Origin of the sequence: Streptomyces sp. NBC_01013 (assembly GCF_045162765.1) — a bacterium.
Classification (GTDB): domain Bacteria; phylum Actinomycetota; class Actinomycetes; order Streptomycetales; family Streptomycetaceae; genus Streptomyces.
Map to the genome: position 1 here is coordinate 2,289,609 of NZ_CP108687.1, position 57,671 is coordinate 2,347,279.

Annotated in this window: 45 protein-coding genes (2 of these 45 cut by a window edge); 16 read left to right on the forward strand and 29 right to left on the reverse strand. The window is 70.9% G+C overall.

Features of this window, described 5'->3' with window-relative positions:
• The 4 genes from OG538_RS09765 to OG538_RS09780 form a co-directional block, all read right to left on the reverse strand.
• Positions 1 to 390: the 5' portion of an HAD family hydrolase gene (locus OG538_RS09765; protein ID WP_406092110.1), read on the reverse strand. 330 nt of this gene lie to the left of the window's left edge; the window shows 390 of its 720 coding nt (coding positions 1–390); it begins with the start codon at positions 388 to 390; its stop codon lies off the left edge, out of view.
• 112 nt (positions 391 to 502) lie between these two features.
• Positions 503 to 1,975: a glutamate--tRNA ligase gene (gene gltX / locus OG538_RS09770; RefSeq protein ID WP_406092112.1), complete on the reverse strand. Its 1,473-nt coding sequence runs from the start codon at positions 1,973 to 1,975 to the stop codon at positions 503 to 505.
• Positions 1,968 to 2,744 (reverse strand): fumarylacetoacetate hydrolase family protein, encoded by a 777-nt coding sequence (locus OG538_RS09775; protein WP_359077511.1) that lies wholly within the window; start codon positions 2,742 to 2,744, stop codon positions 1,968 to 1,970. The genes gltX and OG538_RS09775 overlap by 8 nt, the downstream gene beginning before the upstream one ends.
• 83 nt (positions 2,745 to 2,827) lie before the next feature.
• A complete protein-coding gene (locus tag OG538_RS09780) occupies positions 2,828 to 3,019 on the reverse strand; it encodes a hypothetical protein (protein ID WP_406092114.1) in 192 nt (63 codons plus the stop codon).
• 578 nt (positions 3,020 to 3,597) lie between these two features.
• Between OG538_RS09780 and OG538_RS09785 the strand changes: the two genes are divergently transcribed.
• From OG538_RS09785 to OG538_RS09820, 8 genes are all read left to right on the forward strand, one after another.
• Positions 3,598 to 7,323: a nitrate- and nitrite sensing domain-containing protein gene (locus tag OG538_RS09785; RefSeq protein ID WP_406092116.1), complete on the forward strand. Its 3,726-nt coding sequence runs from the start codon at positions 3,598 to 3,600 to the stop codon at positions 7,321 to 7,323.
• The gene (locus OG538_RS09790) at positions 7,324 to 7,746 is read left to right on the forward strand and encodes a roadblock/LC7 domain-containing protein (RefSeq protein ID WP_003966009.1); all 423 of its coding nucleotides are present in this window, start codon (positions 7,324 to 7,326) and stop codon (positions 7,744 to 7,746) included. It abuts the gene before it with no gap.
• 133 nt (positions 7,747 to 7,879) lie between these two features.
• On the forward strand, positions 7,880 to 8,287 hold the full coding sequence (locus tag OG538_RS09795) for a DUF742 domain-containing protein (protein WP_073738726.1): 408 nt from the start codon (positions 7,880 to 7,882) through the stop codon (positions 8,285 to 8,287).
• Entirely contained in the window at positions 8,268 to 8,849 is a 582-nt protein-coding gene (locus OG538_RS09800; protein ID WP_073738725.1) for an ATP/GTP-binding protein, read from the forward strand. The genes OG538_RS09795 and OG538_RS09800 overlap by 20 nt, the downstream gene beginning before the upstream one ends.
• Positions 8,850 to 9,195: 346 nt before the next feature.
• Positions 9,196 to 12,402, forward strand: coding sequence for a nitrate- and nitrite sensing domain-containing protein (locus OG538_RS09805; RefSeq protein ID WP_406092119.1), 3,207 nt, complete (start codon positions 9,196 to 9,198; stop codon positions 12,400 to 12,402).
• A gap of 10 nt (positions 12,403 to 12,412) precedes the next feature.
• On the forward strand, positions 12,413 to 12,826 hold the full coding sequence (locus OG538_RS09810; protein ID WP_018551717.1) for a roadblock/LC7 domain-containing protein: 414 nt from the start codon (positions 12,413 to 12,415) through the stop codon (positions 12,824 to 12,826).
• Positions 12,827 to 12,915: 89 nt separating this feature from the next.
• Positions 12,916 to 13,560 (forward strand): DUF742 domain-containing protein, encoded by a 645-nt coding sequence (locus OG538_RS09815; RefSeq protein WP_406092121.1) that lies wholly within the window; start codon positions 12,916 to 12,918, stop codon positions 13,558 to 13,560.
• Positions 13,541 to 14,122, forward strand: coding sequence for an ATP/GTP-binding protein (locus OG538_RS09820; protein WP_014048542.1), 582 nt, complete (start codon positions 13,541 to 13,543; stop codon positions 14,120 to 14,122). Before OG538_RS09815 ends, OG538_RS09820 begins: the two co-directional genes overlap by 20 nt.
• A 100-nt stretch (positions 14,123 to 14,222) precedes the next feature.
• Here OG538_RS09820 and OG538_RS09825 read toward each other — a convergent pair whose 3' ends face one another.
• From OG538_RS09825 to OG538_RS09865, 9 genes are all read right to left on the reverse strand, one after another.
• Positions 14,223 to 14,426, reverse strand: coding sequence for an acyl-CoA carboxylase subunit epsilon (locus OG538_RS09825; protein ID WP_385284736.1), 204 nt, complete (start codon positions 14,424 to 14,426; stop codon positions 14,223 to 14,225).
• 63 nt (positions 14,427 to 14,489) lie between these two features.
• Positions 14,490 to 16,073, reverse strand: coding sequence for an acyl-CoA carboxylase subunit beta (locus tag OG538_RS09830; protein WP_406092123.1), 1,584 nt, complete (start codon positions 16,071 to 16,073; stop codon positions 14,490 to 14,492).
• Positions 16,074 to 16,225: 152 nt separating this feature from the next.
• Positions 16,226 to 17,467: an extracellular solute-binding protein gene (locus OG538_RS09835; RefSeq protein ID WP_406092125.1), complete on the reverse strand. Its 1,242-nt coding sequence runs from the start codon at positions 17,465 to 17,467 to the stop codon at positions 16,226 to 16,228.
• Positions 17,464 to 18,579 (reverse strand): hypothetical protein, encoded by a 1,116-nt coding sequence (locus tag OG538_RS09840; RefSeq protein ID WP_406092127.1) that lies wholly within the window; start codon positions 18,577 to 18,579, stop codon positions 17,464 to 17,466. Before OG538_RS09840 ends, OG538_RS09835 begins: the two co-directional genes overlap by 4 nt.
• Complete coding sequence (locus tag OG538_RS09845; RefSeq protein ID WP_406092129.1) at positions 18,579 to 20,039, reverse strand: hypothetical protein; 1,461 nt, start codon at positions 20,037 to 20,039, stop codon at positions 18,579 to 18,581. Before OG538_RS09845 ends, OG538_RS09840 begins: the two co-directional genes overlap by 1 nt.
• Positions 20,040 to 20,062: 23 nt before the next feature.
• Positions 20,063 to 22,384 (reverse strand): tetratricopeptide repeat protein, encoded by a 2,322-nt coding sequence (locus OG538_RS09850; RefSeq protein ID WP_406092131.1) that lies wholly within the window; start codon positions 22,382 to 22,384, stop codon positions 20,063 to 20,065.
• Positions 22,381 to 23,769: a trypsin-like peptidase domain-containing protein gene (locus OG538_RS09855; RefSeq protein ID WP_406092132.1), complete on the reverse strand. Its 1,389-nt coding sequence runs from the start codon at positions 23,767 to 23,769 to the stop codon at positions 22,381 to 22,383. Before OG538_RS09855 ends, OG538_RS09850 begins: the two co-directional genes overlap by 4 nt.
• A gap of 79 nt (positions 23,770 to 23,848) precedes the next feature.
• Positions 23,849 to 26,176: a polysaccharide lyase 8 family protein gene (locus OG538_RS09860; protein ID WP_406100044.1), complete on the reverse strand. Its 2,328-nt coding sequence runs from the start codon at positions 26,174 to 26,176 to the stop codon at positions 23,849 to 23,851.
• A gap of 142 nt (positions 26,177 to 26,318) precedes the next feature.
• The gene (locus OG538_RS09865; RefSeq protein ID WP_406092134.1) at positions 26,319 to 30,191 is read right to left on the reverse strand and encodes an endo-alpha-N-acetylgalactosaminidase family protein; all 3,873 of its coding nucleotides are present in this window, start codon (positions 30,189 to 30,191) and stop codon (positions 26,319 to 26,321) included.
• Between the two features lie 347 nt (positions 30,192 to 30,538).
• On the opposite strand from OG538_RS09865, the gene OG538_RS09870 reads away from it, so the two are divergent.
• On the forward strand, positions 30,539 to 31,768 hold the full coding sequence (locus OG538_RS09870; RefSeq protein ID WP_406092136.1) for a glycoside hydrolase family 64 protein: 1,230 nt from the start codon (positions 30,539 to 30,541) through the stop codon (positions 31,766 to 31,768).
• Positions 31,769 to 31,911: 143 nt separating this feature from the next.
• On the opposite strand, the gene OG538_RS09875 is transcribed toward OG538_RS09870, so the two are convergent.
• From OG538_RS09875 to OG538_RS09895, 5 genes are read right to left on the reverse strand one after another with little or no spacing between them, the layout of a single operon-like run.
• A complete protein-coding gene (locus OG538_RS09875) occupies positions 31,912 to 32,847 on the reverse strand; it encodes an ROK family protein (RefSeq protein ID WP_406092138.1) in 936 nt (311 codons plus the stop codon).
• Complete coding sequence (locus tag OG538_RS09880; protein ID WP_406092140.1) at positions 32,844 to 34,553, reverse strand: dipeptide ABC transporter ATP-binding protein; 1,710 nt, start codon at positions 34,551 to 34,553, stop codon at positions 32,844 to 32,846. The genes OG538_RS09875 and OG538_RS09880 overlap by 4 nt, the downstream gene beginning before the upstream one ends.
• The gene (locus OG538_RS09885; RefSeq protein ID WP_406092142.1) at positions 34,550 to 35,446 is read right to left on the reverse strand and encodes an ABC transporter permease; all 897 of its coding nucleotides are present in this window, start codon (positions 35,444 to 35,446) and stop codon (positions 34,550 to 34,552) included. The genes OG538_RS09880 and OG538_RS09885 overlap by 4 nt, the downstream gene beginning before the upstream one ends.
• Positions 35,443 to 36,402: an ABC transporter permease gene (locus OG538_RS09890; RefSeq protein WP_406092144.1), complete on the reverse strand. Its 960-nt coding sequence runs from the start codon at positions 36,400 to 36,402 to the stop codon at positions 35,443 to 35,445. The genes OG538_RS09885 and OG538_RS09890 overlap by 4 nt, the downstream gene beginning before the upstream one ends.
• Before the next feature lie 50 nt (positions 36,403 to 36,452).
• A complete protein-coding gene (locus OG538_RS09895) occupies positions 36,453 to 38,270 on the reverse strand; it encodes a peptide ABC transporter substrate-binding protein (protein WP_406092146.1) in 1,818 nt (605 codons plus the stop codon).
• A gap of 286 nt (positions 38,271 to 38,556) precedes the next feature.
• On the opposite strand from OG538_RS09895, the gene OG538_RS09900 reads away from it, so the two are divergent.
• From OG538_RS09900 to OG538_RS09910, 3 genes are read left to right on the forward strand one after another with little or no spacing between them, the layout of a single operon-like run.
• Entirely contained in the window at positions 38,557 to 39,777 is a 1,221-nt protein-coding gene (locus OG538_RS09900) for an ROK family protein (protein ID WP_406092148.1), read from the forward strand.
• Between the two features lie 22 nt (positions 39,778 to 39,799).
• Positions 39,800 to 41,323, forward strand: coding sequence for a M81 family metallopeptidase (locus OG538_RS09905; protein WP_406092149.1), 1,524 nt, complete (start codon positions 39,800 to 39,802; stop codon positions 41,321 to 41,323).
• A complete protein-coding gene (locus OG538_RS09910) occupies positions 41,320 to 42,075 on the forward strand; it encodes a copper homeostasis protein CutC (RefSeq protein WP_406092151.1) in 756 nt (251 codons plus the stop codon). The genes OG538_RS09905 and OG538_RS09910 overlap by 4 nt, the downstream gene beginning before the upstream one ends.
• A gap of 83 nt (positions 42,076 to 42,158) precedes the next feature.
• On the opposite strand, the gene OG538_RS09915 is transcribed toward OG538_RS09910, so the two are convergent.
• Positions 42,159 to 42,680, reverse strand: a complete 522-nt coding sequence (locus tag OG538_RS09915) for a hypothetical protein (RefSeq protein WP_406092153.1) — start codon at positions 42,678 to 42,680, stop codon at positions 42,159 to 42,161.
• Positions 42,681 to 42,914: 234 nt separating this feature from the next.
• On the opposite strand from OG538_RS09915, the gene OG538_RS09920 reads away from it, so the two are divergent.
• Positions 42,915 to 43,529, forward strand: coding sequence for a YceI family protein (locus OG538_RS09920; protein ID WP_406092155.1), 615 nt, complete (start codon positions 42,915 to 42,917; stop codon positions 43,527 to 43,529).
• A 165-nt stretch (positions 43,530 to 43,694) separates the two neighbouring features.
• Here OG538_RS09920 and OG538_RS09925 read toward each other — a convergent pair whose 3' ends face one another.
• Positions 43,695 to 44,009 carry a hypothetical protein gene (locus OG538_RS09925; protein ID WP_406092157.1) on the reverse strand — a complete coding sequence of 105 codons (315 nt, stop codon included), beginning with the start codon at positions 44,007 to 44,009 and terminating at the stop codon, positions 43,695 to 43,697.
• 70 nt (positions 44,010 to 44,079) lie between these two features.
• Between OG538_RS09925 and OG538_RS09930 the strand changes: the two genes are divergently transcribed.
• Positions 44,080 to 44,946, forward strand: coding sequence for a LysR family transcriptional regulator (locus OG538_RS09930; protein WP_406092159.1), 867 nt, complete (start codon positions 44,080 to 44,082; stop codon positions 44,944 to 44,946).
• Between the two features lie 106 nt (positions 44,947 to 45,052).
• Here OG538_RS09930 and OG538_RS09935 read toward each other — a convergent pair whose 3' ends face one another.
• From OG538_RS09935 to OG538_RS09960, 6 genes are all read right to left on the reverse strand, one after another.
• On the reverse strand, positions 45,053 to 45,610 hold the full coding sequence (locus tag OG538_RS09935) for a DinB family protein (RefSeq protein WP_406092160.1): 558 nt from the start codon (positions 45,608 to 45,610) through the stop codon (positions 45,053 to 45,055).
• Positions 45,611 to 45,894: 284 nt separating this feature from the next.
• On the reverse strand, positions 45,895 to 46,524 hold the full coding sequence (locus OG538_RS09940) for an SAM-dependent methyltransferase (RefSeq protein WP_406092162.1): 630 nt from the start codon (positions 46,522 to 46,524) through the stop codon (positions 45,895 to 45,897).
• The gene (locus tag OG538_RS09945; protein ID WP_406092164.1) at positions 46,521 to 47,564 is read right to left on the reverse strand and encodes an NAD(P)/FAD-dependent oxidoreductase; all 1,044 of its coding nucleotides are present in this window, start codon (positions 47,562 to 47,564) and stop codon (positions 46,521 to 46,523) included. Before OG538_RS09945 ends, OG538_RS09940 begins: the two co-directional genes overlap by 4 nt.
• A gap of 199 nt (positions 47,565 to 47,763) precedes the next feature.
• The gene (locus OG538_RS09950) at positions 47,764 to 48,435 is read right to left on the reverse strand and encodes an enoyl-CoA hydratase-related protein (protein ID WP_406092166.1); all 672 of its coding nucleotides are present in this window, start codon (positions 48,433 to 48,435) and stop codon (positions 47,764 to 47,766) included.
• Positions 48,436 to 49,142: 707 nt separating this feature from the next.
• The gene (locus OG538_RS09955) at positions 49,143 to 50,279 is read right to left on the reverse strand and encodes a glycoside hydrolase family 3 N-terminal domain-containing protein (RefSeq protein ID WP_406092168.1); all 1,137 of its coding nucleotides are present in this window, start codon (positions 50,277 to 50,279) and stop codon (positions 49,143 to 49,145) included.
• 156 nt (positions 50,280 to 50,435) lie between these two features.
• Complete coding sequence (locus OG538_RS09960; RefSeq protein ID WP_406092170.1) at positions 50,436 to 51,317, reverse strand: GH25 family lysozyme; 882 nt, start codon at positions 51,315 to 51,317, stop codon at positions 50,436 to 50,438.
• A gap of 342 nt (positions 51,318 to 51,659) precedes the next feature.
• Between OG538_RS09960 and OG538_RS09965 the strand changes: the two genes are divergently transcribed.
• Positions 51,660 to 53,255, forward strand: coding sequence for an adenosine deaminase (locus tag OG538_RS09965; protein ID WP_406092172.1), 1,596 nt, complete (start codon positions 51,660 to 51,662; stop codon positions 53,253 to 53,255).
• Positions 53,256 to 53,361: 106 nt separating this feature from the next.
• Here OG538_RS09965 and OG538_RS09970 read toward each other — a convergent pair whose 3' ends face one another.
• Positions 53,362 to 53,958, reverse strand: coding sequence for a dihydrofolate reductase family protein (locus OG538_RS09970; protein ID WP_406092174.1), 597 nt, complete (start codon positions 53,956 to 53,958; stop codon positions 53,362 to 53,364).
• A gap of 285 nt (positions 53,959 to 54,243) precedes the next feature.
• Here OG538_RS09970 and OG538_RS09975 point away from each other — a divergent pair, with 285 nt between their 5' ends.
• Positions 54,244 to 55,050: an ALF repeat-containing protein gene (locus tag OG538_RS09975; RefSeq protein WP_406092176.1), complete on the forward strand. Its 807-nt coding sequence runs from the start codon at positions 54,244 to 54,246 to the stop codon at positions 55,048 to 55,050.
• A 124-nt stretch (positions 55,051 to 55,174) separates the two neighbouring features.
• Here the strand turns inward: OG538_RS09975 and OG538_RS09980 are convergent, their stop codons facing one another.
• Positions 55,175 to 56,581 (reverse strand): hypothetical protein, encoded by a 1,407-nt coding sequence (locus OG538_RS09980; protein WP_406092178.1) that lies wholly within the window; start codon positions 56,579 to 56,581, stop codon positions 55,175 to 55,177.
• Positions 56,582 to 56,666: 85 nt separating this feature from the next.
• Positions 56,667 to 57,671, reverse strand: the end of a protein-coding gene (locus OG538_RS09985) for a glycoside hydrolase family 3 protein (RefSeq protein ID WP_406092180.1). It continues 2,073 nt past the right edge of the window; 1,005 of the gene's 3,078 nt are visible here — the last part of the coding sequence; its start codon lies beyond the right edge, outside the window; its stop codon occupies positions 56,667 to 56,669.

A 57,671-nucleotide genomic window follows, 5' to 3' on the forward strand; every position in this document is an offset into this window, starting at 1 on the left:
TTCCAGGGCGGAGTTCGACAGCACGGCGTGCCGGTACGCCCCCGCCAGGGCGTCCAGTGCGGGCACGGTGTCCGGGAAGAGGGCCCAGGCAGCCTCGTAGTGGGCGATATGGCGCTCGAACCACGCGTCGGCCGCGGTGTCGTCCAGTGGGCGCGCCAGAAAGTCCCTGGCCCGGTCGCGGCGCTGCCCCTGCCAGTCGGTCTCCCCGTCGGCGAACCGCTGCCAGTGATGCCGGGTGAGCCGCTGCCAGGCGTCCCCGGCCTCATCGGCCGTGGCGTACCCCTCGGGAAGCCCCTCGGCCGCGAGGTGCCGGGCCATGCCGGTGGCGGCGGCCGTCGTGTAGTCGAAGAGTGTGTCGTCCACGTCCCAGAGGACAGCTCTGATCGGCATGGAACCGACTCTACGCGTGCTCCTGCGCACCCCGTGGCGCAGACGGACGGGGCCCGGCAGCCGCTGTGCGCGGTAGCCGGGCCCCGTCCGTGTGTGTCGCTGCGTGGCGTCGTTACGCGGCCAGCTTCGCCAGCGCCGCGTCGATCCGGGCGATGGTGCGCTCGCGGCCCAGGATCTCCAGGGACTCGAAGAGCGGCAGGCCGATCGTGCGGCCGGTGACGGCGACGCGGACCGGGGCCTGCGCCTTGCCGAGCTTCAGGCCGTGCTCCTCGCCGGCGGCGAGGACGGCGGCCTTCAGCGCCTCCGCGTTCCACTCGGCGGCGATCAGCTTGGCGCGGGCCGTGACGAGCAGGGCGTCGGAGCCCTCCTTCATCGCCTTGGTCCAGGACGCCTCGTCGGTCGCCGGCTCGTCGAGGAAGAGGAAGTCGACGTTGGCCGTGATCTCGGAGAGGACAGTGACCCGGGTCTGGGCGTGCGGGGCGATCGCCGCGAACACGTCCGCGTCGAAGGCCTCCGGGGCCCAGGGGGCGAACGGGGCCGTCAGCCAGGGTCCACAGGCCTCGGTGAAGGTCTTCACGTCGAGCCGGCGGATGTGCTCGGCGTTGACGTGCTCGCACTTCTTGAGGTCGAAACGGGCCGGGTTGGCGTTGACGTCCTTGATGTCGAACGCGGCGACCATCTCGTCGATGTCGAAGATGTCCCGGTCCTCGGCGATGGACCAGCCGAGCAGCGAGAGGTAGTTGAGCAGCCCCTCGCGCAGGAAGCCGCGCTCGCGGTAGAGGTTGAGCGAGGCCTGCGGGTCACGCTTGGAGAGCTTCTTGTTGCCCTCCCCCATGACGTACGGCAGGTGGCCGAACTCAGGGGTCTGCTTGGCGATGCCCAGCTCGGTGAGCGCCGCGTACAGCGCGATCTGGCGCGGGGTGGAGGAGAGCAGGTCCTCGCCGCGCAGGACGTGGGTGATCTCCATCAGCGCGTCGTCGACCGGGTTGACCAGCGTGTAGAGCGGGGCTCCGTTGGCGCGGACGATGCCGTAGTCCGGCACGTTCTCCGGCTGGACGGTGATGTCGCCGCGGACCAGGTCGGTGAAGGTGAGGGCCTCGTCGGGCATCCGGAAGCGGACGATGGACGCGCGCCCCTCGGCCTCGTACGCGGCCTTCTGCTCCGCGCTGAGGTCGCGGCAGTGGCCGTCGTAGCCGGACGGCTTGCCGGCGGCGCGGGCGGCGTCGCGGCGGGTGTCGAGCTCCTCGGTCGTGCAGTAGCAGTGGTACGCGTGACCGGCGGCGAGGAGCTTCTCGGCGACGTCCTTGTAGATGTCCATGCGCTGCGACTGACGGTACGGGGCGTGCGGACCGCCGATCTCGGGGCCCTCGTCCCAGTCGAGGCCGAGCCAGCGCATCGCCTCGAGGAGCTGCTCGTACGACTCCTCGGAGTCGCGGGCGGCGTCGGTGTCCTCGATGCGGAAGACCAGGGTGCCCTGGTGGTGCCGGGCGAAGGCCCAGTTGAAGAGAGCCGTCCGGACCAGGCCCACGTGGGGGTTGCCGGTCGGGGAGGGACAGAAACGTACGCGGACAGGTGCGTTAACCACGCTTGATCACCTTGTTGGTGAGAGTGCCGATGCCTTCGATGGTGACGGCGACCTCGTCGCCGACGTGGAGGGGTCCGACCCCTGCGGGAGTTCCGGTGAGGATCACATCGCCCGGGAGCAGCGTCATGGCCTCCGTGATGTGGACGACCAGGTCCTCGATGGAGCGGATCATCTCGCTCGTCCGGCCGAGTTGGCGTTGCTCACCGTTGACGGTGGCCTGGATGGCGAGGTCGCTGGGGTCGAGGTCGGTCTCCACCCAGGGGCCGAGCGGGCACGAGGTGTCGAAGCCCTTGGCCCTGGCCCACTGCTTCTCGCGCTTCTGGGCGTCGCGCGCGGTGACGTCGTTGGCGCAGGTGTAGCCGAAGATGACGTCCTTGACCCGCTCCCGCGGCACCTCGCGGCACATGCGGCCGATGACCACGGCCAGCTCGGCCTCGTGGTGCAGCTCGTTGGAGAAGGAGGGGTACTCGATCGCGTCGCCGGAACCGATCACCGAGGTGGTGGGCTTGAAGAAGGCGACGGGGACGTCGGGGACCTCGTTGCCGAGTTCCGCGGCGTGCTCCGCGTAGTTGCGGCCGATGGCCACGACCTTGTTGGGGAGCACGGGCGGCAGCAGCCGGACCTTGCTCAGCGGGACCTTGGTCCCGGAGAGCTCGAAGTCGGCGTACGGGATGCCCTTGATGATGTCGAGGACGAGACCATCGGGCCCGTCGCCCTCGACCGCGCCGAAGGCGACATTGCCGTCGATGGAGAACCTGGCGATGCGCACGGGTTGCTGTCGCCCCTCACTTGCTGGGTGGCTGAAGACTGACGCTCCAGGCTAACGCGGGCGAGGGGCCAAGCCGTGCGGGATTACTCCGCGGCGGCCGTGGTGGCGGCGGGAGCGGTCATCAGGATCGTGCGGCGCGGGTTGGCCGTCTGCGTCGGCAGGTCGACTGCGTGCTCCGGCTGCTGCGGCGTCTGCAGCACTTCGGCGTCCTTGAGGTGCGCCAGCGTGGTGCGCCGGGGGTTGGCAATGTTGCGGAACATCATCGTCGTCTTCATCTGCCGTACGGATCCTGTCGGTAGGGGTGCCACCCGCGGGGGCGCCGGTTGTCGGTTCTGCCATCCCTGTAAAGCGTCAGGCTAAACATCCGATTCCCGCCGGAGGTCCGGAAGAGACGGCGATCATCCTGTGAGTTTGCTCACGAACCGGCCGACAATCCCGCCAATTCGGGCGGCGTACGTGCATGGATCAAAGGGACATTGCGTCACTGAATGATCCATTCCGCTCCTGATCATGTCGACTGGGACAACCGCCACCCCGACCTGCTTCACCCGCAATGGTCCGTTATGTCAGCGAACGGGCTCCACGGCTTGTTACCCCGCCATCACAACGTGTCACCCAGGTCACAGCCCGGTACCTGGCCCTTGTTGGAGATCCGCCACTGTGCTGGAATTCCACGCACCGCCGCGGTTTTCAAACCGGCGCGCAGGGGCGCTACACAGCGCCGAGTGGCGGCGGGAAGGGGAAGAGCGCCGGTCACTCACGACCACCATGGGGCGGTACAACGCCCCACGACGCCGACACCGTTCCTTCCGTTCATGACGGGAGAACGCCTGGTCCAGAGGTTGCGACGCTAGTGCAGGGACGTTTCAAGAGGGATGGCAGCGCTGCGGCGGAACAGGAGCCGCGCGGCGGGACCGACCGCGGTTCCTCGCCCCAGCACGCCCAGAACCCCGGACCGGCCGCGGCCGGCGACAACAGCGAGCGCGTCCAGCGCTCGGGCGCCAAGGCGGGCGGTGGGACCGATCCGGTCTCCTCGCTCAAGCCGCGGGGCCCGGTCAGCACGGGATCGCGAGTAGCTCTTCGCAACTGGCGCATCAGCACGCGTCTGGTCTCCCTGCTCGCCCTCCCCGTGGTCGCCGCGACCACGCTGGGTGGTCTCCGTATCAACGACTCCATGAACGACATCCAGCAGCTGGAGCACATGCAGCTGCTGACGAAGATGACGAAGCAGGCGACCTCGCTGGCCCAGGCGCTCCAGGAGGAGCGCGACCGGTCGGCCGGCCCCCTGTCCAACGGAGTGCCCGCGACCGACTTCAAGGTCACCGAGCCGCGGAAGAAGACCGACCGCGCGAAGAAGGCCTTCCTCACCGCGACGGGCGACCTCGGTGACACCACCGGCGACGAGGCCCTGGAGAGCATCCACTCCAGCGTCCAGCAGATCGCCTCGCAGCTCGGCTCCATCCGCGACATCCGCAAGCAGGCGTACGCCAAGGACAGTCCGAGTCTCCAGACGGTCGACGCGTACAGCCAGCTGATCACCTCGCTGCTGAGCCTTTCCCAGGACATGGCGCAGGCGACCAGCAGCCCGGAGATGATCAAGCGGACCCGCGCCCTGGCGGCCTTCTCCTCCGCCAAGGAGTACGCGTCGGTCCAGCGCGCGATCATCGCCGCCGCGCTGCCCGGCGGCAACGACAAGCAGCCGCACCTCGACCGCAACGACCAGCAGTTCGGTCTGGCCGCCCAGCGCAAGGAGGACGCGGCCCGCCGCTCCTTCGAGGCGATCTACACGACCACGGGCAAGAGCGCCGACGAGCTGACCTCCACGCTCGACGAGGGCCAGCCCGAGATCAAGGCCGCCGACACCTACGCCAAGAAGGTGCTCGACAACGCCAACGGCATGAGCACGCCCGGCGCGCGGCGTTCGTACATGGACTGGTACGACCAGGACTCCACCAAGATCCAGGCCATGAAGCAGATCGAGGAGACGCTCCTCAGCGACATGGAGGGCAAGGCGCGCGAACTGCGCGACGAGTCCCAGCGCGAAGCGATCATCTCCGGTGCGCTCATCCTGCTCGTGCTCGGTGTCTCGCTGGTCGGCGCCTTCGTCGTCGCCCGGTCCATGATCCGCTCGCTGCGCCGGCTGCAGGACACCGCCACGCGCGTCGCCCAGGACCGGCTGCCCGAGCTCGTCAAGCAGCTCTCGGAGACCGACCCGCAGGACGTCGACACCTCGGTCGAGTCGGTCGGTGTGCACTCCCGCGACGAGATCGGCAAGGTGGCCGCGGCCTTCGACGACGTGCACCGCGAGGCCGTCCGCCTCGCCGCCGAGCAGGCCCTCCTCCGGGGCAACGTCAACGCGATGTTCACCAACCTCTCGCGTCGTTCGCAGGGCCTCATCCAGCGTCAGCTCTCGCTCATCTCCGAGCTGGAGTCGCGCGAGGCCGACCCGGACCAGCTGTCCTCGCTCTTCAAGCTCGACCACCTCGCGACCCGTATGCGCCGTAACGGTGAGAACCTCCTCGTCCTCGCGGGCGAGGAGCCGGGCCGCCGCTGGACCCGCCCCGTGCCGCTGGTCGACGTGCTCCGTGCCGCCGCCTCCGAGGTGGAGCAGTACGAGCGCATCGAACTGGCCGCGGTGCCCGCCACCGAGGTCGCCGGCCGGGTCGTCAACGACCTCGTGCACCTCCTCGCCGAGCTGCTGGAGAACGCCACGTCGTTCTCCTCGCCGCAGACGAAGGTCCGGGTCACCGGTCACGCGCTGCCCGACGGCCGGGTGCTCGTCGAGATCCACGACACGGGCATCGGCCTCTCCCCCGAGGACCTCGCCGCGATCAACGAGCGGCTCGCCTCGCCTCCCACCGTGGACGTCTCGGTCTCGCGCCGCATGGGTCTGTTCGTGGTCGGCCGGCTGTCGCTGCGACACGGCATCCGTATCCAGCTGCGCCCCTCCGACTCGGGTGGTACGACCGCGCTGGTCATGCTCCCGGTCGATGTCGCGCACGGCGGCAAGCAGCCGGTTCCGAAGCAGGCCCCGGGCCAGCAGTCCGCCCCCGGTGGGCTCCTCGCCGGCGGCAACCCGCCCCGTACCGGTCTCGAAAGCGCTCCGTCGGCTCCCGGCGGCCGGCTTCCCGCCGGTCCCGGTGCCCAGCGCGGCCAGGTCGGCGCGGGCTCCGGCCCGCGGGCGGCCCTTCCGGCCCGCGACGGCGGTGCGAACCGCCCCCAGAACCAGCAGGGACAGCCGGGGCACCCCGGTCAGCCCGGCAACCAGCAGAACTCCGGTTTCCAGAGCGCCGGGTTCGGCGGCAACGGTCCGCAGGGCCGGCAGCCGGACGCCTCGCGCCAGGAGCCGCCGCGGCAGGGCGGCGGGCTCTCCGGCGCCTTCGGCGGCGGTGCCCGCCTCGGCGCCCGCGGCCAGGGCGACGGCGCCGGTCGTACGGACTCGGGCCAGCCCAGTCTGTTCGACCAGAAGCGTCCGGAGCAGAGCGGTCCCGGCCGGCAGGCCCCGCAGCCTCAGCAGGCCCGGCAGAACCCGGCCGGTCAGGGCGGCGGCTTCCAGCAGCCCGGCGGCCCCGGCCAGAACGACCGTCAGCTGCCCCCCGTCGGGGGTCCGCGTGCGGAGCTGCCGGGTGGAAACCCTCAGCCGCAGCGTCCGCAGACCACCAGCTGGGGCAGCAACCAGGAGCCGTCCGCACCGCGGCGCTCCCCGCTCGACGCGCCCCGCGGTCACGAGGAGCCCGAGTCCACCGGCCAGTTCCGGCCGCTGAACCCGCCGCCGCTCAGCCCGCGTCCGCCGGTGGACAACCAGCAGGGTCCCGCCGCCACCGCCGAGTTCGCCCGTCCTGACTTCTCGGCACCGGCCCCGCAGCAGCGGCCCGCCGCGCCGCAGATGCCGGACCCGGCGAGCACCGCGCAGTTCGCCCGCCCGGACTTCGGCCAGCCGCCGCAGAACCAGGGCCCGCCCGCTCCGCGCCAGCGTGACCTCGGCAACGGGGACTTCGGTGCTCCGCGGCCGCCGGCTCCGGCTCCGGCTCCGGCTCCGGCCGGGGAGTACCGGCCGGCCCTGCCGCAGCAGCCCGAGGCACTGCCGCCGGCCGGTCCCGGTGACGGCCGTACGCCGCTGTACGACACGCTGGAGACGAACTGGTTCCACGGTCCGCAGCAGGGTGGCCCGCAGCCGCCCGCCGCGCCGCAGACGCCGGGCTTCCCCCAGCAGCCCGCCGAGGAGCGTCCGGCTCCTGCCGCACCGCGCCGCGGTGCGGGCGACGCCAACGGCGCCACAAGCTCCTGGCGCGCCTCGCCGAACGACGAACTCGTCCGGCAGGCGGAGCGGGTGAAGAAGCCCGCGGCAGGCGGAATTACTACGTCCGGTCTGCCTCGCCGGGTCCCGCGTGCCAATCTGGTGCCGGGTACCGCCCAGCAGCAGAACCATCAGTCCGGTCCCCAGGTGTCGCGTGCGCCCGATGATGTGCGCGGGCGGCTTACCAATCTCCGCCGGGGCATCCAGCAGGGACGTCAGGCCAACAACGGCCCGTCGACCGGCAGTTTTCCACTCGGCCCCACTCACCAGCAGGAGCGTTAGTTGAGCCCGATGAGTCAGGCCGCGCAGAATCTGAACTGGTTGATCACCAACTTCGTGGACAACACCCCAGGGGTGTCGCACACGGTGGTGGTCTCCGCAGACGGCCTGCTGCTGGCGATGTCCGAAGGTTTCCCGCGCGACCGCGCCGACCAGCTGGCGGCTGTCGCCTCCGGTCTGACCTCGCTGACCGCGGGTGCCTCCCGGATCTTCGAGGGCGGCGCAGTCAGCCAGACCGTGGTGGAGATGGAGCGCGGATTCCTCTTCCTCATGTCCATCTCGGACGGCTCCTCACTGGCCGTGCTCGCCCATCCGGACGCCGACATCGGTCTGGTCGGCTACGAAATGGCTCTGCTGGTGGACCGGGCGGGAACGGTCCTGACCCCGGACCTCCGTGCCGAGCTCCAGGGCAGCCTGCTCCACTAGGCAGCCGTGAACCGGTGACACAGACGATTACCCCAGGTACCGCACTCATCTCTCGCCCGTCCGGCCGCTTACAGCCCCCCACCGGCCCCTTCAGACGGCAAGCCGACACCCTGCTGTCACGCCCGGAGGATTCATGACCCCGCCACCCGCCTCACCCGATCCGTACGGCGCGTTGAACCACGCGTCGTACGAAGGTGAAGGCGACCAGCCGCTGGTCCGTCCGTACGCCATGACCGGCGGACGGACCCGACCGCGCTACCAGCTAGCGATAGAGGCGCTGGTCAGCACCACGGCCGACCCCGCGCACCTGGGGACACTGCTCCCCGAGCACCAGCGGATCTGCCACCTGTGCCGCGAGGTCAAGTCGGTGGCCGAGGTGTCGGCCCTGCTGTCGATGCCGCTCGGTGTGGCCCGGATCCTCGTGGCGGACCTGGCGGAAGCCGGCATGGTGGCCATCCACCAGCCGGGCAACGGAGAGGCCGGCGGCGCGCCGGATGTGACACTGCTCGAAAGGGTGCTCAGTGGACTTCGCAAGCTCTAGTGGCGGTGCAGCCCGGGCCACCACCTCGGCGAAGATCGTGGTGGCGGGCGGATTCGGCGTGGGTAAGACCACGTTTGTCGGTGCCGTTTCGGAGATCAATCCGCTGCGTACCGAAGCCGTGATGACGTCCGCCTCCGCGGGCATCGACGACCTGACGCACACCGGCGGCAAGACCACCACCACGGTGGCCATGGACTTCGGCCGTATCACCCTGGACCAGGACCTGATCCTGTACCTCTTCGGTACGCCCGGACAGGACCGCTTCTGGTTCATGTGGGACGACCTCGTACGCGGCGCCATCGGCGCCGTCGTCCTCGTCGACACCCGCCGCCTCGCCGACTGCTTCCCCGCCGTCGACTACTTCGAGAACAGCGGCCTCCCCTTCGTCATCGCCCTCAACGGCTTCGACGGACACCAGCCCTACACCCCCGACGAAGTCCGCGAAGCCCTCCAGATCGGACCCGACACCCCGATCATCACCACGGACGCGCGTCACCGCGGTGACGCCAAGAGCGGTCTGATCACGCTGGTGGAGCACGCTTTGATGGCGCGGCTCAAGTAGGCACAAGTCGGTATTGCCGTACGTCAATTACGGTAGTCACGCGGGGGTGGGCTGTGTCCTTTGACACGATCCACCCCTGTGTTCATAACGTTTCGAAAGAGAATTACGCCACAGCCGATACCCGATGCACACGATCGGTATCACTGTGCTCACATGAGCCCCGCCTTTTGGCGGGGCTCGTTCTTTATGCCCGTTTTATCTGAGGTCCAGGCCACTCGGAATCGCACATTCCGACTGTTTGGAACGCGACCGGTAGCCGTGCTGCAATTCGACGAACTCCCGAGTAGTACGGCCCTGAACAAACACGGCACAACGTAGGTGCCGACGCCGAGAGGTTGTTGGTCGAGTGAGGCGTAACAACGAGGGCGCTGCGGCGCAGGCGGAGCGGGGCAACTTCACCCCGCCGTCGCGTACCGCGACGCCGTCCGCCGAGGTGTCCGAAGGGATACCCGCAGGTGGCAGCACCAGCCGGCTGTCCCCGCGCAACTGGCGCGTGCCCACCCGGCTGAACGCGATCCTCCTGATCCCGGTACTGGTCGGCCTGATCATGGGCGGCTTCCAGGTGAAGGGTTCGGTCGACACCTGGCAGGAGGCCCAGGACGCCGAGAAGACCGCGCTGATCGTGCGCGCGGCCGCCGAGTACGGGCAGGCGCTGCTCAATGAGCGTGACCTCACCGCTCAGCCACTGCTGTCCAACAAGCGCGACTCCGAGATCGTCACCCAGGCCCAGGCCACCACCGACGCCGCCGCGGAGAAGTTCGACACGGCCGTGAAGGACAAGCCGGGCAAGCAGGGCCTGGAACGGCGCCTGAAGCTGTTCAAGCTGGAGGAGCCAAAGCTCCCGGCGCTGCGCAAGGCCGCCTACACCGCTGCCCTGGACCCGGTGAAGACCGAAGAGGGATACACCCAGGTCCAGCACTCCCTCATGGAGTTCTGCAACGAGCTCGGCCTCGGCACCGGAAACATCACCAGCTACGGCCGCACCGTCTACGCGATCGAGCTGGCCAAGGCTGCAGAATCGCTTCAGCGCTCCATCGGAATGCACCTCCTGGTGCGGCCCAGCCAGGAGAGCGGCAAGTTCAACGACCAGGTCAAGGCCTTCGGCTCGTACAACTACCTGGAGCAGATCGCCCTCGGTGAATTCGTCTCCGGTGGTACGGAGGCCGACGCCGCCCGTCTGAAGACCGTCATGGCCGGCAAGGCCGCCGAGGGGGCCGCCAAGCTCAAGTCCGCGAAGGAACAGGCCGACGCGGCGGGCGTGCCGTTCGTGGCGCCGCCCACCATCGACGGTTCGGTCTACGACGGCATGGCCCAGGAGATCGGCCAGGGCAAGGACCCCAAGCAGCTCAAGGCGAAGGGGATCACCCCCGAGACCTGGATGGCCGCCGCCACGGCGAAGTTCGACGGCTACACCACGGTCGAGGACGAGCTCGTCGACAAGGCGGTGACCGAGGCCGCGGAGATCTCCTCCGACGCGCAGACCGACGCCATCGTCAACGCCGCGATCGTGATCATCGCCCTGCTGGCCGCGTTCATCCTGGCCGGGCTCGTGGCCCGCCAGATGAGCCGCTCGATGCGCCAACTGCGTACGGCTGCCTTCAGCATCGCCGAGCAGCGCCTTCCCTCGCTGGTCGACCAGCTGTCGCGGACCGATCCGGGCCGGGTGGACACCCGTGTCCAGCCGATCCCGATCAACAGCCAGGACGAGATCGGCGAGGTCGCCCGCGCCTTCGACCAGGTGCACCGCGAGGCGGTCCGGCTGGCGGCCGAGCAGGCCATGCTGCGGGGCAACGTCAACGCGATCTTCACCAACCTCTCGCGCCGTAACCAGTCCCTGATCGAGGGCCAGCTGACCCTCATCACCGACCTGGAGAACAACGAGGCCGACCCTGACCAGCTGGAGAACCTCTTCCGGCTGGACCACCTGGCGACCCGCATGCGCCGCAACGGCGAGAACCTCCTCGTCCTCGCCGGCGAGGAGCCCGGCCGCCGCTGGAACCAGCCGGTCCCCCTGGTGGACGTCCTGCGGGCCGCCTCGTCCGAGGTGGAGTCCTACGAGCGCATCGAGCTCTCCGGCGTGCCGGAGACCGAGATCCACGGCCAGTCCGTCACCGACCTCGTGCACCTGCTGGCCGAGCTGCTGGAGAACGCCACCACCTTCTCCTCGCCGCAGACCAAGGTGCGGGTCACCGCGACCAGGCTGCCCGACAGCCGCGTGATGATCGAGATCCACGACAAGGGAATCGGCCTCACCGCCGAGGACTTCGCCGACATCAACCACAAGCTGGCCAACCCGCCGACGGTGGACGCGGCCGTCTCCCAGCGCATGGGGCTCTTCGTGGTCGGCCGGCTCTCCGACCGGCACGGCATCCGGGTCCAGCTGCGCCCCTCGGGCGAGCAGGCCGGTACCACGTCGCTGGTCATGCTGCCGGACGCGATCACCCACGGCGGCGGCGGCGACGGCGCCCCCGTGCAGGACGACTTCACGGTCTCCTCGATCATTCCGCAGCAGCAGGCCTTCGACGCCCCGCCGCAGCAGCCCCAGCTGCGCACGGCGGCGGAGCTCGGCTTCGACGACTCGCGCTACGAGGAGCCCTCCGCGGACTCCCCGCAGCTCGACCCCGTGGGCCGGTCGCTGATGCGGGAGGAGCGCCGCGCGGCGCTGGAGGCGCAGACCGGCAACGAGCGCCCGCCGTTCCCGCAGCAGCAGGAGCCGCAGCAGCAGTACGCCGAGGCCCCGTACGCGCAGGCGCCCTACACCCCGGACCAGTACGCCCAGGAGCCGCAGCCGGAGGGCCGGCAGGAGCAGCAGTACGAGCAGCCCTCGTACGAAGGCACCTACGACCCGTACCGGGGCGACACCGGCTACACCGAGCAGCCCGGTTACAGCGGTCAGGGCGGTTACCAGGAGGGTGCGTACGCGGCTCCCCCGGCGCCTCAGCCCGCCTACGACGAGCAGTACGCGGCGCAGCCCCAGCAAGAGGAGTGGGCTGATCAGGGCACGTACCCGGGCGCATACGAACCGGTCGCGCAGGACGGGGCCGAATCTGTCGCGAGCGCTCCCGCCCCGTCGCAGGAGCGCGTAGGCTTCGACCATTCGGGACCCGTCCCGAACTCCGGCCACGATGTGACCGATGCCGGTCTGCCGCGCCGCGGCGGCCAGCAGCACTGGCAGCCCACCGGCCGTGGCAGCGAGCAGCCCGTCACCGCGCAGCAGCCGCAGCAGGAGGAACCGCCTCAGCAGCAGTCGTCGCCTGCGCAGACTGACGAAGCCGGTTCCGAGGACTGGCGCTCGGCGAACGACGAGCGCTGGGAGCGGGCCGAGAAGCTCCGGGAGCCGAAGGCGGGCGGGGTCACCCCGTCCGGTCTTCCCCGGCGCGTGCCCAAGGCCAACCTGGTCGAGGGTACGGCCGAACAGACCCAGCAGGGCGGCCCCCAGGTCTCCCGCGCCCCGGAGGACGTGCGTGGCAGGTTGAGCAACCTGCGGCGTGGCGTGCTGCGGGGACGGAACGCGGGTTCGGACAGCAGTAATACCTACAACCAGGAGCGTTAGTGTGAGCCCGATGAGCCAGGCGGCGCAGAATCTGAACTGGTTGATCACCAACTTCGTGGACAACACCCCAGGGGTGTCGCACACGGTGGTGGTCTCCGCCGACGGACTCCTGCTGGCCATGTCCGAAGGATTTCCGCGCGACCGTGCGGACCAGCTGGCGGCTGTCGCCTCCGGTCTGACGTCACTGACCGCGGGTGCCTCCCGGATCTTCGAAGGCGGCGCGGTCAATCAGACGGTTGTGGAGATGGAGCGAGGATTCCTCTTCATCATGTCCGTTTCCGATGGATCTTCGTTGGCCGTACTTGCACACCCGGACGCCGATATCGGTCTGGTTGGGTACGAAATGGCCCTTCTGGTCGATCGCGCCGGCAGCGTCCTCACCCCGGACCTCCGTGCAGAGCTTCAGGGAAGTCTTCTTAACTAGTAGACACACAGTGCGTTTTGCGTCACCGCGCCATAGGGTGCGGTGGCGCGGACCCACTGGGATCGGGACCGGCAGGCGGAGGAGGAATCGTGGGTACACCCCCAGGCGGGCACCAGTTCAACGGTGGCCGGCACACGCCGGGTGAGCACGGGGACAATGGTTTCGACCTCCCCTCCACACCCGGCAGACAGGGCGCGCAGCAGCCTTATCAGCCGTACCGGCAGCAGCCGCAGCAGCAGCAGCAGCCTCAGTACGGGCAGAATTCGGACTGGCCGCAGCAGCCGCAGCAGCCCCATCGGCCGCAGCGTCCGCACCGGTACGACTCCCCGCAGCAGCCCCGCATTCAGCCGGTGCAGCCGCGGCGGGCCCCGGAGCCGGCCGCACCCGCGGCGCACAATCCGCTGGTTCGTCCGTACGCCATGACCGGTGGACGGACCCGACCGCGCTACCAACTCGCCATTGAGGCGTTGGTCAGTACGACGGCCGATCCGTCCCGGTTGCAAGGGCAGTTGCCCGAGCACCAGCGGATCTGCCGGCTGTGCATCGAGATCAAGTCGGTGGCCGAGATCTCGGCCTTGCTCTCGATCCCGCTCGGCGTTGCCCGGATCCTCGTAGCCGACCTGGCTGAGGCCGGACTCGTCGCTATCCACCAGCCCGGCGGCGACGAGTCCGCCGGCGGCCAGCCAGATGTGACACTGCTCGAAAGGGTGCTCAGTGGACTTCGCAAGCTCTAGCGGCGGAGCGGCCCGCTCCACTACCTCGGCGAAGATCGTGGTGGCAGGGGGCTTCGGCGTGGGTAAGACCACGTTTGTCGGTGCCGTTTCGGAGATCAATCCGCTGCGTACCGAAGCCGTGATGACGTCCGCCTCCGCGGGCATCGACGACCTGACGCACACCGGGGACAAGACCACCACCACGGTGGCCATGGACTTCGGCCGTATCACCCTGGACCAGGACCTGATCCTGTACCTCTTCGGTACGCCCGGACAGGACCGCTTCTGGTTCATGTGGGACGACCTCGTACGCGGCGCCATCGGCGCCGTCGTCCTCGTCGACACCCGCCGCCTCGCCGACTGCTTCCCCGCCGTCGATTACTTCGAGAACAGCGGCCTCCCCTTCGTCATCGCCCTCAACGGCTTCGACGGACACCAGCCCTACACCCCCGACGAAGTCCGCGAAGCCCTCCAGATCGGACCCGACACCCCGATCCTGACGACGGACGCCCGGCACCGGGCGGATGCGAAGAGTGCGCTGATCACATTGGTGGAGCACGCTCTGATGGCCCGCCTGCGGTAGGCCCTTCCCGGCCCGGATGTACGAAAGGCCCCGCACTCCGTGAGGAGTGCGGGGCCCTTCGGCGTTGTGCGCCCGGCCTCGGGCCGGACCTGCCCTGTGGTCAGCCCTGCCAGCTGTGGGGGGCCCGGAAGCCGGGGGTGCGCTCCAGGCGGCGCCAGCCCGCGGTGTCGCGGCCGCGGCGGACCGGGGCGTCGGCGGGCTGTGCGGCGGCACGGGCGAGCAGGACCGCGGTGATGGCGGCCAGCTCCTCGGGGTCGGCCAGACCCTTCTCGACGCGCAGCACGGACTCGGTGGCAGTGCTCATGAATGTCTCCGTCTTCTCGGCAGGTCTTCGCGGGTCCTTGCAGGGTTACTGCGGGGCCGCGGACTACTGCGGGGGGTTGCCGTGCTTGCGGGACGGCAGGTCGGCATGCTTGGAGCGGAGCATCGCCAGTGAGGCGATCAGGACCTCGCGGGTCTCGGCAGGGTCGATGACGTCGTCGACCAGGCCGCGCTCGGCGGCGTAGTACGGGTGCATCAGTTCGGCCTTGTACTCCTTGACCATGCGGGTCCGCATGGCTTCCGGGTCCTCGGCGTCGGCGATCTGCCGACGGAAGATGACGTTGGCGGCACCTTCGGCGCCCATCACCGCGATCTCGTTGGTCGGCCAGGCGTAGGTGAGGTCCGCACCGATGGACTGGCTGTCCATCACGATGTACGCACCGCCGTAGGCCTTGCGCAGGATCAGCGAGATCCTCGGCACCGTCGCGTTGCAGTAGGCGTAGAGCAGCTTCGCGCCGTGCCGGATGATTCCACCGTGCTCCTGATCGACGCCGGGCAGGAAGCCGGGTACGTCCAGAAGAGTGACGATGGGAATGTTGAACGCATCACACATCTGGACGAACCGGGCGGCCTTCTCGCTCGCCTCGATGTCCAGGACACCGGCCAGGGCCTGCGGCTGGTTGGCGACGATGCCGACGACCTGGCCGTCCAGGCGGGCCAGCGCGCAGATGATGTTGCGGGCCCAGCGCTCGTGGATTTCGAGGTAGTCGCCGTCGTCGACGAGCTCCTCGATGACCTTGTGCATGTCGTACGGGCGGTTGCCGTCGGCCGGGACCAGGTCCAGCAGGACGTCGCCGCGCCGGTCGGCCGGGTCGTCGCTCGCCGCGGTGGGCGGGTTCTCCCGGTTGTTCGAGGGCAGCATCCCGATCAGGTAGCGGACCTCGGCGATGCAGGTCTCCTCGTCGTCGTACGCGAAGTGCGCGACGCCCGAGGTCTCGGCGTGCACGTCTGCGCCGCCGAGGCCGTTCTGCGTGATCTCCTCGCCGGTGACCGCCTTGACGACGTCCGGTCCGGTGATGAACATCTGCGAGGTCTCGCGGACCATGAAGACGAAGTCGGTCAGGGCCGGGCTGTAGGCCGCGCCGCCCGCGCACGGGCCGAGCATCACGCTGATCTGCGGGATGACACCGGAGGCCCGGGTGTTGCGCTGGAAGATGCCGCCGTAACCGGCGAGGGCCGAGACGCCCTCCTGGATACGGGCGCCGGCGCCGTCGTTGAGCGAGACCAGCGGGGCACCGGCCGAGATGGCCATGTCCATGATCTTGTGGATCTTCGTGGCGTGGGCCTCGCCCAGCGCGCCGCCGAAGATCCGGAAGTCGTGTGCGTAGACGAAGACCGTCCGGCCGTCGACCGTGCCCCAGCCGGTGATGACGCCGTCGGTGTACGGCTTCTTCTCCTCCAGGCCGAAGCCGGTGGCCCGGTGCCGGCGCAGCTGCTCGACCTCCTTGAACGAACCCGGGTCCACGAGCAGCTCGATGCGCTCACGCGCGGTCAGCTTGCCCTTGGCGTGCTGGGCCTCGGTCGCCCGGTCACTGGGTCCGCGCCGGGCCTGCTCGCGCAACGCCAGCAGTTCCGCCACACGGCCACGGGTATCGCTCGGCTCACCCTGGGTTTCGTCCACAACGGTCATGTATCGACCCTACGAACCCGACCTAGAAATCCTGCCGTCGACTCCGCACAGTCTCCTGGCCGGTTTCCTGGTGGAGCCTGACAGAAGGACGGCGCCATGCAGGCGAAGTGCTAGCTGGGACCCGCCCCCATTTGTTGGGGTCCCACAAGGGCTCACGGTGGCTCGCTGCACACCCCGGTCAGCCGGGGGAGCTTGCGGGAGGCGTCTTCGGGCTGTGCGGCCTGGACGCTCTGGATGCCCTCCAGGAGGCCCTTGACCGGCCGGTCGGGGTGCGCCATCGTCAGGAGCACCGCTTCGTAGAACGCGTCTCGCACCGAGGCCGGCATGACATCGGACGCGTCCAGGCACAGCGGCACCTTCCGGTCGGTGAAACGGCTGCTGACCGCCTTCTCCACCGCGCTCTTCCTGGCCGGGACGGCGGAGTTCGCCGAGAACACCCCGGCCTTGCGCCCCCAGTCCTCCTGGGCCTCCCGGGAGGCGAGCCGCCGGACGAGGTCGCGGGCCCGGCCGCTCTCGCCGAAGAGGGCGGCGAAATCGGCCGAGACCTCGTAGGCCTTCACCGTATATCCGCCCGGCAGCAACGGCGCCGAGTCCGTGAAGGCGGCCTGGCCCCTCCGGCCCCCGTAGAAGGAACGGGCGAAGGATCCCTGGTGCTCCAGCTTGCAGCCGTCATCGAAGAGCAGCCCGTTCTTGCCGCCCCGGTGGTCGGCCATCAGCCCTTTGCGGGCGGCTTTCGGGTCCTGCGCCAGCAGCCCGGCCCAAGCGGTCCACGCCTCGACGACGCCTTCGTCGGTCCATTCGGTGCGGCCGGTCGCCCAGTCCCCGTAGTACGACGGGCCCTGACTCTGCAGGATCAGGTCCTCGATCCAGTCGCTGCCAGGCCAGCCGGACGAGCCGTCGTCGCCCATGCCGATGCACCACGAGTGCAGCAACGCCGGGCGACGGCTCGGAGCCGCGCCCTTGCGGTACCAGACGATCGACTTGAGGTCGGCCTTGAGCGGCACCCACAGGCCGTCCGGTATGCCATCCGCCTGGGGCTGCCAGGGCTTCCCGTACTCCTCGGGCTCGTACAGGTCGTTCAGGGAATGCAGCCGCCCCTCATGGGCGTACTCGACGAGTTCGCCGATGCCGGGAAGGATCGCGACGTCGGGCGGGTTGCCCGCCTGGACCTCGGCGAGCAGCACCTCGCGGGTGGCGGCGGTGCCCTGGTAGGTGTACGGAATCCCGAAGCCGTCCAGCACCTCCTTGAACTGCCGTTCCTGGGCGTCGGTCCACGGGCCGAGGATGGTCACCTTCGGTTCCTCGTCGCTGCCGCCGGGGGCCGAGAGCCCGCAGCCCGCGGCGGTCAGGAACAGGGCCAGGACGAGGAGGAGGGCGCGGGTACGCACGGTCATCCCGCCCTCCAGTAGTCGCTGTTGAGCCGTCGGCAGATGCCGACGGCCGGCAGCAGCACGATCAGCACGCAACAGCCCAGCGCTCCGTAGTAGTTCAGGCTCTGCCAGCTCTGGGCGGCCAGCTCGCCGCGCAGGTCCGTGGATTGCTTGATCACGCACTGCTGGGCCCTGGCCAGGTATTCGGGGTAGGCCGTCCAGCTCCGAGCCTCTTCGTCGCGCAGGTCCATGGACTGGTTCACCGCGCACTCGTGTTCCTCCGGGGGCAGGCGTACGGGATGGTTGGCCAGTTGCTCGATCGCCACCAGCTGGGTGTGTGCGTTGTCCAGCCGTTGCTGGGTGGCGGCGGTCGCCCACAGCGGGGCCACCGCGAGGGCGACGGCCGCCACCAGCGACATCAGCAGCCAGGGGTCGTGGCTGCGCCCGCAGCGGGTGCGCAGCACCCACAGGGCGGAGAGCGCGGTCAGCACCAGGACCAGCAGGCCCAGTTCGGCGACCGCCCAGCCGGTCTGCTGGAGGGTGCCCAGCGAGCTGATCCGGTCCACGCGCCGCATCTGGTGCTCCTGGAGGACGTCCAGGCGCGGTACGACGCCGGTGCCGGGCCGGGTGAGGAGCTTCTCGGCCTCCAGGAACTTCTCCTGCTGCATCAGCTCGTCCTCGGGCCGCACGTACTTGACGGCGGCGGACGTGAGGGAGCTGCTGTACGAGGTCCGCACGCCGTTGACCGTATCCAGGACGCCCTGGCCGTGTTCCCCGTCGAGCTGCACGTCGTAGAGCCGTGAGAGGCCCTGGCCGGCGGCGGACAGCTGGTTCTCGTACCGCGCACCGGCGCCGACCACTGTGTCGATCTCCTCGTCCACCGATCGTCGCGCCTCCTGGTGGGCGCGCAGCCAGGCCAGTTGGGTGGCCGCCACGCCCTGGACGGCGGGTGCGCCCCGGGTGCGCATCTCACCCGCGGAGTTCTGCACCTCCCGGTAGGAGACGAGCAGGGCCGTCACCGAGACGAGCGCGGTCACCACCATGACGGCCAGGTGCAGTTCGAGCAGTTGCCTGGTGCGGGAGCCGCTCAGCCGACGGGTCCGGAAGGCGCGCGTCCATCGGGTCATCCAGGACATCACAGACTCCTTCCGCAGGCGACGCAGTACCGGGCGTGGGGCCCTGCGAGGTGACGGCAGTCCGCGTGGGGGCAGGTCACCGGCTTCCCGGCGGGATGATCGGGCAGGTCGAGCAGGTGGCCCGAAGCGATACGCAGACGGCCGCGGCGCACGGTCCCCTGATCGACGGTCGGGCCGACCCGGACCAGTCCCCGGGGACCGTCGACGATGTCGGCCACCTTGCGGACGTCCTCCAGGACCCAGGCGGCGTCCATCTCCGTCGCCAGCCTGACCGCGAGGCCGAGCTGCAGCTCGGCCTCACCCCGGCTCATCGGGTCGAGGGCGGCGTAACCGCGGTTGTCGAGGGCGGCGTAACCACGGTTGAGGGCGTTGCGCATCTGGGTGGCGACGTTCATCGCCTGGAGGGTGCCGCCCCCGCCGCCCGTCGCTCCCGCACCCACGGCGACGCCGGGCGGGAGCCAGCGCACCAGGAGCCCGGCGACGGCGTCACCGACCCGGACGGTGGCCAGCTGCAGCAGGACCCCCAGCGGGTCGGTGCTCGCGTCCACGTGAAGCGTGAGGCGGTAGTCACGGGTGCCCGGCTCCCATTGGTGGGTGGGGAAGTCGAACCGGCGTGGGTCCTGCGGGCGGAGCACCGGTTCGAGCTCCTGCTGCCGTGGGGCCGTCTCGCTCAGCGTCACCCCCCGGACCGCCGGCCGTACGTGCACGGAGATGGGCAGCTCCGGGCTGCGGACCCGGCGGATCCGTCGCACGGCGTCGGCGACCGCGGGAGCGAAGTGGTCCGGCACATGGACGGCGGTGCCGTGCAGCCGCTCGACGACCGCCAGCAGCGGCGCGGGATCCCAGTCGCTGCCGACGGCGAGCACATCGGCGGTGAACCTGCCTTCGCAGAGCGCCAGTTCGCGTTGCAGGCGGCCGTCGTCCACGTCGCAGTCGTCCGTGTCGTCCTGGCTGCTCCCGTCGGTGATCAGCAGCAGGTGCCGTACCGGCAGCGGCCGCTCGGCGAACAGCCCGCGGGCAGTAGCGAGCCAGACCGGGTATCCGGTGGCCGGCCTGTCGCGGGCGACCGGGTCGATCCGGCCCACGCTGAACGCGGCGCGGCGCTTCTCCGCGGTGTCGGCCAGCGCCCACCGGCCACGCAGCGGGTAGCAACCGGTCGGCGCCCCCTTCGCGTCGGCGCCCCCGAGGACGCTGAAGGACAGGCCGTCGGGCAGCGCGCGCAGGGCAGCGGCCAGGGCGGCGGCCGCGGCGTCCCGGCGCTCCGCGGTGACGTCCAGCGCGATGACGACGCCGAGTTCGAGCGCGGGGGCCTCGTCGCACGGCCCCACCCCGACCGCCTCGACCCGCAGATGGGCATCGATCCGTGCGTCATGGTGCGGCTGCTGATCGCGCCGGACGTCGATGGACACGTTCAGGCCGACCGGAAGCCGGAGGGCGGGCGACGGTTCGGGAGCGCTCAAGGGGCTGCCTCCAGCTGTCGGCGTCACGGCGTCGGGCGAGGATCGTCGAAGAACCGGGACTGCGGGCGGACCGCGTGGGAGAGGTCGATCAGCCGCTCGTACTCGGCCGGTCGTTGCCGCTGCCGGGCCAGCCAGCGGTAGCACTGCTCCAGTTCGAGACGCACCGCTCGCTCACCGGGCACGGGAGGCGACGGCAGGCCGGTCTGCTGCCACCCTCCACGCGGAGGCGGCCCGCCGCGCGTAGCCCGCACGGCGTCGAGCTTCCACTCGTACAGCTCGGTCCGCAGCAGCCAGGCCGCCTCGTCGCCCGCGACCACCGGGGCCGGTGCGCCCGGCTCCGGCACGAGGGCGCTGAGGCAGGCGTCGATCTCCGCCTCCCCCGGCAACGGCCGCTCCCCCGTCGCGAGCCTGGCCGCCCTGATGCGCAGGGCCGCGATCCGGGCGACGGTGTGGTCCCGCGACTCGTCGGGCACCAGGTCCAGGACCTCCGTGGCCGCGGCCCGGTCGCCGCGCGCCAGGGCGAGTCTGGCCAGCCCCAGGGCCGCGCCGACGTGCGAGGGGTTCCGGGCGTGCACGGCCCGGAAGAGTTCGTACGCCGAGGGGCCCGCCGCGGCCGGCCGGCCGTCGCCGAGCTGTTCCGCGCAGTACGCCAGCGCCAGCTTGGCCGCGTACTCACCCGGCAGTGCCCGGTGCACGGCGGAGAAGTGCTCCAGGGCCGCTTCCAGCATGGGTTGCCGGTCCTCCAGCACATCGGCGCTGCGCAGCGCGACGAGACCCCAGTGCCAGCTGAGTCTCCACTGCCGGATGGGCCCCGGACCCGGGATCGCGGCGGCTGCCTGGACCTGCTCCCGGGCCGCGGAGAGTGCCTCGTCGCCGTCCTGGCCCAGCAGCAGCCGGGCGTTGTGCAGGCAGATCTCCACCGAGCGCTCCCCGTGCGCCGGCTGGGTCAGCGGCTGCGCCGGGTCGTAGCTGCTGACCCCGAACCGGGCGGCCTGCGGGTCCCGCGGGTAGGGCCGGGGCACCGGCAGCCTGCGGGCGATCTCGGTGGGGGTGGGCAGCCCGGAGTCGAGCACGGGCGCCAGGGGCGTGTCCCGGCGGCCGTACAGCGGGCGGCGCAACCAGTGCGCGTAGTCCGGCACCGAGCCCAGACGCGCGCCCAGCAGTTCGGTGGACGGGGTGAAGTAGGCGGAGGGTTCGGGCTGGTCGCGCTTGCCGCGCAGGGCCCGGATCTCGCGCAGCGCCCCGCGCAGCTGGCCCGCCATGTCCTGTGCGGAACCGAACCGGCGCTCCGGGTCGTGCGCCGTGGCCCGCTCCACGACCAGCCGGAACGAGCTGATGCCGAGCCCCGGTACGTCGTCGCCGACGGCCCAGCCGGCCAGCTCGGCCAGGGTGACCCCGACCGTGTGCACGTCGTGGGCGACGGTGAGCGGGCCCGTGCCGTCCATCTCGGGTGCGGCGAACCACGGGGTGATGACGGGCGGCGGATCGGTGGCCCCCGCCTTGCGGACCCCGCCGAGGTCGATGACCTTGATGCCGTCGAGGTGGTGGATGACGTTGGACGGCTTCATGTCGCCGTACAGGAAGCCCATGCCGTGCAGATGGGCGAGGGCCTCCAGGATCTGGCAGCCGTAGGTGATGACGTGCTCGATGTCGAGGACGAAGGCGCCCTGACGGGTCGACTCGACAACGGCCGACAGGGTCCGGTCGCCGACGTCCTCCATCACGATGTAGCCGCCGGACACGGTGCCGTCCGCGTTGCGGGTGCTGACGAAGTCGCGGATCTGGACGATGCGTTCGTGCCGGATGGCCACCAGGCTGCGGCGCTCCTCACCCGCCTGGGCGGCGCCGCGCTCCGCGTACCGGTTGAGGAGGCCCTTGACCGCGACGAAGTCCTCCAGGTGGGTGTCCTCCGCCAGGTAGACCCAGCCCTGGCCGCCGTGGGCGATGGGACCACGGATGCGGTACTGGTCCTGGAGCGGCGGCCCGTCCTTCGTCAGCTCGGGACGGTAGGAGTACGGGGCGCCGCACTGAGGGCAGTACCCCTCGTCCGGCGGCGGGGCCGCCGTGTGCGGCGGGACGAACGGGGTGCGGCACGCCTCGGCCGAGCACGTCATCACGATGCGCACCGGCTGCTCGGCGGCGGCAAGGCGCTCGGCCGGGCTGCCCGGGTCCAGCAGCGGCAGTTCGAGCAGTCCGGCGGGGCCGTGCCGCTCGGGGGCGGTGGGCAGTGGCGGCAGTCCGGGCGCGCTCTCCTCGCGGCCACAGGTGTCGCAGTAGCCCGTGGGCTGGACGGCCCCGTCGCAGGGGGCGCCGGTGAACCGGCGGTGGGGGCACGGAATCCTCATGGGCGCCCTGCCGGGTCCGGGCCGCCGCGCTGCCCGGGCAGACCGGCCGGCCCGGTGCCCTGCCGTTCCAGGTCGGTGCGTAACTCACGTAACAACTGTCTCAGCGCGGTGAGTTGCTGCTGCGGATCCGTCAGCGCCCGCAGAGTTCGCAGCTGGCGGTGGCGGGTGGCCGCGTCGATGGCCGGCCGCGGCACCAGCGAGGCCGATTCCACCATGTACCGCAGCCCCGCCCACTCCTGCTCCAGGTGCTCGACCCGGCGCACCAGCACTCCGGCCAGCTCGTCGAGCGCGGGCACCAGCAGATGCCGCGCCACCTCGGTGAGCCCCGCGCCTTCACTGTTGCGGAAGATGACCAACAGCCGGAAGCCGAGGGTCCGTACACGGGTCAGCAACGGCACCAGCCCGGCCGGGTCCGCGTCCTCGTCGAGGCCGATCACGGCCAGCACCGGCCCCGAGCGGGCCGGCCGGCCGGAACCCGGACGGTCCGGGGCGGTGCCGCCCTCCAGGAGCCAGTCACGGTAGGCGTTCAACTGGTGCCGCGGCGGATGCAGCCGGGCGACCAGGGTCTCCACGAGCTCCTCGGGCCGGGTGCGGCCGCCCTGGTAGACGAGATGGGCCCGGTGCAGCTGGTGCTGAAGCGTGCGGTCGCGGCCGCCACCGTGCCGGACCACCCCGAATCGAACCGCGGGCTGGTCACCGCCCGCGAACCAGTCACGCAGCCGCTGGGACAGCCCGCTGTCCCAGCCGTCGGGTCCGCTCAGTTCGGCGACCAGCGGCACGAGTTCGGCGATGCGGTCGACCGGGATCATGTACGAGAACGCCAGGTCGTTCTCGGTGGGCAGCTCCAGCTCCAGATCGCCCCGCCAGCTCACCACGAGGCCGACGACCCGCTCGACGCCGTGCCCGTCGCCCCGCGTCTGCACGGCGGCGCCGCTGAAGCCGGGGCGCACCACCTCGGCGGTGGTCCCGGCGTCGAGCTGCACCCACGCGCCGTGCAGACCGCTGATCCGGCCGGTCAGCCACATGCCGCCGTCGAAGGCATGGGAATAGCCGCCGATCCACACCTCCCGGCCGCGCTCCATCTCCCGCCCCAGCGGAGCCGGCGCCGCCTGCGGGCGGGGGCTGTCCAGGGCGAGCACGGCGATGTCCTCACGGGCGGGCCCGTCCAGACCGGGCAGCCAGCCGCCCGGCGCGACCCGGGCGGTGACCGGCGGAATTCCCGGGTTCTCGGCGAACTCCACCCACATCCGGGCGTCCGGCTCGCCGACCACATGCGCGCAGGTCAGCATCCGGTCCCGGGTGAGCAGCACCCCGGCCCCGCGCACGGGGCCGTCCGCCCCTCCGTGGCGTAACCGCAGCCTCCAGTCCGCTCTCAACTCCCCCATGGCAGTTGAGCGTACGCGCGTAGCGGCCCTCCTTCCCAGACCTCCGGCAGACACATTCCGCCGGACATGTCCCGCAGGCTTACCGGAGGTCACACCTGAGCGTCGCCCCCGCCGTCCCCGGGTCCACGCCCAGCACGAGCCGCCGGCCGGTGGCACGGACCTCGATGCCCGGGTCCGCCGAGAGGACCTCGCGCACCGGCCGGTCCCAGACCACTTCGAACGGTGCGCCGGTCCGGTCGGGTCCGCTGACCCGGACGGCCGTCGTCTTCCGGCCCTCCCGTACGAGCACACTGGCCGGCCCGGTCGAGGACAGCCTGCCCGCCGCGCCCGGCTGCCAGAAGTTGGCGGCGGTCAGCCCGAGCGAGCGCACGGCGACGGCCTGGGCGACGGCGCTGTTGGCGAGCACCGTCAGCCAGTGCCCGTCGGCCGCGCGGGCGGCGACGGTGCGCCGGGAGGCGCCGGGCATCAGGAGGTAGAGGTACGTGGCGTCGGCCGGGTCGGTTCCGTGGTCCAGCCAGAGGGTCTGCCAGTGGCGGGTCTGCTGCTCGGTGGAGCTGGTGGTGTTGATGTCGGACCAGGCGCCGGTCCTGGCCTCGCGCAGGGTGCGCAGGGCGGCGCCCCCGGGCAGCACCCAGCCGCCGTGTCCCTCCAGATGGGCCCAGCGGGGGCGTTCGCGGTCGTCGAGAGTGAGGGCCTGCCGCCCCTCGGGGCCCAGGTTGCGGTTGTCGACGACCGTTTCCACGGGTACCCCGTCGGTGGCGGTGATGCCCGAGCCGAGGCAGATGACGGCATCGGCCACGCAGAACCAGGACTTGCGGGCCTCCAGAGTGGAGCCGAGGCCCTTCACATGCTGTCCGACCGCGGCGAACTCACCGTCGTGCGCCCCGCCGACCCACCGCACGGCAGGGCGTGGTGCACCCCATTCGCCGCCGGCCCGGTCGGCGAGCCGCTTGGTGGAGACGGTGGTGCCGGGCAGCCGGTACCAGTCGACGGTGGGCCAGAACCAGTCCGTGTACTGGTCACCGCCGCCCGGGCCCTGCCACCAGTAGAGCATTCCGGCCCCGGTGTGCCAGCCGCGCGGATTCTCGCCGTTGCCGCACTCGTACGCGCTGATGCGCTCCGACGCCATGGAGAGGTTCGCGACCCAGCCGGGGCGGCGGTGCACGGCTCGGTCCATCGCGGCGAACAGGGTGTGGCCGACGGGTTCGGGCGCTGCGGGGACGGGGGCGGTCGCCGCCGCGTGCAGCCGGGACAGGTCGGCGACCCCGAACTGCGGGGCGGCGAGGATCGGGCTGACGGTGTCCCGTTCGATCCAGCCCTTGACCATGCCGTTCCACCGGTCGCGTTCGGCGGCGGAGGCGCCGCCCGCGAGCAGCGCGACGGCGGCGATCAGCCCCTGGCCGTGGAAGTGGTCGCTGCGCATGATCCGGCGCTCGTCGCTCTTGAGGAGGCCCCGGCTGATGGCACGGCCGTTGACGCTGTCCATCATCAGGCCGTCGTGGATGAGCGGGGCGTAGGCGTGCTCGACGCTGTCGAGGATGATCTGCCGCTTGGGGTCGGTGACCGCCCAGGTGGATCCGGCCAGGAGGGCGAAGAGCCGGCCGAGGCCGTCGAGCATGACCTGCCCGTACGTACCCGAGTAGGCGACCCAGGAGTGCTGGATGAACGATCCGTCGGCGTAGAGGCCGTCGCCCCCGGTCACGTACGGGAAGACGGGCGAGAGGGCGTCGCGCGCGAGTGCGGTCCTGGCCGCGTCCCGGCCGAGGATGCCGCGCAGGGCGACGGACCGGCACAGATCGACTCGGTTGGCACCGGTCGAGGTGCCGCTGTAGTCCGTGAGCATGGTGTCGGGGATGAAGTGGTCCACGGCGGCACAGGCGGCAGCGACGCGCTCCTCGCCGAGGTGGGGGCGCAGGACGGCGACGATGTCCATGAGCAGGCGCGGGCTGCCGATCTGCCACTCCCACCAGTTCCCGTACCGGGGCGTGGCGGGGCTGTAGACCGTCGCCGAGAGGTGGTCCAGGCCGCGGACGACGTCGGCGAGGAGGCCCGCGTCGCCGGTGTGGCCGGTGCCCTGTTGGGCGTAGGCCTGGGTCATCGTCCAGAGCCTGTTGTAGCTCCAGGTGATGCCGGACGGCGGGTCGAAGGTGTGCCCGGCCCAGAGCGAGTCGGCGGCCGGGGTCATCGTCGCGCGGAATTCCGCGGCGAGCTCACCGGTCTCGGCCAGCTTGGCGGCGTACGGCTCGGCGGTGGGGTCGTAGCCGGTTCCCAGCGAGAGGTCGATCCAGCGCAGCCGAAGCGTCTCGAACTCGTCCTGCGTCGCCGCGCGGGCCGCCGGGGCGAACGTCAGGCCCAGTGCGGTGGCGCTGCCGGTGGCGAGAAAGGCGCGGCGGGACCAGGCGGGCAGGAGTGACACGGGAGTACCTCCGGTGGGCAAGTGGCATAGAGGGGACTGCGATTGGGGGGCGGCGTTGGTTTAGCACGCGTCCAGGAGTGCGGGAAGGGGGCGGGGCCGGCAGCGGCCCCGCCCCCTTGCTTCGGGGAGCCGTTCAGCTTCCGCAGTGGAAGCCGGCGCTGCCCCAGTCGGCGTGGTCGTTGCCGTTGCCGTCGCCGCCGTCACCGGCGATCAGCTCGACGTACTTCGCGCCGGTGACGTCCGCCGTCAGCGACCAGGCGGTGTCGGCGGCCCTGAGGACCGGCGACTTCGCCTTCTCCGTTCCGTCGGCCTTCACGGAGAACTGCACGCTGCCCGCGCTCTTCTGCACGTCGTCCACCCCCACCTCGGCGGTGAAGGAGGTGCACTTCCCGCCCAGGTAGTAGCGGATGCTCGCCGGAGCATGGCTGCCGAGGCCCTTGGCGTACACCGTGCCGCCGATGGTCAGCGCGGTGCCGTCGCCGGTGCCGGTCTCGCCGTTGGAGAGGTCGCGCTCGATCGGCCCCCAGCCGTTCGAGGTGGCGGTCCAGTCCAGGTCACTGGCCCAGCTGTCCGTGGTGGGCGGCGGGGGCAGGGTCCGCACGGACGTCTGCGCGCCGAGCGTCCGGCGCGCACCGCCGACCGTGTACGACGCCTCGGAACTCAGGGCGTACGTCTGGTACTTGGCGTCCACCGGCGGGGTGACCTGCCAGCTCGCTGTGACCTTCGCACCGGCCGCGACCGAGTCGAAGGTGACGGCTCCCGCGGGCTCGGCCTTCCAGCCCTCGGGGAGGGTGAGGTCCACCGCGACGCCGGTCGCCGCGGTGGCCTCGTAGTTGGTGAAGCTCGCCTTGACGGTGTTGGCCGTGCCCGGCTCCAGGGTCTCGGCGGCCGGGTCCAGGGTGAGCGTGCCGCAGGCGGCCTGCTCACCGGCGGGGGCCGCACCCAGGTCGGTCACGGTGAAGCCGTCGAGGACGAAGTCGGCGCCGTCGGGGGCGTCGCCACGCTTGCGCAGCCCGGTCCAGGTGTCGCCGCAGCCCGCCGTGACGGTCTCGGCGAAGTGCCCTGTGGTGTGCTGGCCGCCGATCGCGGTGGCCCGGGTCTCGACCGAGTCGGGTACGCCGTCCGCGGTGATCCGGTCGTATCCGTCGACCCATTCGTAGGCCCCGGCGTGGCTGGACTGGTAGTCGTACTCGACCCTGTAGCGGTGGCCGCCGGTCATCGGGACGGTCCAGGGGGCGGTCCGGTAGACGAGTCCGGTGTTCTCCTCGTGGGCCTTGAGGGATTCCTTGCCGCCGAGCACGTCGTCGATGAGCTTCCCGTTCCAGCCGGCCTGGGTGTAGGGGGCGTGCAGCTGGGAGATGCTGGTGCGGGGGTCCGTGGAACCGCCCGCGTCACCCTTGAGGAAGGGGCCCCAGCCCTGGTCGACGTCCTCGAAGTCCTCGTGGACGACCGTGTTCCTCTGCGGGGCGGGGGCGCCGGCCACGACGCGGACGTCGTCGGCGCGGACGGTCGCCGCGCTGCCGGCGGCGGCCTCGATGCGCAAGGTGGTGCGCCCGTTCGCCGGCGCGGTGAAGTTCACCTTCGCGCGCTGGAAGTACGTGCCGTGCCAGTCGGACGCGGCGACGTGGTCCTGCGCGGTGGAGCGGTCCACGGCGACGGCCTTCCCGCCGGCCGACAGCGTGGTGTGCCGGGTCTTCCCGGGCTGGACCTCGATGAGGGCGGACGCGGTGTAGCGTGCGCCGGGCTTCAGTCCGGCGATGCGCTGCGACAGCGCGGCAGCGGAGGTGCCGGACAGCTTCGCGCTGTTACGGCCCTGGTCGTCGGTGTCGCGGGCGGCGGTGCCGGTCTTCGACCAGGCGGCCAGCCTGCTGTCGTTGAAGCCGGGGTCGCCGACGAGGGTGCCCTCGCCCCACTGGGGATCGGCGGCCTTCGGCGCCTTGGCCGGGTAGAGGACGTACGGCTGCCCGGCCTCCGCCTTCAGTGTGATCTTCCCGTCGACGGGACGGACGCTCCCGGTCTTCACCCGGCCGTTGTCGGTGAGCCGGTAGACCGTGTAAGTGCCGGTGGAGGGCACCGCCCAGGTGCTCGTACCGCCGGACTCGCTGTAGTGGTACAGCTTCTTGCCGCCGTCCCACGGGAGCAGGTAGTCGGTGCCGCTGAGCACCTTGCGGCCGTGGTCGTAGAAGGTCCGCTTCCCGTCCTCGACCGTTCCGCTCACCCCGCCGGTGAACGTGATGTCATGGCCGTTCCAGCGGGTGATCTTCTGCTGCTGGAGGTACTTGGCGGGCAGGTTGCGCTGCCAGATGTTGTCGTAGAAGGCGTTCCAGTCGGTCTCGCCCGTCCAGCCCTCGAACTCGTCGATGGCACTCTGGCCGAGCACCGGGTCGTTGTTCCAGACGTCCTTCTCGTCGTTGCGGATGAAGCGGATGATCTGCGAGTTGAGGCCCTTGTTGGTCGCGCCGCCGTAGTCGAGGTCGTTGGCCCAGTGGGACCAGAGCGAGCCCCGCTCGAACTTGTCGGCCCATTCGCTGGAGACGTTCCAGCCCTGCGTCTGGAGGGACTGGAGGGTCTTGTCGGCGATCCAGCCGTGCGTGTAGTAGACATCGATGTACAGCATGCTGAGGTTGCGGTCGGTCTCGTCCCGCAGCTGCTGGAAGCGCTTGGCCAGGTCACCGCTGTTGATGTCGCGGCGCTGGTCGATGTAGTAGCTCTGGTTGAGCCAGTTCCAGCCGGGCTTCGACTTGTCGACGAGGTTCTCGTCGAAGGCCTTCGCCTCGGGGTAGGCCTCGGTGGCGTTGACGTGGACGCCGAAGGTGGCGCCCCACTTCCTGCCGTCCTTCAGGAGCTCGTTGAGGTCCTTCAGCCCGCCGGCGCGCTTGTTGTAGTTGCCGCCGTAGTCGGGGTGGGCGGAGTCGTGGCCCTCGGAGGCGTACCCCTTGAGCAGCGCGAGCTGACCGAGGCCGTCCGTGGACAGGGAGATCCGCTTGACGTCGTCGAGCGTGCGCAGGAAGGGGTGGGTGGCCTGGCTGGCGAAGTTGAACGGGATGTGGGTGATGACCCGGTCCGCGGTGTCCTTGCCGCCCGGCGCGACCACGCCGATGGAGCGGAAGGCGACGGCCCCGTCCTGCCAGTCGACGGTCCTGTCGCCGTTGGCGTCGGGCGTGACGACGACCTTCGCCCAGGGCAGGTTCTCCCCGCTCTCCGGCTCCGGTGCGCCGGCGCCGCGGTAGGTCCACTGGCCGGACCGGACACCGACCCGGGTGGTGCCGTCGTCGGCCTTGCGGGCCTGGTGCCAGAAGCGGGCGTCGTCGCCACCGGTGGCGCCGGAGGGCTTGTCGTACGAGGAGTTGGACTCGACGGCGGCGGCGAGCGATCCCGTACTGACGATCGCGTACGTGGCACCGAGCGGTGCGGCGTCGGCCTTGGTCTCCCCGGTGACCTTCGCGAAGACGTCGGCGGTCTTCGTCGAGTCGGGGTCGAGCTTGGTGAAGGCGGTGGCGGCCCCGGTGTCGGTGCTCGCGACGGAGACGAGGTCGTGGCCGGGGATGTCGATCGTGCCGACCCGGAACGCCTCGGTGTCGCGGACGGCGGTCACCTTGAAGGTGGTGGCGCGCCCGGAGACGGAGAGCGAGGCGTCGATCTCGACGCCGGGCAGACCTGCCATGACGAGCGTGTAGCGGGCGGCGGACGCGGTGATCTCCGGGGCGCCCTTGAGCTGCACCGGGTAGGCGGTGCCGTTGAGGGTGACGGAGGTGACCGGCCGGGTGCTGCCGGACAGCTGAGCCCCGGTGGCGCGGTCGGTGTACGTGAGGACGCGCGGGAAGTCGTCGGCGACGGCGACGGCGAGCTGCGCCGATCCGATGACGGGGGCGTCCGCGGGAACGGCGGATTCGGCCGCGAGGGTGGCGGGGGCGGCGGCTGAGGCGGGGAGGGCGGTCCCCACCAGAGCCAGGACGGCTGCTGAGGCGGCGGCTGCGGCGCCCACCGAAGTAAATCTTGGCGACATGTGCTCTGCGTAGTCGCCGTGTCGTGACACCGTCAACGACGGACGGCCCCGAGGGCCTCTCCAGTCCAACAACCCTGCCGCGTAAGTCCAAGTGCGGGTGCGCGAGTCATCACGGCCGCCATGTTCAGTTCCTGATCACCGGCTTTGACCTTGATCGTTGACCGGCCGCCAAATGACGTTCACCTGCGTCGAGTTGTGAAGACTTCTTTCTTTTGAGAGCGCTCTCAGTCACAAGTCTTGACGACTGTTCCGGCCGTGGCGAGAGTGGTGCGCACCGCGGACGCCTCCGTTCCATCTCCCCGCCCGACCACCCCGTCCGCGACCCCCCACACACCCGGAGTCGCCTCATGATTTCGCGCAGGATGTTCCTCACCGGCGGCGTCGCCGCCTCCGCGACCGCACTCACCTATCCCCTCTGGGGAAGCGCCCTGAGTCCGAACGCTTCGGCGTCCGCCGCGACCTGCGAACTGGCCCTGGAGAACCGCTCCCTGCCCGGCCGGGTCAACGCCTATGTCACCGGCCACGAGCAGGGCACGGACCGATGGATACTGCTGCGGCGCGACGGCAGCGTCTACCGCCCCGACTCCCCCGGCGCGCCGCAGACCCCCCTCCCGGTCGACTGCGCCATCCCGCTCAACGCGGCGGGTGGCAGCCCCGTCGTCCTGACCCTTCCCCAGATGTACGGCGCCCGGGTCTACTTCGTCCGCGACGACACCCTGGACTTCTACCTCAACCCGGGCCCGGCCCTGGTCGAACCGGCCTTCGCCACGTCCACGGACGCGAACTACGGGCGCACCTGGTCGTTCTGCGAGTTCACCTTCAACCCGCAGCAGCTGTACGCGAACATCAGCTACGTCGACCTCGTGACGGCACTGCCCATCGGCCTGAAGCTGGAGGGCGACACCACCCACACGGTGGCCCCGCTCCCCGACGGCGCCGTGCAGAGGATCGCCGACGGTCTCACCGCCCAGGCCGCCGCCGACGGGCAGCCGTGGGACAAGCTGGTCACGCGCGGCTCGGACGGCAGCGTGCTGCGGGTCATCTCGCCGCAGAACCTGATGGCCCCGTTCTTCGACCGGCCGGACCAGATGCCGTTCCGCGACCTGTTCACCGCACAGATCGACCAGGTCTGGGAGAAGTACCGCTCGACCGACCTGCGGATCGACCTCCAGGGCGGACGCGGCGTCTTCACCGGGCGGGTCAGCGGCGACACCCTGACCTTCAACGGCGGGCACACCTTCACCAAGCCCGTCTCCAAGGACATCTTCACCTGCAACCACGGGCCGTTCACCAACAACCCGGCGGACTCCGACGACAAGAAGGCCCTGCTGGCACGTCTCGCGGCCGGTTTCAACCGCTCGATCATGCTCAGCCACCCCGACCAGCCCAACGGCACCACGGTGGCCGACTACTACCAGGGCGCGGTGACCAACCACTGGTCGCGGATCGTCCACGCCAACAGCCCGATCGGCTACGCCTTCCCCTACGACGACGTACGCCCCGACGGGCAGCCCGACGTCTCGGGGGCCGCGAACGACGGCAACCCCCGCCGCTTCACGGTGACCGTGGGGTCCTGACCCCGTTCGGGACATGGGTGTTCCCCCGTCCGCCGGTGGATTCCAGGACGGGGGCACACCCGTGCCGGGGCCCGAACGGCCCCGGCACGGGTCTCCCGGAACGGGAGCGGGGGTCCGGCGCCGCTCCCGTGCGCGGGGCAGAGTCAGACCGGGGAGCCCACCGCGAGTTCCCGTCGCGCCCGTGCCGCGGCGCCGACCGGTACGGCGTCGGCGCCCAGGCCGGCCCTGACCAGCCGGACGGGGTGGCCGCTCACCGGAGGCTCGGCGGCCAGCGACGCGAGGATGATCGGGCTCAGCAGCGGCCAGGCGCGGCTGACCCCGCCGCCCACGACCACCGTCGTGATGTCGACGACGCCCGCCGTCATCACGATCGCCCGCGCGATGCCCGCGCCGGCTGCCCGGTAGACCGCGAGGGCGTCCTCGTCACCGCGTTCCGCCGCCGCCGCGGCCTCGCGGGCGGTCAGCCGCCGGCCGGTGCGCTCCGCGTAGCGGGCACCGATGGAGCGGCCGGAGGCCAGGGTCTCCAGATGCCCCCGTCCGCCGCACGAGCAGAGCAGGTCGCCGAAGCCGGGGATGTGCCCGATCTCGCCGGCCGCGCCGTGCGGGCCGGTGAACAGCGTGCCACCGCTCCACAGCGCGCCACCGACCCCGGTGCCGAGGGTGATCCCGAGTACGTCCGGCTCATCCCGGACTGCGCCGCCCGACGTCTCCCCGTACAGGAAGGCGTTGACGTCGTTGTCCAGGAAGGCCGGGACACCCAGCGCGTCCTCGACGGCGTCCGTCACCCCGAAACCGGCCCAGCCGGTGAAGGAGTCGCTGGCCACCAGGATGTGGCCGGTGGCGGAGTCCACGACGCCGGCGGCGCCGACCCCGCATCCGGTGAGCCGGCCGGGGGTGCGCTCCAGCAGCGGGGCCAGTGCCTCCAGGGCCGCGCGGATCATCTCCCGGCCGCCGTGGGCCGCCGGGGTCACCGTCTCGGCCCGGTCCAGGACGGTCAGGTCGTCGTCGCACAGGACCACCTGCGTGGTGGTGCCGCCGATGTCCACACCGGCGAAGAGCCTGCGGTCGTACGGGTTCATGCCTGGACCTCCGTCCGGCCGGCCGTGAGGGCGGCCAGGCGCTCGGCCCTGCGGCCGCGCTGGATCACCGGGTCGGGCACCGGTACGGCGGCCAGCAGACCGCGCGTGTAGTCGGTCTCCGGGTGCAGGAGGGTGGCCCCGGTGGGGCCCTGCTCCTGGATCCGGCCGCCCCGCAGCACCACGACCCGCTGGGCGAAGTGCTGGACGACGGCCAGGTCGTGGGAGACGAAGAGACAGGCGAAGCCCAGTTCGTCCTGGAGCTCCGAGATCACTTCGAGCACCGCCTGCTGCACGCTGACGTCCAGCGCACTGGTGGGTTCGTCGGCGACCAGCAGCCGGGGCTCCAGGACCAGTGCCCTGGCCAGGCTGACCCGCTGACGCTGACCGCCGGACAGCTCCCGGGGTGCCCGGTCGGCGAGTTCGCGCGGCAGCCGGACACGGTCGAGGATGGCGGCCACCTTGCTCCGGCGGTCCTTGGCGGAGAGCCCTCGGTGATGGACCCTGAGCGGCTCGGCGACGCACTCGCCGACCGTCATCCGGGCGTCCAGCGACGCGACCGGGTCCTGGAGGACCACGCCGATGCCGGCCCGCAGCGCCCGGCGGGCCCGGGACCCGGCACGCCCCAGGTCGGTGCCGAACAGCGACACCGTGCCGGAACTCGGCGCGATCAGACCGAGCGCGACCCGGGAGGCGGTGGACTTGCCGGAACCCGACTCGCCCACCAGCCCCAGGGTCTGACCGGCGTGCACGGCGAGGGAGACTCCGTCCAGGGCCCGCACGGCGTTCCTGCCGCGGCCGAAGACCACGGAGACGTCGCGCAGTTCGGCCACCGGCTCGGTGTCCGGGTCCACGGCGGAGGCGGCCGGGGCCGCCTGGCCCGCCTCGGCCACCGACAGCCGGGGCACGGCGGCCAGCAGGCGGCGGGTGTAGTCGTGGGACGGGCGCAGGAGCACGTCCTCGACCGGTCCGGTCTCCACGATCTCGCCGCGGTACATCACGGCGACCCGGTCGGCGAAGTCGGCGACGACGCCCATGTTGTGGGTGACCAGCAGGACGCCGGTGCCGGTCTCGGAGGCGAGCCGGCGCAGCAGGTCGAGGATCTCGGCCTGCACCGTGACGTCCAGCGCGGTGGTCGGCTCGTCCGCGATCAGCAGGGCGGGGTTGTTGGCGATGGCCATGGCGATGACCACGCGCTGGCGCTGCCCGCCGGAGAGCTGGAAGGGGTAGGCGGCGGCCCGCTTCTCCGGTTCGGGTATGCCGACCTTGCGCAGGAGTCCGACCGCCTCGGCGGCGGCGTCCTTGGCGGATATCTCGCGGTGGTTGCGGATCACCTCGGAGATCTGCCTGCCGACCCGGGTCAGCGGATCCAGCGCCGTGGCCGGCTCCTGGAACACCATGGAGGCGGTCCGGCCGCGGAGCGACGCGAGGTCGCTCTCACGGGCGCCGACCACCTGGGTGCCCGCGATGACGGCGCTTCCGGTGGCACGGGCGTTGCCGGTCAGCAGGCCCATGGCGGCCAGCGCGATGGTGGACTTGCCGGAGCCCGACTCGCCGACGAGGGCGAGCGTCTCTCCGGGTTCGACGTGCAGGGAGACACCCCGTACGGCGGGCACCTCACCGGTCTCGGTGGTGAAGACGACACCGAGGTCGTCGAGTTCGAGAATCGGCCCGGCCTGCGCTGCGGCGGGGCTCGTGGTGACGGTCATCCGCGTCCCCTCACGTCGAATGCGTCGCGGAGCCCGTCCCCGATCGCGTTGAACGCCCACACCACCAGGATGATGGCCAGGCCGGGCGGAATGATGAGCCACCAGTAGCCGGAGTAGGCCGCGGTGAGACCGGCCGACAGCATGCCGCCCCAGTCGGTGGCGGGCGGCTGCACGCCGAGGCCCAGGTAGGAGACGTAGGCGACGAGCAGGATGGCGTCGGCGATCTGGAAGGTGGCCGCGACGATGATGGTCGAGACCGAGTTCGGCAGGATGTGCCGGACGATGGCCCGGCCGTGCGTCCCGCCGATCGCCCGGAGCGTCAGCACGTAGTCGCGGTTCTTCAGGCTCAGCGTCTCCGCCCTGATCAGCCTCGACGGCACCAGCCAGGAGACGAAGCCCAGGATGACGATCAGTCCGGTCAGGTCCGGAGTGGTGATGGCGGAGACCACGAGCAGGATGAAGAGCGCGGGGATGGCGATCCCCGCGTCCACGACCCGCATCATGACCGCGTCGACCCAGCCGCCCGCGTAGCCCGCGACGGCTCCCCACAGGGTGCCGATGACGGTGGCCAGGACACCCGCGGCGAGGCCGACGATCAGCGACACCTTGCCGCCGTACATGAGCCGGCCCAGTACGTCGTGGCCGACCGCGTCGGTGCCCAGCCAGTGCGAGCCGCTGGGTGAGAGGTTGACCTGCTGGAGCATCGTGTGGGTCTGGTCGGTGGAGTACACCAGCGGGCCGACGAAGCAGAACAGGAAGAAGACGACCACGAAGCCGAGCCCGACCACGGCGAGCCTGTTGCGGCGAAAGCGCCGGACGGCGAGACGGGAGCCGGACGCCGTGGTGGCGACGGCCGTGCCGGGCACCTGGCCCGGCTGGATGACGGCACTCATGCCCGGCCTGCCTTCACTCGGGGGTCGATGACCCGCTGGACGATGTCGGCGAGGAGGGTGCCGGTCACCGTGGCCACCGCGATGACGAGCACGCAGCCCAGGAGCACCGGGTAGTCGGAGGACTGTGCGGCGGTCCAGAAGAGCAGGCCCATACCGGGGTAGTTGAAGAGCTGCTCGACCACCAGCGCACCGCCGAACAGCACCGGCACGTAGTAGCCGAGCATGGCGACCACCGGCGTCAGCGAGTTGCGGAACACATGCCGCCACAGGATGGCCCGGGAGCGGGAACCGCCGGCCCGCGCCGTCCTGACGTAGTCCTCGGAGAGGTTCTCCAGGGTGGCCGCCCGCATGTAGCGGCTGAACACCGCGATCATCGAGGCGGCGCCCGCGACCACAGGCAGCACCAGCGCCTGCGGTTCGGAGAACACCTGGGCGAGCGTGTCACCCTGCGGTGCCTGGGAGGGGAACCACGGCAGCGCCTGGCTGAAGACGAGTACCAGGATCAGCCCGAGGAAGTACACGGGCGTGGAGTAGGCGATGAAGCTCAGCGTGGTGATGACGTAGTCCGCCGGCTTGTTGCGCCGCATGGCCTGCCACATGCCCAGCGGGATCGCCAGCAGCAGGCCGACTACCGCCGACAGGATGGTGAGGAGCAGTGTCTTGGGCAGGCGTTCGGTGATGAGCTGGGACACGGGCTCGTTGAGGGTGTACGAGGTCCCGAGGTCACCGTGCACCAGCTGGTTCAGGTAGTAGAGGTACTGCACGGGCAACGGCTTGTCGAGGCCCTGTTCGTGGTTGAAGGACGCGATCTGCTGTGCGGTGGCCTGCGGGCCGAGGATCCCGCGTGCGGGACCCCCGGGCAGGGCGTGCAGCAGACCGAATACCACGATCGTCACGATGACGATCACCACGACGGCCTGGAGGACCCGCCTGATGAGGTACGAGGAAGTGCTCATGTGTTTTCCGGTCGCTTCGGCTCAGTGATGCGCGTGGTCGGCGACCGGGCTCACTTGTTGGTCCACTTCCACATGGCGGGGTGGAAGTTGGCGAGCGAGTCCTGGGCGAAGCCGCCGAGGCCGCTCTTGACCACGGAGATCTGGTAGTCGGGTTCCGGCAGCCAGACCACCGGGAGGTCCTTGGCCAGCGCGGCGCTGTACTTCTGCATGGCCGCGTCGGAGGAGTCGGTGGTGGTTGCGCTGATCAGCTCGTCCACGGCGGGGTTGGAGTAGCTGCCGAAGTTGGAGCCGCCGCCGGTGGCGAAGAGCGAGTCACCGCTCGGGTAGGCGGGGAAGTACCAGCTGCCCGCGCTGCCGAAGAAGGACAGCTGCCACTTGCAGCCGGAATCACCGGCGGAGCACTGACCGGCCTGCGAGAGAACCGAGTTGACCGGCGCGGTCTTGATGGAGAAGCCGATACCGGACTTGGCGAAGGACGACTGGAGCGCGCTCATCAGGTTGTCGGTCACGGTCGAGCCGGACTGCGACAGCACCTGCATCTGGAACTTCGTGCCCTTGTCCACGCCGGCGCCGCACTGGTCGTCGCCGCTGCCCGGGGCGGTGCAGACCATCGTGCCGCCCTGCTCGGTCCAGCCGTGGCCGGTGAGCAGCTTCTTCGCCTTGGCGGTGGAGAAGGGGTACGGGTTGTTCTTCTGCTCCGCGGAGACGAAGGAGGAGGTCTGGCCCTGCGGGACGGGCCCGTAGGTGGAGACGGCGGTGCCGTTGAAGATCACCTTGGAGAGGGTCGCCTGGTCCACCGACATCTGGATCGCCTGGCGGGCGTAGAGCTGCTTGAAGACGGGGCCCATGGTGGGGTTGTTGAAGTTGTAGGGCATGTAGGTGATCGCCCAGCCGGCCCACGGCTTGAGCGTGTAGCCCTTGGCGGTGAAGGACGACTCCTGGCTGAGGTTCGTGGCGTTGATGTAGCCGTAGTCGACCGTGCCGGCCCGGAGGGCGTTCTCCTCGGCGTCGGTGGTGGTGAACGGGAGCAGGTTCACCGTCTTGATGTTGGCCTTGCCGCCGCCGTCGTACTTGGCGTTGGCCAGCAGCTGCACCTTGCCGGCCGTGGAGAACGACTTGATGGTGTACGGACCGCTGACCGTCTTCCACAGCGGGTCGGTGGCGTAACCGGAGATCTTCTTGGCGGCCGTGTTGAGGTACGCCCAGACCTTCTTGGCGCCCGCGGGGGTGAGGTCGAGGTCCGACACCTTGCCGGCGTCGCTGGTCTTGTCCCAGACGTGCTGCGGCATCGGGCGGATCATGCTCAGCTCGTTGGCGAGCATCCACTGCGTGTTGTAAGCCTTGTCGAACGTGATGGTGAAGTGCGTGTCGTCCACGATCTTCAGCGCGGTCCAGTTGTCCGGCGCCTTGCCCGGGCTGTAGCTGGCCCAGTCCTCCTTGTTCGCCTTGACCAGGTTGAACCAGAACTGCACGTCGCGGGAAGTGATCTTCTCGCCGTCGCTCCAGTGCCGGTCGCCGAGGGTGATCGTGACGCTCTTGCTGTCCTTGGCGAAGTCGGCCCCGGTGGCCAGCGAGTTGTCCTTGTTCCAGCCGACCTTGCCGGTGGAGCCGTCGTACGCGATCAGCGGCTCCCAGAGGGACTGGGATATCGAGGAGTTGTTGGTGTTCAGGTGGGCCGCGGTGCCGACCGGGAGGATCCAGTTCGGCGTGAAGTTGGCCGGCAGCGCGTAGTTGATGCTGTCCGACGAGCCGGAGCCCGACGACGACGCACCTCCGCCGGAACAGCCGGACAGCAGAACGGCCGCAGTGGTGGCGACGCCCGCGGCGAGGGCCCAGCGGCGGCTGTTCGCCGTACGGGTAAGGATCATGACTCTCCTCGGATTGAAAGGGCCCGCAGCCGCTCGGGGGGTCGGCGCTGCGTTCACGACAGCTAACGCCGCAGTCGTCGAAGAAACAAACAAGAATGAATAACAAGTAAGTTACTGCAAATTCGTCGAAAGTCCCCTTGCCCTATTCCTCCCCTCCATTTGAGATAGTTAGGGCTGATTTGGGTGATTTCACGGGTGACGGACTTCCTTCATGACACTGTTCCCCTGCGCGAAGTGCGGGCGTATCGTCCTCGCCACAGACCCCGTTGCGGAAGTAACTTTGTACATGACTGGAATAAGTGCGTGGGACCGCAAGGCCACGAAGGGGACCCCGTCCCTCGCCGTGCGCGTCCTGGAACTCATCGCATCAGGGCAGGCGACGTCACGTGCCGAACTCGCCGAGCGCCTCGGGGCCGCCGCCTCCACCATCTCCCTCGCCGTGGGGCACTTGGTGGAACGCGGCCTGGTCGCCGAGGAGGGCACCCACTCCTCGACCGGTGGGCGCCCCCGCAAAGCACTGAGGCTCGGCAGCCGTGACGAGTTCTCCGTCGCCGCCGATCTCGGGGGCCGGCACGCCCGGATCGGCGTGGTGCTTCCGGGCGGTGGCCTGACCGACGTCTCGACCGTCCCCTTCCTGATCGCCGACGGGCCCGAAGCGGCCCTGCCCCGGCTGGCCGAGGCCCTGGAGGCGCTGGCCGAGCAGCGCGGACCTGCTCGCCTGCGCGGGGTCGGGCTCTCGCTGCCCGGCCCCGTGGACATCGAGTCGGGGTCGGTCGTCCGGCCGTCGCGGATGCCCGGCTGGAACCGCTTCCCGGTCACCGCCTGGCTGGAGGAACGTTTCGGCGTCCCGGCTGCCGTGGACAACGACGCCAACTGCATGGCGGTCGGCGAACACACCGTACGGAACGACGGGCACGCCCAGACGATCATGGTGAAGATCGGATCCGCGATCGGCGCGGGCGTGATCGCCGAGGGGCGCCTCTACCGCGGCGCGACCGGCGCCGCCGGGGACATCACCCACATCCGGATCGACGCCGGTGCCGGAATCCCCTGTTCCTGCGGCAACACCGGCTGTCTGGAGACCGTGGCGTCCGGTGCCGCACTGGTCCGCATCCTGCGCGAGCGGGGGGCCGATGTGAACAGCACCGAGGACGTGGCCCGACTGGCCCTCGACGGCGATCCACTCGCCACCCGCACGGTCCGCAGGGCCGGGGACTACCTGGGCCAGGTGCTGGCCGCCAACGTCAACTTCTTCAACCCGGACGCCGTCTACCTCGGCGGCATCCTCTCCACTCTGGAACCGTTCGTCGCGGCTGTGCGCAGCCGGCTCTACGAGAGCTGCCATCCGCTCGTCACCGAGCACCTCACCATCGAGCGGACCAGGCTCGGCGCGGATGCCGGACTGGTCGGCGCCGGGCAGTTCGCCCTGCAGCGCGCCCTGGCCCACGCCCTGCACGAGGTGGGCGGAGCCGACCGGTTCGCCGCCCTCACCCCCCGTCACCTCTGACGCCCGACCCCTACGAGGAGCCATGTCGCAATCCCGCACCGCAGCATCCCGTCCGGTCATCGCCATCGCCGGGCTCGGCATCGAGTCCTCCACCTTCTCCCCCGCCCGGACGGGGGCCGCCGCCTTCCACCCCTCACGCGGCGCCGAGGTGCTGGACCGCTACCCCTTCCTGGCCCCCGGTGAGGAACTGCGCGAGGCGGCCGACTGGCACGGCGCCCTGGTCGGCAAGTCGCTGCCGGGCGGCACCGTCACCGCCGCCGCCTGGACCGAGCTGACCGATGAGCTGATCGAACGGCTCGCCGCACTGCCCCGCCCGGACGGCCTCTGGTACGACATCCACGGCGCGATGACCGTGGAGGGCGTCGAGGACGCCGAGGCGGTCCTGCTGGAACGCATCCGCGCCACCGTCGGCCCCGACGTCGTCATCTCCACCTCGATGGACCTGCACGGCAACGTCTCCCGCGAACTCGTCCACGGCAGCGACCTGATCACCTGTTACCGGATGGCCCCGCACGAGGACCACATGGAGACCAAGGAGCGGGCCGTCCGCAACCTGGTGGAGCTGCTGACCTCCGGGGCGCCCCGGCCGGTCAAGGCGTGGGTGCCGGTACCGGTGCTGCTGGCCGGCGAGCAGACCTCCACCCGGATCGAGCCGGCCAGGAGCGTGTACGCGGCGGTGGACGACGTCGAGGCCGTGGAGGGCGTGACCGACGCCGCCATCTGGGTCGGCTACGCCTGGGCCGACGAACCTCGCAACCGCGCGGCGGTGGTCGTCACCGGCACCGACCGGGCCGCCGTTTCGGCCGGTGCGGAGCGTCTTGCCGAGGGCTTCTGGAAGGCCCGCGACGACTTCGCCTTCGTCGCCCCGACCGGCACCTTCGACGGCATCCTGGACGAGGCCCTGGGCTCCGAGCAGCGCCCGTACTTCATCAGCGACACGGGGGACAACCCGACCGCGGGAGGTTCCGGTGACATGACCTGGGGCCTGACCCGGCTGCTGGCCCGCCCGGAGTTCCAGGAGCATGACGGCCCGACCGTCATCTACGCCTCGGTGCCGGGACCGGCAGCCGTCGCCACGGCCGTCGCCGCCGGGGTCGGAGCCACCGTCACGGTCACCGCCGGGGCGGAGGTGGACGACCGGCACGCGGGACCGGTCACCCTGACCGGCACGGTGCACTCCGTCCGGCACGGTGACCGCGACGCCCGGACCGAGGTCGTGATCCGGGTGGGCAGTGTGTACGCGATCCTCACCGAGCTCCGCAAGCCGTACCACCACGAACACGACTTCACCGACCTCGGCCTCGACCCGCGGGGCGCCGACATCGTGATCGTGAAGATCGGCTATCTGGAGCCCGAACTCTTCGACATGTCGGCCGGCTGGAAGATGGCGCTCACCCCCGGCGGTGTGGACCAGGACCTGATACGCCTGGGCCACCACCGCATCCGCCGCCCGATGTTCCCGTTCGATCGCGAGATGGCCGACCCGGACCTGTCGGCCCGCATCATCCCCGCCTCCGACCAGCCGCTGACCGGGGACGACGAGTGACCGCGCGTCCCGCCCTGGAGATCGCCGTCACTTCACCGGCCGGCGCCCGTGCGGCCAGGGAGAACGGCGCCGACCGGGTCGAGCTCTGCTCCGCGCTGGAGCTGGGCGGCCTGACCCCGTCGGCCGCGCTGGTCGAGGCGGTCGCGGCGGAGGGGCTGCCGGTGCAGGTGCTGGTCAGGTGCCGGCCCGGCGACTTCGTCCATGACGCGCAGGAGATCGCGCTCATGGCCGCCGAGGTGCGGTCCGTCATCGCCTCCGGCGCCGCCGGAGTGGTGATCGGCGCCCTCACAGCCGACGGCGCCCTGGACACGGCGGCAGTCGCCCGGCTCGCCGAGGAGGCCCGCGCCGCGGGCCGGCCGGTGGACGTCACCCTGCACCGCGCCATCGACCAGTCGGCCGACCCGGTGGCCACCGCCGCGCTGCTGGCCCCCCTCGGCCTGACTCGGGTCCTCACCTCGGGCGGCGCTCCGGCCGCGGCCGACGGGCTGGCAGTGATCGCCGCGATGGTCTCCGCGGCCCCTGGGGTGCAGGTCATGGCAGGCGGCGGTGTGCGCCCTGCCGACATACCGGCCTTGACCTCAGCAGGTGTGGCCTCCGTCCACCTCTCCGCCAAGTCCCGCGCGCCGCGCCGGCTCGGCAGCACGTGGATACCGCTCGGCTCGGGCGGAGCCTCGGCCGAGCAGGACACCCACTTCGTCACCGACCCCGAGGTCGTCGCCCAGGCACGACGGGCTCTGGACACGGCGGGCTGACCACCGCCCCCTGCATGACGGTGCCCCCGCCCGGGACCGAAGTCCCGGGCGGGGGCACCGTCATGCAGGGGGCGCGAAAGCAGTCAGCAGCCGCCGCAGTTGTAGTACGTCACGTCCCAGTGGTTGCCCTCGTCCGCGTAGACATTGCCGGAGCCGGACTTGTACTGGGGCGCACCGTCGCCGCGCAGACCGATGTAACTGAACACGCCGTGCACGTAGTTGGTGAGACAGGTGGTCTTGGCGAAGTCGAGCTTGTAGCCGTTCCAGTGCGAGTAGGTGCCACTGGCGTGCCCGGTCTCGGTGCCGCCGGTGATGTTGAGCGCGCAGCCCGTGGCGCTCTTGAGCGTCTGGGCGCCCTGGGCGGTCGGCAGGTTGAGCTGGTCGAACGAGGTGCAGGTGGAGACGTTGCGGTTCGAGCAGCCGCCGGAGGACGACCAGGTGATGCCGGACGAGCTGAATCTGGCGGTCGCCTGGCTGTGGGTGAGCTTGGTGACGGCGTAGGCGTCAGTCGTCCCGGCGACGACACCGATTCCGGGGGCGAAGAGGACTCCGAGCACGAGGGCGAGGGCGGTCAGGACGGGGCGCAGCGTCATTCGGGACACCATGAGGTACTCCTCCTGTGCATGACAAGGTGGGCAGTGTGATAGTGCCCGAGTTCTACGCGCGTCCGCCAGAGGGCCCGCGGTGACGGTCGCGTGAACACACACCCCTCCCCCACCTCTCTCCGTAACAGAACCGGCCCAGATGTTGAACTTTGAACAAGATAGGTCTACAGTCAATCTCGTTGAAGGTTAAACAACACATCGAGCCCCGCTCGATCACGTCCCCGAGGAGGAGCCATGGCTCTGTTCAACCGCAAGAACAACGACGCCCCCGCCACCACCGTCGCCGTCGACCCCGCTCTGGCCGCCCTCACCGGTGACTACACGATCGACCCGGCCCACAGCAGCATCGGCTTCACCGTCCGTCACGCGATGGTCACCAATGTGCGGGGCTCCTTCGGCGAGCACGAGGGCAGCCTGAAGCTGGACGGCAGCAACCCGGCCAACTCCGCCGCCTCGATCGACGTCAAGATCGCCAGCGTGGACACCGGCATCGCCGACCGTGACGGCCACCTGGTCAGCGGCGACTTCTTCGACGCCGAGAAGTTCCCCCTCATGACGTTCCGCTCAACGGCTGCGGAGCAGCTCGGCGGCGACACGTACCGCGTCACCGGTGACCTCACGATCAAGGACGTCACCCGCCCGCTCGCCATCGACCTGGAGTTCAACGGCTCGGCGACGGACGTGTACGGCAACGAGCGCGTCGGCTTCGAGGGCAGCGCGGACATCCTGCGCTCCGACTGGGGCCTGACGTGGAACGCGGCGCTGGAGACCGGCGGCGTGATGGTCAGCGACAAGGTCAAGCTGAACTTCGACATCTCCGCGATCAAGGCCGCCGCACCGCAGGCCTGATCCTCCGGGGGCGATCCCCGAACCGAGCGCGCCCGCCTTCCGCCCCTTCCGGGGAGGACGGCGGGCGCTCGCGTTGCGTCCTGCGACCCTGCGTGGGACGAGCCGGCGGGGGAAGCGGAGCGGACGTCCGAGCCACCGTCCTGGCCGGGCGCCGCCCACCGGACATCAGAGCGGCTCGTGGTTGGCCCAGACGACCTTGTACGGGTACCGGGCCTGCCAGCGCCGGATGAGTTCCTCCCCTCCGGGGGCCATGAGCGAGGCGTTGAGCGCCTCGGGGCCGCTGACGCCGAACTGCACGATCGCGGTGGCGGCGAACACGGGGCTGTGGTCGTCGGCAGGCACGCGGATGTGGCGCTTCGCCGAGAACGTCCGGACCTGCCCGGAGCCGCGCATGAGCTGTTCGATGTCTGCGAGGAACTGATCCAGCTCCGACTCCGGAACCGGAGTGTCGAACGAGACGATCATCGTGTGGTGAATCATGGGTCAAGCGAACCCCGAAGTGCCGCATGAAGTCCAAGACCGATCGAGCCTGGATCGATAACCTGTGGGCATGAACGATCTGGAGACGCGTGAGATCGAGTACTTCGTCGCTGTCGCCGAGGAGCTCCATTTCGGCCGGGCCGCCGCACGCCTGTCCATCGCCCAGCCCGCTCTGTCGAAGGCGGTCCAGCGGATCGAATCCCGGCTCGGCGTCCAGTTGCTCGTGCGCTCCAGCCGTCACGTCTCGCTGTCCCCGGCCGGGGAGGCGCTGCTGCACCACGGCCGCCACGCGCTCAACGCGGTGAGCGCGGCCGCCGAGGCCGCGCGCCGGGCCGGAGCTCCCGAGGCGCATCTGCGGCTGGTGATCAAGCCCGGCGGCGATGCCAACCTGCTGTCCGGAATCCTCGCCGCATACGCCCGTCAGCCCGATGCCCGCCGGGTCGACGTCCTGTTCGGCGGCGCCACCGACCGGGCCGACCACGTGCGCGACGGCAGGGCAGACCTGGCGCTGCTGTACGCACCGTTCGACGACCTCACGGGGCTGGACCACCGGACGCTGCTCGTCGAAGGACGCGTCGCGATCCTGCCGCGTGGACATCGGCTGGCCGCACGGAAGGAACTGCGGATGGCCGATCTGGAGGGTGAGACGCTGCCGCGCTGGAAGGGTGTGCCCGATGGCGGGAGCGGGCCGGAGATCGCGGACGTGGCGCAGATGACCCAGCTGATCGTCCTCGGCCGGACGATCGCGGTCCTGCCCCGCTCGTCGGTCGAGCCCGCCCATCCGGGACTGGTCCACAGACCGGTGACCGACGCGCCGCCCAGCCGGATGGTCATCGCCTGGTCGCAGCTCGATCACCGGCCGCTGGTCGCCTCGTTCGTCGAAGCGGCGGTGTCCGCTAGCCGGGCGACGCCGAGCCCGGCGCCGCCCGGGGAGTGAGCCCCTCGGATGAGGACGCCGGGTGCGGCGCGGGCGCCCGCGACGGCCGACTGGGCGCCGCGGTCGCGGTTACGGCTCCCTCGCTCGCGAAGTCCGTGGCGCCGGGTCAGCCCATGCTCTTGGCCCCGTCGATCGACTCCCGGATGATGTCGGCGTGGCCGGAGTGCTGAGCGGTCTCGGTCATGATGTGCATCAGCACCCGGCGCGCCGACCACCGCGCGTCGCCCTCGTACCACGGCGCCTTGGGCAGTGGCTGGGTGGCGCCCAGGTCGGGCAGGGTTGCCACCAACTCATCGGTCCGGCGGGCTACTTCGGCGTATTCGGCCAGCACACCGGCCAGCGTCTCGCCGGGCTGCATCCGGAATTCAGCGGCCCGCTCCGCCCAGTCGGCCTCGGTCATCGCGGTGAAGTCCCCCATGACCGAAGGACCTTCCACGATGAAGCTCGCCCAGTTCCGTTCGGCCGTGGTGACGTGCTTGATGAGGCCGCCCAGACAGAGTTCGCTCGCCGTGGTGCGCAGCCCCGCCTGTTCGTCGGTGAGGTCTCGGGTGGTGAAGCGGAGGAAGTGCCGGTGCTTGGCCAGCGCGTCCAGCAGATCGGCGCGCTCGCCGGTGACGGCCGGGACGGTGGTCGAGTCGCTGTGGGCCATCTCGCTTACGGTCATGATCTCTGCCTTCGGTCGTTCCTGTTCCGCCGGTCGGAGAACACGCTAGGAGGCATATAGGTCAGGCCCTGACCTGAACTCCCCGGACCTCGGAGCCGACCGGCCGTGCGGGCCGTCCGCGTCGACGCCGCCGCGCGGCTCCGGCATCGCGCCCACCGCGTTCCCCTCCCGCAGAGATTTGCCCGGGCGGAGGGACTGCCGGTGCACGACCACGGCTACCGCCGCGCACGGGCAACGGCCCCGAGGGCCTTCCTCGCCCGGGCGCGGCGGCGTTCATCCCCGCTTCAACGGCGGCGCACCTTGAGCGCGTTGTCGGTACGGGTGGTGGGGTTCCCGTCCGGGTCGTTCTGGATGCGCTCGTGCTCCGCGCTGAGCAGCACCTCCCACTCCCCCTCGGGGAGTTGGAGCGAGGCGAGCACCGCGTCCGTGGTGGGAAGCTCCATATCCGCGTGGTCGTGCTCCCAGGCCGGGAAGCCGGCGTGACCGACGATCAGAAGCACCCCGCCGGGGCCGACCGCCGCCGCGGCACGGCGCAGGATCCGCTCGCGCGGCAGGTCGCCCATGGAGTGGAGGAACTGGGCGGAGACCAGGTCGTACTCCCCCTCGGGGAACGAGACCCCGAGATCGTGGAACTGCCAGTCGATCCGGTCGGCGACGCCGGCATCGGCCGCGTGCTCGGCGGCCCGGCCCAGGGCGACGCGCGAGATGTCGGTGGCGGTGACCTGCCAGCCCCGGCGGGCGAGCCAGACCGCGTCGGCCCCCTCACCGCACCCGAGGTCCAGGGCGCGCCCGGGCACCAGGCCTTCCACCTCACGGACCAGCATCGTGTTGGGGTTCCCGCTCCAGATCCGGTGGCTCTCGCGGTAACGCTCGTCCCAGAGTTCCGCGTCGGAGGCGGTGCTGTCGGTGGTCATCGTGTCTCCTGCAGTCCGTGCCGGCGGTTTCCGAGGGTCTTCTCGCAGACCTGGCGTTCGGCCTCGGCCGAGAAGGGTGCGCGGCGGGCCTCCACCGCGCGGCGGGTGTCCTCGGCGACGAGGTCCGCGTTGATGGCAGCCCCCGCCTTCAGCCCCGCGGCGGCGGAACCGATGACCTGCTCCATCAGACTGGCGACGTTACCGGCCACCCACACGCCGGGCACCTCCGTCGCCCCCGTCGGGTCGCCCGCGATGTACGTGCCGAGGGTGAGGCCGCCCATCTCCAGCGGGGTGCCGTACAGGCCGAGCCCGTCGAGTACCCCGGAGCGCGCGGTGAACCGCGGCTGGACCACGACGGCCTCGCGCGGAACGACCCGGCCACCGGCAAGACGTACCCCGGTGAGACGGTCGCCGCTCACCTCCAGACCGGTCACCTCCCCGTCCACCACGGCGATGCCGCGCGCGGCCAGCTGCTCGTACTCCTCGTCGCCGGGCTCGGCTCCGGTGTGGAGGAACAGGGTGACGTCGGCGCTCCACTGCCGCCAGAGCAGCGCCTGGTGGACGGCCATGGGCGTCAGCGCCACGATGCCGATCGCCGCGTCCCGGACCTCCCAGCCGTGGCAGTACGGGCAGTGCAGCACGTCCTGCCCCCAGCGCTCGGCCAGGCCGGGGATCGGCGGCAGTTCGTCGACGAGCCCAGTGGTGACGAGGAGGCGCCGCGCCGTGACAGCGGTCCCGTCCCCCTGTACGACCCGGAACCCGGCCCCGCCCGGCAGCTTCTCGGCCGAGGTGACCACGCCCTCGACGATCTCGGCCCCGTACTGGGCCGCCTCCTTGCGCCCGACGGCCGCCAGCTCCGAGGGCGGGGTGCCCTCGCGGCCGAGGTAGTTGTGCACGTGGGACGCGGGTGCGTTGCGCGGGCTGCCCGCGTCGATCACCCGCACGGAACGCCGGGCCCGGGACAGCGCCAGCGCCCCGGCCAGCCCGGCGGCCCCGCCGCCGATGACCACCACGTCGTACGTCTGTGTCATGTCGCTCATGCGAAACACCTCCATCTGAAGGAGATGGTGCGCACCGGGCGCCGCTTCGGCAAAGATCCTTGCCGAAGCGGCAAACCCGCAACGGACGGCGCGCGCCGGACCAGGATTCCCACGCCCCACGCGTCGGCAAGCGGAGACATGACCCGCACAGGCCTCGGTTGGTTCGAGCGCAGGCGCGGCGGCGGCCAGGAGGGGCGGATCAGCCGAGCGGGTCCGTCGTGTCGCGCAGGACGGCCAGGGCCGGGGCGTACATGCGGGCCTTGATGGTGCCGAGGGTGTCACCCGCCTTGTTCACCTGCGCCGCGGCGAGCTCGATGGCGGCCGCGCGGACAGCGTCCTCGGCGACTGCCTGGTCGACGATGCCCGCGGCTTCCGCGGCGCTGCCGCCGTAGCGGTGGGCGGTGAGCATGGCCCGGTGTGCGGCCTGGGGCGCCAGACGGGCCTGGATGAGGGCGGCCATGCCCGGGGTGAACGGGATGTTGATGTCGGCCTCGGGCAGGCACCAGTAGCCGCGGTCGGCGCGCATCACCCGGAAGTCGTGGGCCAGGGAGAACATCGCACCGGCCGCGAACGTGTGCCCCTGCAGGGCGGCGACGGTGACGAGGGGCAGCGACAGGGTCCGGGCCAGGAGCTCATGGACGGATACGACGTAGTCCCGGTGCTGGTCGGCGTGGGCGAACAGCCAGTCCAGGTCGAGGCCGTTGGAGTAGAACTTCCCCGTCGCCGCCGTCACCAGCGCCCGGGGGCCTCCGGCCTTCTCCACCTCGTCCAGCGCCGCGTCGACGGAGGCGAGCCAGTCCGGGTGGAACCGGTTCTCACCGTCCCCGAGGTCGAGAACGAAGACGTTGTCCTGGCGGTCGAGCGTGGGCATCGGGACTCCCTCGGTGCGGGCCGGCCGGCGGGACGGACGGGCAGGTCACGGCCGAACGGGCCGGGACCTGCCGGAGCATCCCGGCGCGCCCAGGCATGCGGCAAACGAATTACCTGTCAGTAACTTATGGGCTGTGGCGTGACTGTGCAAGGGGCCGGCACCCCGGTCCATGAGCCTGCGGAAACATCGCGGCACGGCCGCGGACGCCGTCCGGGCCACGGCCTTGGGCCCGTGTCGCCGAGAGAGGGATGCGGCCGGGTCGAGGGGCCGCTCCCTCTTGGGCTGATCGTGGAACGGGTAGGACGAGACCGAGCCGTCCAACAGCTCCCCCGCCCTGCCCCGCTGGTCCCTGACCGCGAACCGGCACCCCGGCTGCTCCCGCTTCGCGGGCTCGACGCAGCGCGGCGACAGGCCGATACCGAACCCGTCGAGACCGCCCGCCGCCGACAGCGCCGTCACATGGCCACAGGGCCCGCAGCCGGCGTCGTAACGCGCGACCGCCCCCGCCGGCCCGGCCCGCGGACGCGTCCAGGGCCTCGCGGCCGAAGGGTTCGCCGTCCAACTCGCGCAGCAGGAGCCGGAGACAGCCGTCGGGCGCGCGCCCCGGGTACGGACGACGTCGGCGGCGCTGCCGGGGGCGGACGGGGGCAGCGGGGCATCCCTCACCGCCACCCAGCGAGCCCTGACGCCCCGCCCGCGGCCGCCCGCTACAGCCCGGCGCGAAGGGCGTTGACGCGCGCGGCGGCGGCGTCGAAAGCCGTACCGTCGAGGCCCCCGGAGGCCAGGGCATTGCTCAGGGCGGTCACCGCCTCGTCGCCCTGGGAGACGCTGCGCGACGAGCAGAGCACCAGGTCCATGCCCGCCGCGGCCGCCTTGACGGCGCGCTGCGACGTGGTGCCGAAGGACTGGAGGGCGCCGGCTTCCAGAGCGTCGGTGATCGTGACTCCGGTGTAGCCGAGCCGGTTGCGCAGTTCGCCGACGACCGTCGGGGACAGACCGGCGGGGCGGCTGGAGTCCAGGGCCGTGTAGACGGCCCAGGACAGCATGACGAGCTTGGTGCCGGCGGCGATGGCGTCCCGGTACGGTGCCTCGTCCACGCTGCGCAGGGTGGCCGCGGACGTGGTGATGGTGACGGGGCGGACGTCCGTGTTCTGGCTCGCGGACGCGGGGCCGAGACCCGGGAAGTGCTTGGCGGTGGCGGCGACACCGACGCCCTGCTGAGCGGTGATGAACGTCGAGCCGCAACCGGCCACGGCGGCGGCGGACTTGCTGTACGACCGCTCGTACTGGTCGGTGAAGTCGCCGTTCTGGCGGTAGACGTCGAGGACCGGCGCGAGGTTGACGTTCATGCCGATCCCCGCGAGGTTCATCCCCGCGCCGCTGCCGGTGAAGTCGGCCCACTGGTGCGGGTCGGCGGAGGCACCGACGTCCTTGGCCGACATGACGGGCTCCCCGGGCAGACGTCGGATCATGCCGCCTTCCTGATCGGTCATCAGGAGCAGCGGGGTCTTCACGGGGGACGAGGCGTGCGCCGCGTTCATCGACTGGATGACGCTCTCGATCTGGGTCAGGTTCTGGATGTTCTCCCCGAAGAAGATCACACCGGCCGTGCGGCCTTCCTTGATGGCGTTCATCAGGGAGGCGGGGGGTGTGAGGCCGGGGTAGGAGTGGATGACGCACTGCCCGGCGCGCTGCTGGGGGGACAGGGCGGCGACGCGGGGACTCGAACCCTCGGGCATCCGCACGGCCGCTTCCGAAGCGGTTGCCGGCCCCAGCCCCGCGGCCAGGGCCGCGGTTCCGGCGATCAGCGCGGCGCGCCTGCTGAGGGGTGGTGTCGAGCGCATGACGTACTCCTTCGCGAACTGCGGACTGCCGTGGAACCGGGCAGCACCACGGGAGGGAACGCGAGGGCCGGAGCGGCCGGGGACGAACGCTCCGGCCCTCGCCCCCTCACGGGGAAGCCACGCCCGGGAGGGGGCGACGCGTAGCGGCATCCACCGTCACGGGGTGTTGTTGGCCAGGGCCAGCAGTCGTGAGCGGTCACCGCTGAAGCGGTCGCGGTCGACGTTGCCCGAGACACCGCTCACCGAGCCGGTGGAGGTGTACTGCCAGACCGTCCAGTACGGGAAGCCCGACGGAATGCTGGGGCTGGTGGCGGAGGTCCAGTGCGCGACCCACAGCGGGCTGAGGGCGGACATGCCGCTCCAGCCGCCGGTGCAGGAGTTCCACCAGCTCGGGCTGGTGTAGATCACGACGTCCCGGCCCGTGCGGGCCTTGTACGTGTTGTAGAAGTCGAGGACCCACTGGCGCATGGCGGCCTGGGAATAGCCGTAGCAGGTTCCCTCGATGTCCAGCACGCCGGGGAGCGTCAGGTTGTCGCGGGACCAGGCGCCACCGTTGCTCGCGAAGAAGTCCGCCTGGGCGGCGCCGCCGGAGACGTCCGGCCGCGCGTAGTGGTACGCGCCCCGGATCACGCCCGCGTTGTAGGCGTTCAGGTAGTTGGCGCTGAACGTCGGGTCCTTGTACGTCAGGCCCTCGGTCGCCTTCATCCAGGCGAACTCGATGCCCGCGCCCCGGACCGAGCTCCAGTTGATTCCCCCCTGCCAGCTGGACACGTCGATGCCCACGGGGTTCGCCTTGAGCTCGGCGTCCGCTCCGGCATCGAGATGCAGCTGCCGGGTGTCCGGCTTGAAGTCCTTGCCGTCCTGGACGTAGCCGACGCCCATGTATCCCTTGCCGTAGGGCACGTGGTGGTCCGGCACGGGGGCCGCCGACGCGGTGCCGGACATCAGACCGAGCAGCAGCGCGGCGCTCGTACCGATGACACCGGCCACGGTGAGTCTCTTCTGGGCGGGCTTGAGGGAAATACTCCGGGGGAACATGGCGGCCTCCTGCTTGTGGGGGGAGTGCGTTCTCCTGCTTGGCGGGGGGGCCGTTCCTGGGACCGGCCCCCTCCGCCCGCGCGCTTTCCTCCAAGGTCTACGCGCGTCCAGTTGTCGCGAACACGTCATAGTGAGCCACAGGAGCGCGCGCTCGGTAAATAGTCTTCACGCTTCATTAGTGGTCCAGACCAATCTCCGTCCCGGTGAGCTGTACAAACAAGCGGCACGTGACAGAAGTTTTCCGAACTGACGGCCAGTACTGCGCACTCGATCGGGTGGACGTTTCGGGTCAGAGACGTGGTTCGAGGGATAAATGATCCTTCCGGGCGCGATCATTCGGCGGTGATCTCTACCCATCGGACGGCAAGCCGTCCCAAGTCCCCGCTCGTGGCCGGATTCGGCGGCGCGCTCGCCCTGCTGACGCTGCTCCCGGCTGTCCCGGCTGCAGCCGCCCCCGTGAACGACGTGTCACCCCGCGCCGTGACCCCGGCCGAGCGCAGGACCGCCGCGTACCTCGACTCCCTGCAGGGCAGGCCCACCGCGCTGAAGGCCTTCTTCAAGGACCTGCCCAAGGGGGGCGACCTCCACAACCACCTGTCGGGCGCGGCCACCACCGAGTACCTGATCAAGCTCGCGATCGACAGGGGCCTGTGCATCGACGCGACGATGACGGCCGTGGCGCCGCCCTGCGGCCCGGGCACGAGGCCCGCCGCAGACGCGCGGACGGACACCGCGTTCCGGCAGCAGATCATCCGGGCCTGGTCCATGCAGGACTTCCCCGCCGATCAGTCCGGGCACGACCACTTCTTCGACACGTTCGGCAAGTTCGGTCTGGCGACGTGGGACCGGGGCAAGCTGCTTGCCAATGTGGCCAACACCGTGGTGGAGCAGAACCAGTTCTATCTGGAGACCATGGTCACTCCCGCGTCGGACAGCGCCAAGAAGCTTGCCGACGCGGTGGGTTACGACGCCGACCTGGCCGCCTTCCACCGCAAGCTCAAGGCCGGCGGTCAGCTCGACCGGGTCGTGAGCGAGGCGGTCCAGGAGGCGGACGACGCCAACGCGCAGTTCCGGGCGACCGCGCACTGCGACACCGCCCGGCCCGACCCGGGCTGCAGGCTCCCCGTCCGCTGGATCTCCCAGGTCTCCCGGGGCAGTTCACCGGCACGGGTGTTCACGCAGATGGCGGTCGGCATGCGGCTGGCCGAGCGCGATCCGAGGTTCGTCGCCGTCAACCTCGTACAGCCGGAGGACTGGGACAGCTCGCTGAGCAACTACGGCCTCCAGATGCGGATGCTGAAGTACCTGCGGGGCCAGTACCCGGGCGCCCACCTCACCCTGCACGCCGGTGAGCTGGCTCCCGGCCTGGTCAAGCCCGAGGACCTGACCTTCCACATCAACGAGGCCGTGCGCGTCGCCGGGGCCGAACGCATCGGACACGGCGTCGACCTCGTCCACGAGGACGACTGGCGGCAGCTCGCCCGGACCATGGCACGGCGCCAGGTCGCGGTCGAGGTTCCGTTCTCCAGCAACAAGCAGATCCTCGGCATCGCGGGCGCCGATCATCCGTTCAACGCCTACCGCCGCTACGGCGTCCCGGTGGTCCTGTCCACCGACGACCCGGGCGTCTCGCGGATCGACATCAGCCACGAGTACCAGTACGCCGCCAGGACCTACGACCTCGACTACACCACTCTGAAGGACCTCGCCCGCGCCTCGCTGGAGTACGCCTTCCGCGACGGCCGCAGCCTGTGGGCCGCCGGCTCCGCCCCGTCCGGCTACCGCCCGGTCCCCGCCTGCGCCGGCAGCCGGCCCGGCGGCGGCCGGCCGGAGCCTCGCTGCGCCCGCTACCTCGCCGACAACCCGAAGGCCGCGACCCAGTGGCGTCAGGAGACCGCCTTCGCCGCGTTCGAGCGCGCGCACACGGGCCGTCGCTGACCCGGGGGCCTGCGCCGCAGGGGTACGGGGCCGCGGCCACGTACCCCTGCGGACCAGGGTGTGTTTCGAAAGTCCCGCCTGCTCGGCGCTACTTTCGAAACAGGCCCTACCCCTTCGCCACCGTCCGGTACGTGCACACCTGCACGCCCGCGTCACTCGTGGCGTGCGAGACCAGTTCCAGCGTGCGCAGCCCGCCGTCCTGTGGAAAGATCGACTTTCCGCCGCCGAGCAGCACCGGCATGATCACGAGGCGGAGTTCGTCGACGAGACCCTCGGTCAGCAGGCTGCGTACGAGGGTGGGGCTGCCCATCACCAGCAGGTCGCCGCCGTCCTTCTCGCGCAGTTCCTGGATACGCCCGGTGAACTCCTCGCCGGGAACGCGTTCGGTGTTGCTCCATGTGAGGTCGGCGTCGCCCAGGGTGCCTGTCACGACGTACTTCGCGATCGCGTTCATCCGGTCGGCGAACGGGTCGCCGGCCCGCTCGGGCCACGCCGCGGCCATCGTCTGCCAGGTGCGGCGGCCGAACAGCAGCGCTTCGGCCCCCTTCATCGCGTCGTTGAAGGAGCCGCCCACGACCTCCGGGTCGAAGAACGGGTGCGACCAGCCGCCGTGGGCGAAGCCGCCGTCCGTGTCCTCCTCGGCCCCGCCCGGCGCCTGTACGACGCCGTCCAGGCTGATGAACTCGCTGATGACGATGCGCATGTGACTGTCTCCTCGTGGATCACGGTTCGGGGGTACGGGAATGGAGACTGCCACGCCGCCCGGAAGTCATCGCGCACCGTCGAGGTGAGCACGCGGCGTCGCGCGGGATGGTCCGGACCGGGCGCAGGACCGGCCGGTCACCTCACCGGTCCCGGCCGGCGCCGGCAACAGGGGTGGGACCGGCAGCAGTTGCCGTCCGTTCCTTGCCGGTCGGACGCTTTGATCCGGACGGGCGGCCCATGGGACCTTCATACCGACGGACCACCCGATTCCGGAGGCACATCCATGAGAACGACCCGCGCCGCCCTGCTGACAGCCGCCACCGCTCTGATGCCCGCGCTCCTCTTCACCACGCCGGCTTTCGCCACCGACGCGTCTGCTCGGGCCACATCGGTTACGTCCACCACCCCCGTCACACCCACGCCGGCCACCGCCTGCCCGGCCCTCCCGTCCGGCACCGGCACCGGCACTCCGGTCGACGAGATGACGGAGGGCGAACTCCGCGCCGCGATCCAGGGCATCCTCGCGGACGAGAACGCCGGCAAGGGCGTCACGCGCGAGGCCGAAGAAGCCCTGGGCGGCACGGTGGACGACCTGCGCGCCTTCCTGAAGACGGGCTGTCGCACGGCCCAGGCCGAGGACGACACCGTCACGGCCCTCCGCGTCCTCGACGCGGCCACGCGCAACGGCGACAAGAGGGTGATCCGCGAGGTCAACGACCTCCTCGACACCCGCACCCCCGAAACCCTGCGCGCCTACCTGGAGACGGGGTACGCCCGCGCCCAGGCCGAGGACGACGCCGTCGCCGTCTCCCGCATCCTGTTCGTCGCCACGCAGAGCGGCGACAAGAGGGTGATCCGGGAGGCCAACGACGCACTCGACGCCTACACCCCCGAAGCCCTGAGCTCCTTCCGGTGGACCGGATACCGGCTCGCCCAGGCCGAGGACGACTCCGTCTACATCGTCCGCATGCTCGCGAACCCGGACATCAGCGACGCCATGTACGACGCGATCCAGGTGGTCCTGGACGACGGCAGCCCCGAGGCGCTGCGGCACTTCCGGACGGTCGGCCAGTACGAGATCGACGGCTGATCAGCCGGTCCCCGCGCGGGGGGCGGTCCGCCGAGGCTGACGCCGCAGGGCTGCCCCTGCCCCACCCGGCCCGGCCCGGCCCGGCCCGGCCTTGCGAGGCTTCCCCTCTGGTCGGGCCGCCTGCTCAGAAGCCCCCGCCCCCGAAGTCACCGCCCCCGCCGAATCCGCCCCCGTCACCGAACCCGCCGCCGCCGTCGCCGAACCCGCCCCCGCCGAAACCGGACGAGTCGAAGTCGGAGCCGGAGAAGTCACCGCCGGAGAAGTCGCCGCCGCCGAAGTCGCCGCCGCCGTACTCCGACGCGTACGCCGGGGTGGAGAGCATCGAGCCGAGCATGGTGCCGACCAGCAGGCCCGGGAGCAGGCCGCCGCCGAAGTAGCCACCCGCCCAGGGGCCGTAGGCCGGGCCGGCCTCCCAGTAGGGGCGCCTGCTGCCGTCGCCCACGTCCACGGTGCGGCTCATGGGGTCCTCGCCGCTCCGCAGCCGCACCTCGTCCGCGCCGCAGACCGGGACCTCGCGGGCGGAACCGCCCGAGGGGGTCCAGCGGACGTCGGCCACCGAGGGACCGTGGCGCGGGTCGAAGAAACACGGAGGCCGACGGGCGGGGAGCTCGACGCCGGTACGGCGGGCGTCGAGGACGGCGAGCGAGAAGCGTCCGTCCTCCAGGGACTGGGTCACCCCGCGCACGTCCGAGGGGCGCCGGGCGTGGGCCATCCGGGATTTGGCGGTCTCGTAGGCGTCGAGGGCCCGTTCGTAGTCGGCGCGCATCGTGTCGTCGGCGCCCGGTTCCGCGGGGTGGAAGTCGAGCCGGTCCAGGGCCTCCCCGTACGCCGTGATGTCCTCGTCCACGACGACCCGGAGCTTGTCCAGGGCGGCCTGCTCCTCGGCCTCCTTGCGCTTGCGGTTGCGGCGCACGATCGTGTAAGCCCCCGCGCCCCCGATGACCACCACCGCGCCCACCGCGATCAGGCCGGCTGCGGACGAACCGCTGCCGGACGACGAGCCGCCGCCCCAGGAACCGGGGGCGTGGCCCCGGGCCTGTTCGACGGCCCGGTCGACGAACGCGTTCAGCTGGGTCGCGGCGGACGTGTCCGCGCCGGGGGTCTTCACGGCCGCGGTGAGGTTCTGGACCGCCTGCCGCGACATCACCTGCGGGTCGGCGCCTGCGTTGAAGCCGTCGCCCAGGCGGATCGCGTAGACGCCGGTGATCCCGGTGTCGGTGCGCACGGTGCGCAGCACGCTGTTCTCGGGGAAGGCGGAACTCCGCGGAAGCACGGCCACGAAGACCGGCTTGTCGGCGTCCTTGATCTTCTTCGTCAGGGCGTCGGCCTGGCTCCGGGAGAGCTGGCCGGCCGCCGCCGGATCGACGTACACCGGGCCCTTGCGCAGAGCCTGGGCGACGTCGTCGACGGTGGAGGCCCCGGTCGCGGCCGGAGCGGCTGGGGCCAGGAGCAGGGCGGCCGCCGACAGCACGAGGAACAGTCCCGCCAGGAGAGCCGGGACCAGGAAAGCCGGGAACGCTCTGTTCCGCATACTTCGAAACTAACCCAGACGGGTGAGAAATGCGTCGCGGGCGGGTGGGCGGCATCTGCACCGTCCACCCGCCCGCGCCCGCACGTCAGGCGGCCCGGTAGGCCGCCCTCAGCTTCGCCACCGCACCGGTCAGGTCACCGGTCAGCAGCAGGTGGTCGGCGTCGGCGAAGGGCTTGGACACCGCTTCCGTCAGCTTCCCGCCGATCTTCTGCTGGACCAGCAGCCGGGCCTGGCCGACGATGGTCCGGCCCACGTCCGTCCGGCCGAGGCCGGTCCGCTCCGCGACCTGGGCGGCCAGCGCGAGGGCGCCGAGCGTGAGCTCGCCGCCGGCCGGGGGCTTCTTCAGCGTGGTGAGGCCCCAGCCGTACGGGAACTGCGGGTCGTACGCCGCGTCACCCACGTTGATCGGGAGCTGCGACTCGGACTTCGGCCAGGTCACCGGCAGCTGACCGGTGAAGGCCCGCTTGCCGAAGAGCACGTCGGCCACGCCGTCGCCCTCGGTGCCCGGCAGCCACGAGGCCACCAGGGCGTCGACGTCGCCGAGCCGGTCGCCGATGAACTGCGGGCGGCCGGAGACGATCAGGACGGCGCACTTCATCGCGGCGCAGACCTTGTCGACCGCGGCCTTGTCGGCGGCGGACAGTTCCAGGTCGTGGCCGTTGCCGACGTCGCCGATCCCTTCCGCGTACGGGGTCTCGCCGACGACCACGACACCGACGTCGTAGCCGTCCGTGGCGGCCGACGCGTCCTTGGAGTACGTGACCGAGGCGGCGTCCTTCTTCATGGCCGACAGGATCGTGGTGCCCGGGGTGATGGGGCCGGACGAGCCCTGCCAGCTGACGGTCCAGCCGCCGGCCTGGTTGCCGATGTCGTCGGCGTTGGAGCCGGCGACGTACACCTTCTGCGAGGACTTCAGCGGCAGCACGCCGCCGTCGTTCTTCAGCAGCACCTGGGACTTGGCTGCGGCCTCGCGGGCCACGGCGCGGTGCTCGGCCGAGCCGACCTTGTCCAGGTTGGACGTGTCGGCGTACGGCTTCTCGAACAGGCCCAGCTTGAACTTCTGCGTCAGGATGCGGGAGACCGCGTCATC

Coding starts and splice junctions, on each gene's coding strand:
- OG538_RS09780 (WP_406092114.1), bottom strand. CDS start 3,019: ATGAAGACGACGATGATGTTCCGCAACATTGCCAACCCCCGGCGCACC.
- OG538_RS09795 (WP_073738726.1), top strand. CDS start 7,880: ATGACCCCGCCACCCGCCTCACCCGATCCGTACGGCGCGTTGAACCAC.
- OG538_RS09810 (WP_018551717.1), top strand. CDS start 12,413: ATGAGCCAGGCGGCGCAGAATCTGAACTGGTTGATCACCAACTTCGTG.
- OG538_RS09825 (WP_385284736.1), bottom strand. CDS start 14,426: ATGAGCACTGCCACCGAGTCCGTGCTGCGCGTCGAGAAGGGTCTGGCC.
- OG538_RS09830 (WP_406092123.1), bottom strand. CDS start 16,073: ATGACCGTTGTGGACGAAACCCAGGGTGAGCCGAGCGATACCCGTGGC.
- OG538_RS09835 (WP_406092125.1), bottom strand. CDS start 17,467: ATGACCGTGCGTACCCGCGCCCTCCTCCTCGTCCTGGCCCTGTTCCTG.
- OG538_RS09840 (WP_406092127.1), bottom strand. CDS start 18,579: ATGTCCTGGATGACCCGATGGACGCGCGCCTTCCGGACCCGTCGGCTG.
- OG538_RS09850 (WP_406092131.1), bottom strand. CDS start 22,384: ATGAGGATTCCGTGCCCCCACCGCCGGTTCACCGGCGCCCCCTGCGAC.
- OG538_RS09855 (WP_406092132.1), bottom strand. CDS start 23,769: ATGGGGGAGTTGAGAGCGGACTGGAGGCTGCGGTTACGCCACGGAGGG.
- OG538_RS09865 (WP_406092134.1), bottom strand. CDS start 30,191: ATGTCGCCAAGATTTACTTCGGTGGGCGCCGCAGCCGCCGCCTCAGCA.
- OG538_RS09870 (WP_406092136.1), top strand. CDS start 30,539: ATGATTTCGCGCAGGATGTTCCTCACCGGCGGCGTCGCCGCCTCCGCG.
- OG538_RS09875 (WP_406092138.1), bottom strand. CDS start 32,847: ATGAACCCGTACGACCGCAGGCTCTTCGCCGGTGTGGACATCGGCGGC.
- OG538_RS09880 (WP_406092140.1), bottom strand. CDS start 34,553: ATGACCGTCACCACGAGCCCCGCCGCAGCGCAGGCCGGGCCGATTCTC.
- OG538_RS09885 (WP_406092142.1), bottom strand. CDS start 35,446: ATGAGTGCCGTCATCCAGCCGGGCCAGGTGCCCGGCACGGCCGTCGCC.
- OG538_RS09890 (WP_406092144.1), bottom strand. CDS start 36,402: ATGAGCACTTCCTCGTACCTCATCAGGCGGGTCCTCCAGGCCGTCGTG.
- OG538_RS09895 (WP_406092146.1), bottom strand. CDS start 38,270: ATGATCCTTACCCGTACGGCGAACAGCCGCCGCTGGGCCCTCGCCGCG.
- OG538_RS09900 (WP_406092148.1), top strand. CDS start 38,557: ATGACTGGAATAAGTGCGTGGGACCGCAAGGCCACGAAGGGGACCCCG.
- OG538_RS09905 (WP_406092149.1), top strand. CDS start 39,800: ATGTCGCAATCCCGCACCGCAGCATCCCGTCCGGTCATCGCCATCGCC.
- OG538_RS09915 (WP_406092153.1), bottom strand. CDS start 42,680: ATGGTGTCCCGAATGACGCTGCGCCCCGTCCTGACCGCCCTCGCCCTC.
- OG538_RS09920 (WP_406092155.1), top strand. CDS start 42,915: ATGGCTCTGTTCAACCGCAAGAACAACGACGCCCCCGCCACCACCGTC.
- OG538_RS09925 (WP_406092157.1), bottom strand. CDS start 44,009: ATGATTCACCACACGATGATCGTCTCGTTCGACACTCCGGTTCCGGAG.
- OG538_RS09930 (WP_406092159.1), top strand. CDS start 44,080: ATGAACGATCTGGAGACGCGTGAGATCGAGTACTTCGTCGCTGTCGCC.
- OG538_RS09935 (WP_406092160.1), bottom strand. CDS start 45,610: ATGACCGTAAGCGAGATGGCCCACAGCGACTCGACCACCGTCCCGGCC.
- OG538_RS09940 (WP_406092162.1), bottom strand. CDS start 46,524: ATGACCACCGACAGCACCGCCTCCGACGCGGAACTCTGGGACGAGCGT.
- OG538_RS09945 (WP_406092164.1), bottom strand. CDS start 47,564: ATGAGCGACATGACACAGACGTACGACGTGGTGGTCATCGGCGGCGGG.
- OG538_RS09950 (WP_406092166.1), bottom strand. CDS start 48,435: ATGCCCACGCTCGACCGCCAGGACAACGTCTTCGTTCTCGACCTCGGG.
- OG538_RS09955 (WP_406092168.1), bottom strand. CDS start 50,279: ATGCGCTCGACACCACCCCTCAGCAGGCGCGCCGCGCTGATCGCCGGA.
- OG538_RS09960 (WP_406092170.1), bottom strand. CDS start 51,317: ATGTTCCCCCGGAGTATTTCCCTCAAGCCCGCCCAGAAGAGACTCACC.
- OG538_RS09970 (WP_406092174.1), bottom strand. CDS start 53,958: ATGCGCATCGTCATCAGCGAGTTCATCAGCCTGGACGGCGTCGTACAG.
- OG538_RS09975 (WP_406092176.1), top strand. CDS start 54,244: ATGAGAACGACCCGCGCCGCCCTGCTGACAGCCGCCACCGCTCTGATG.
- OG538_RS09980 (WP_406092178.1), bottom strand. CDS start 56,581: ATGCGGAACAGAGCGTTCCCGGCTTTCCTGGTCCCGGCTCTCCTGGCG.